The organism is Leucobacter fengyongliangi (assembly GCF_050971685.1).
GTDB lineage: Bacteria > Actinomycetota > Actinomycetes > Actinomycetales > Microbacteriaceae > Leucobacter.
The window spans coordinates 1-56,036 of sequence record NZ_JBPCEU010000006.1; the positions used below are offsets into that span (position 1 = coordinate 1).

54 protein-coding genes, 2 tRNA genes, 2 pseudogenes and 1 other annotated feature (1 of these 59 running past the window's edge) are annotated in these 56,036 nt (G+C 64.2%); of the genes and pseudogenes, 43 read left to right on the forward strand and 15 right to left on the reverse strand.

The window, feature by feature from the left end:
* Window positions 1–31 precede the first annotated feature (31 nt).
* Window positions 32–1,266, reverse strand: a protein-coding gene (locus ACR0R4_RS05660) for an IS3 family transposase (protein WP_433646411.1) whose coding sequence is annotated in 2 segments (ribosomal slippage) — window positions 32–984 and window positions 984–1,266 — 1,236 coding nt in all. Because the reading frame shifts where the segments join, the coding sequence is not laid out codon by codon here.
* Window positions 860–994: a sequence feature (AL1L pseudoknot), on the reverse strand. It overlaps the preceding gene by 135 nt.
* On the opposite strand from ACR0R4_RS05660, the gene ACR0R4_RS05665 reads away from it, so the two are divergent.
* Window positions 1,265–1,801 (forward strand): MFS transporter, encoded by a 537-nt coding sequence (locus ACR0R4_RS05665; protein WP_433646412.1) that lies wholly within the window; start codon window positions 1,265–1,267, stop codon window positions 1,799–1,801. The genes ACR0R4_RS05660 and ACR0R4_RS05665 overlap by 2 nt on opposite strands.
* A gap of 165 nt (window positions 1,802–1,966) precedes the next feature.
* On the forward strand, window positions 1,967–2,269 hold the full coding sequence (locus ACR0R4_RS05670) for a helix-turn-helix domain-containing protein (RefSeq protein ID WP_433646413.1): 303 nt from the start codon (window positions 1,967–1,969) through the stop codon (window positions 2,267–2,269).
* Between the two features lie 82 nt (window positions 2,270–2,351).
* Here ACR0R4_RS05670 and ACR0R4_RS05675 read toward each other — a convergent pair whose 3' ends face one another.
* Window positions 2,352–3,536, reverse strand: coding sequence for a hypothetical protein (locus tag ACR0R4_RS05675; RefSeq protein ID WP_430270195.1), 1,185 nt, complete (start codon window positions 3,534–3,536; stop codon window positions 2,352–2,354).
* 209 nt (window positions 3,537–3,745) lie between these two features.
* On the opposite strand from ACR0R4_RS05675, the gene ACR0R4_RS05680 reads away from it, so the two are divergent.
* Window positions 3,746–4,753 carry a DNA-processing protein DprA gene (locus ACR0R4_RS05680; RefSeq protein ID WP_430270194.1) on the forward strand — a complete coding sequence of 336 codons (1,008 nt, stop codon included), beginning with the start codon at window positions 3,746–3,748 and terminating at the stop codon, window positions 4,751–4,753.
* 27 nt (window positions 4,754–4,780) lie between these two features.
* Here ACR0R4_RS05680 and ACR0R4_RS05685 read toward each other — a convergent pair whose 3' ends face one another.
* Together ACR0R4_RS05685 and ACR0R4_RS05690 are read right to left on the reverse strand one after the other, a co-directional pair.
* Entirely contained in the window at window positions 4,781–5,182 is a 402-nt protein-coding gene (locus tag ACR0R4_RS05685) for a recombinase family protein (RefSeq protein WP_430270193.1), read from the reverse strand.
* Entirely contained in the window at window positions 5,182–5,565 is a 384-nt protein-coding gene (locus ACR0R4_RS05690) for a sulfate permease (RefSeq protein ID WP_430270192.1), read from the reverse strand. Before ACR0R4_RS05690 ends, ACR0R4_RS05685 begins: the two co-directional genes overlap by 1 nt.
* Window positions 5,566–5,786: 221 nt before the next feature.
* On the opposite strand from ACR0R4_RS05690, the gene ACR0R4_RS05695 reads away from it, so the two are divergent.
* The 4 genes from ACR0R4_RS05695 to ACR0R4_RS05710 all read left to right on the forward strand — a co-directional run bounded on the left by ACR0R4_RS05695 (window position 5,787) and on the right by ACR0R4_RS05710 (window position 10,852).
* On the forward strand, window positions 5,787–7,238 hold the full coding sequence (locus ACR0R4_RS05695; protein ID WP_430270191.1) for an SIR2 family protein: 1,452 nt from the start codon (window positions 5,787–5,789) through the stop codon (window positions 7,236–7,238).
* Complete coding sequence (locus ACR0R4_RS05700; protein ID WP_430270190.1) at window positions 7,235–7,876, forward strand: hypothetical protein; 642 nt, start codon at window positions 7,235–7,237, stop codon at window positions 7,874–7,876. Before ACR0R4_RS05695 ends, ACR0R4_RS05700 begins: the two co-directional genes overlap by 4 nt.
* The gene (locus tag ACR0R4_RS05705) at window positions 7,873–10,059 is read left to right on the forward strand and encodes an ATP-binding protein (protein WP_430270189.1); all 2,187 of its coding nucleotides are present in this window, start codon (window positions 7,873–7,875) and stop codon (window positions 10,057–10,059) included. Before ACR0R4_RS05700 ends, ACR0R4_RS05705 begins: the two co-directional genes overlap by 4 nt.
* Window positions 10,060–10,168: 109 nt before the next feature.
* The gene (locus ACR0R4_RS05710) at window positions 10,169–10,852 is read left to right on the forward strand and encodes a hypothetical protein (RefSeq protein ID WP_433646418.1); all 684 of its coding nucleotides are present in this window, start codon (window positions 10,169–10,171) and stop codon (window positions 10,850–10,852) included.
* 113 nt (window positions 10,853–10,965) lie between these two features.
* Here the strand turns inward: ACR0R4_RS05710 and mobF are convergent, their stop codons facing one another.
* Complete coding sequence (mobF, locus tag ACR0R4_RS05715) at window positions 10,966–14,514, reverse strand: MobF family relaxase (RefSeq protein ID WP_430270215.1); 3,549 nt, start codon at window positions 14,512–14,514, stop codon at window positions 10,966–10,968.
* A gap of 270 nt (window positions 14,515–14,784) precedes the next feature.
* Here mobF and ACR0R4_RS05720 point away from each other — a divergent pair, with 270 nt between their 5' ends.
* Together ACR0R4_RS05720 and ACR0R4_RS05725 are read left to right on the forward strand one after the other, a co-directional pair.
* Window positions 14,785–15,132: a DNA cytosine methyltransferase gene (locus tag ACR0R4_RS05720; RefSeq protein ID WP_430270187.1), complete on the forward strand. Its 348-nt coding sequence runs from the start codon at window positions 14,785–14,787 to the stop codon at window positions 15,130–15,132.
* Between the two features lie 10 nt (window positions 15,133–15,142).
* Window positions 15,143–15,862 (forward strand): hypothetical protein, encoded by a 720-nt coding sequence (locus ACR0R4_RS05725; protein ID WP_430270186.1) that lies wholly within the window; start codon window positions 15,143–15,145, stop codon window positions 15,860–15,862.
* 203 nt (window positions 15,863–16,065) lie between these two features.
* Here ACR0R4_RS05725 and ACR0R4_RS05730 read toward each other — a convergent pair whose 3' ends face one another.
* Window positions 16,066–16,905, reverse strand: coding sequence for a helix-turn-helix transcriptional regulator (locus tag ACR0R4_RS05730; RefSeq protein WP_433646420.1), 840 nt, complete (start codon window positions 16,903–16,905; stop codon window positions 16,066–16,068).
* Between the two features lie 148 nt (window positions 16,906–17,053).
* On the opposite strand from ACR0R4_RS05730, the gene ACR0R4_RS05735 reads away from it, so the two are divergent.
* Window positions 17,054–17,794, forward strand: coding sequence for an SDR family oxidoreductase (locus ACR0R4_RS05735; protein ID WP_430270184.1), 741 nt, complete (start codon window positions 17,054–17,056; stop codon window positions 17,792–17,794).
* 22 nt (window positions 17,795–17,816) lie between these two features.
* On the opposite strand, the gene ACR0R4_RS05740 is transcribed toward ACR0R4_RS05735, so the two are convergent.
* Window positions 17,817–18,737, reverse strand: a complete 921-nt coding sequence (locus ACR0R4_RS05740; RefSeq protein ID WP_430270183.1) for an oxidoreductase — start codon at window positions 18,735–18,737, stop codon at window positions 17,817–17,819.
* A gap of 23 nt (window positions 18,738–18,760) precedes the next feature.
* Between ACR0R4_RS05740 and ACR0R4_RS05745 the strand changes: the two genes are divergently transcribed.
* On the forward strand, window positions 18,761–19,645 hold the full coding sequence (locus ACR0R4_RS05745) for a MurR/RpiR family transcriptional regulator (protein ID WP_430270182.1): 885 nt from the start codon (window positions 18,761–18,763) through the stop codon (window positions 19,643–19,645).
* Window positions 19,645–20,505 carry an EamA family transporter gene (locus ACR0R4_RS05750; protein WP_430270181.1) on the forward strand — a complete coding sequence of 287 codons (861 nt, stop codon included), beginning with the start codon at window positions 19,645–19,647 and terminating at the stop codon, window positions 20,503–20,505. Before ACR0R4_RS05745 ends, ACR0R4_RS05750 begins: the two co-directional genes overlap by 1 nt.
* A 25-nt stretch (window positions 20,506–20,530) precedes the next feature.
* On the opposite strand, the gene ACR0R4_RS05755 is transcribed toward ACR0R4_RS05750, so the two are convergent.
* Both ACR0R4_RS05755 and ACR0R4_RS05760 read right to left on the reverse strand, forming a co-directional pair.
* Window positions 20,531–21,070: a MaoC/PaaZ C-terminal domain-containing protein gene (locus ACR0R4_RS05755; RefSeq protein WP_430270180.1), complete on the reverse strand. Its 540-nt coding sequence runs from the start codon at window positions 21,068–21,070 to the stop codon at window positions 20,531–20,533.
* Window positions 21,067–21,726, reverse strand: a complete 660-nt coding sequence (locus ACR0R4_RS05760; protein ID WP_427817018.1) for a CGNR zinc finger domain-containing protein — start codon at window positions 21,724–21,726, stop codon at window positions 21,067–21,069. The genes ACR0R4_RS05755 and ACR0R4_RS05760 overlap by 4 nt, the downstream gene beginning before the upstream one ends.
* Window positions 21,727–21,767: 41 nt before the next feature.
* Between ACR0R4_RS05760 and ACR0R4_RS05765 the strand changes: the two genes are divergently transcribed.
* The 11 genes and pseudogenes from ACR0R4_RS05765 (at window position 21,768) to ACR0R4_RS05815 (ending at window position 31,604) form a co-directional block, all read left to right on the forward strand.
* A complete protein-coding gene (locus tag ACR0R4_RS05765) occupies window positions 21,768–22,973 on the forward strand; it encodes an MFS transporter (RefSeq protein ID WP_430270179.1) in 1,206 nt (401 codons plus the stop codon).
* 814 nt (window positions 22,974–23,787) lie between these two features.
* The gene (locus ACR0R4_RS05770; protein WP_433646422.1) at window positions 23,788–24,129 is read left to right on the forward strand and encodes a helix-turn-helix transcriptional regulator; all 342 of its coding nucleotides are present in this window, start codon (window positions 23,788–23,790) and stop codon (window positions 24,127–24,129) included.
* A gap of 272 nt (window positions 24,130–24,401) precedes the next feature.
* Window positions 24,402–25,484, forward strand: coding sequence for an ArdC-like ssDNA-binding domain-containing protein (locus ACR0R4_RS05775; RefSeq protein ID WP_430270178.1), 1,083 nt, complete (start codon window positions 24,402–24,404; stop codon window positions 25,482–25,484).
* Between the two features lies 1 nt (window position 25,485).
* Window positions 25,486–26,385, forward strand: a complete 900-nt coding sequence (locus tag ACR0R4_RS05780) for a bifunctional DNA primase/polymerase (RefSeq protein WP_430270177.1) — start codon at window positions 25,486–25,488, stop codon at window positions 26,383–26,385.
* A complete protein-coding gene (locus ACR0R4_RS05785; protein ID WP_430270176.1) occupies window positions 26,385–27,080 on the forward strand; it encodes a DUF2637 domain-containing protein in 696 nt (231 codons plus the stop codon). The genes ACR0R4_RS05780 and ACR0R4_RS05785 overlap by 1 nt, the downstream gene beginning before the upstream one ends.
* Complete coding sequence (locus ACR0R4_RS05790; RefSeq protein WP_430270175.1) at window positions 27,077–27,424, forward strand: hypothetical protein; 348 nt, start codon at window positions 27,077–27,079, stop codon at window positions 27,422–27,424. The genes ACR0R4_RS05785 and ACR0R4_RS05790 overlap by 4 nt, the downstream gene beginning before the upstream one ends.
* Before the next feature lie 91 nt (window positions 27,425–27,515).
* Window positions 27,516–28,373: a hypothetical protein gene (locus ACR0R4_RS05795; protein ID WP_430270174.1), complete on the forward strand. Its 858-nt coding sequence runs from the start codon at window positions 27,516–27,518 to the stop codon at window positions 28,371–28,373.
* Window positions 28,370–29,389: a ParB N-terminal domain-containing protein gene (locus ACR0R4_RS05800; RefSeq protein WP_430270173.1), complete on the forward strand. Its 1,020-nt coding sequence runs from the start codon at window positions 28,370–28,372 to the stop codon at window positions 29,387–29,389. Before ACR0R4_RS05795 ends, ACR0R4_RS05800 begins: the two co-directional genes overlap by 4 nt.
* Before the next feature lie 42 nt (window positions 29,390–29,431).
* Complete coding sequence (locus ACR0R4_RS05805; protein ID WP_430270172.1) at window positions 29,432–30,118, forward strand: hypothetical protein; 687 nt, start codon at window positions 29,432–29,434, stop codon at window positions 30,116–30,118.
* A gap of 14 nt (window positions 30,119–30,132) precedes the next feature.
* Window positions 30,133–31,326 (forward strand): annotated as a pseudogene (locus ACR0R4_RS05810) (M23 family metallopeptidase); the annotation flags it as partial.
* A gap of 11 nt (window positions 31,327–31,337) precedes the next feature.
* Window positions 31,338–31,604: a DUF6112 family protein gene (locus ACR0R4_RS05815; protein ID WP_430270171.1), complete on the forward strand. Its 267-nt coding sequence runs from the start codon at window positions 31,338–31,340 to the stop codon at window positions 31,602–31,604.
* A gap of 6 nt (window positions 31,605–31,610) precedes the next feature.
* On the opposite strand, the gene ACR0R4_RS05820 is transcribed toward ACR0R4_RS05815, so the two are convergent.
* Window positions 31,611–31,889 carry a hypothetical protein gene (locus tag ACR0R4_RS05820; protein ID WP_430270170.1) on the reverse strand — a complete coding sequence of 93 codons (279 nt, stop codon included), beginning with the start codon at window positions 31,887–31,889 and terminating at the stop codon, window positions 31,611–31,613.
* A gap of 161 nt (window positions 31,890–32,050) precedes the next feature.
* On the opposite strand from ACR0R4_RS05820, the gene ACR0R4_RS05825 reads away from it, so the two are divergent.
* The 11 genes and pseudogenes from ACR0R4_RS05825 to ACR0R4_RS05875 all read left to right on the forward strand — a co-directional run.
* Window positions 32,051–32,323 (forward strand): DUF6112 family protein, encoded by a 273-nt coding sequence (locus ACR0R4_RS05825; protein ID WP_430270213.1) that lies wholly within the window; start codon window positions 32,051–32,053, stop codon window positions 32,321–32,323.
* 35 nt (window positions 32,324–32,358) lie between these two features.
* Entirely contained in the window at window positions 32,359–33,744 is a 1,386-nt protein-coding gene (locus ACR0R4_RS05830; protein ID WP_430270169.1) for a conjugal transfer protein TrbL, read from the forward strand.
* 6 nt (window positions 33,745–33,750) lie between these two features.
* Complete coding sequence (locus ACR0R4_RS05835; RefSeq protein ID WP_430270168.1) at window positions 33,751–35,208, forward strand: SCO6880 family protein; 1,458 nt, start codon at window positions 33,751–33,753, stop codon at window positions 35,206–35,208.
* A 91-nt stretch (window positions 35,209–35,299) separates the two neighbouring features.
* Window positions 35,300–36,133 carry a hypothetical protein gene (locus ACR0R4_RS05840; RefSeq protein ID WP_430270167.1) on the forward strand — a complete coding sequence of 278 codons (834 nt, stop codon included), beginning with the start codon at window positions 35,300–35,302 and terminating at the stop codon, window positions 36,131–36,133.
* The gene (locus ACR0R4_RS05845) at window positions 36,130–37,614 is read left to right on the forward strand and encodes a putative type IV secretion/conjugal transfer ATPase (RefSeq protein WP_430270166.1); all 1,485 of its coding nucleotides are present in this window, start codon (window positions 36,130–36,132) and stop codon (window positions 37,612–37,614) included. The genes ACR0R4_RS05840 and ACR0R4_RS05845 overlap by 4 nt, the downstream gene beginning before the upstream one ends.
* Window positions 37,615–38,163, forward strand: coding sequence for a hypothetical protein (locus ACR0R4_RS05850; protein WP_430270165.1), 549 nt, complete (start codon window positions 37,615–37,617; stop codon window positions 38,161–38,163). It abuts the gene before it with no gap.
* Window positions 38,160–39,938, forward strand: a complete 1,779-nt coding sequence (locus tag ACR0R4_RS05855) for a type IV secretory system conjugative DNA transfer family protein (RefSeq protein ID WP_430270164.1) — start codon at window positions 38,160–38,162, stop codon at window positions 39,936–39,938. The genes ACR0R4_RS05850 and ACR0R4_RS05855 overlap by 4 nt, the downstream gene beginning before the upstream one ends.
* Window positions 39,939–40,019: 81 nt before the next feature.
* Window positions 40,020–40,481, forward strand: a complete 462-nt coding sequence (locus ACR0R4_RS05860; protein ID WP_430270163.1) for a single-stranded DNA-binding protein — start codon at window positions 40,020–40,022, stop codon at window positions 40,479–40,481.
* Window positions 40,481–41,068: a hypothetical protein gene (locus ACR0R4_RS05865; RefSeq protein ID WP_430270162.1), complete on the forward strand. Its 588-nt coding sequence runs from the start codon at window positions 40,481–40,483 to the stop codon at window positions 41,066–41,068. Before ACR0R4_RS05860 ends, ACR0R4_RS05865 begins: the two co-directional genes overlap by 1 nt.
* Window positions 41,065–41,280: a hypothetical protein gene (locus ACR0R4_RS05870; protein WP_430270161.1), complete on the forward strand. Its 216-nt coding sequence runs from the start codon at window positions 41,065–41,067 to the stop codon at window positions 41,278–41,280. Before ACR0R4_RS05865 ends, ACR0R4_RS05870 begins: the two co-directional genes overlap by 4 nt.
* Before the next feature lie 158 nt (window positions 41,281–41,438).
* Window positions 41,439–42,542: pseudogene (locus tag ACR0R4_RS05875) on the forward strand (recombinase family protein); the annotation flags it as partial.
* Window positions 42,543–42,629: 87 nt separating this feature from the next.
* On the opposite strand, the gene ACR0R4_RS05880 reads toward ACR0R4_RS05875, so the two are convergent.
* From ACR0R4_RS05880 to ACR0R4_RS05890, 3 genes are all read right to left on the reverse strand, one after another.
* Window positions 42,630–42,752, reverse strand: a complete 123-nt coding sequence (locus ACR0R4_RS05880; protein WP_433646424.1) for a hypothetical protein — start codon at window positions 42,750–42,752, stop codon at window positions 42,630–42,632.
* 343 nt (window positions 42,753–43,095) lie between these two features.
* Window positions 43,096–43,171: transfer RNA gene (locus tag ACR0R4_RS05885), tRNA-Val, on the reverse strand.
* Window positions 43,172–43,236: 65 nt separating this feature from the next.
* Window positions 43,237–43,695: a peroxiredoxin gene (locus ACR0R4_RS05890; protein ID WP_433646425.1), complete on the reverse strand. Its 459-nt coding sequence runs from the start codon at window positions 43,693–43,695 to the stop codon at window positions 43,237–43,239.
* 268 nt (window positions 43,696–43,963) lie between these two features.
* Here ACR0R4_RS05890 and aceE point away from each other — a divergent pair, with 268 nt between their 5' ends.
* From aceE to ACR0R4_RS05920, 6 genes are all read left to right on the forward strand, one after another.
* Window positions 43,964–46,690, forward strand: a complete 2,727-nt coding sequence (gene aceE / locus ACR0R4_RS05895) for a pyruvate dehydrogenase (acetyl-transferring), homodimeric type (protein ID WP_433646426.1) — start codon at window positions 43,964–43,966, stop codon at window positions 46,688–46,690.
* Between the two features lie 68 nt (window positions 46,691–46,758).
* Window positions 46,759–47,958: a PucR family transcriptional regulator gene (locus tag ACR0R4_RS05900; RefSeq protein WP_433646427.1), complete on the forward strand. Its 1,200-nt coding sequence runs from the start codon at window positions 46,759–46,761 to the stop codon at window positions 47,956–47,958.
* A 121-nt stretch (window positions 47,959–48,079) separates the two neighbouring features.
* Window positions 48,080–49,006 (forward strand): ACP S-malonyltransferase, encoded by a 927-nt coding sequence (locus tag ACR0R4_RS05905; RefSeq protein WP_433646428.1) that lies wholly within the window; start codon window positions 48,080–48,082, stop codon window positions 49,004–49,006.
* A 22-nt stretch (window positions 49,007–49,028) separates the two neighbouring features.
* Complete coding sequence (locus tag ACR0R4_RS05910; RefSeq protein ID WP_433646429.1) at window positions 49,029–50,033, forward strand: beta-ketoacyl-ACP synthase III; 1,005 nt, start codon at window positions 49,029–49,031, stop codon at window positions 50,031–50,033.
* A 65-nt stretch (window positions 50,034–50,098) separates the two neighbouring features.
* The gene (locus tag ACR0R4_RS05915; RefSeq protein WP_433646430.1) at window positions 50,099–50,347 is read left to right on the forward strand and encodes an acyl carrier protein; all 249 of its coding nucleotides are present in this window, start codon (window positions 50,099–50,101) and stop codon (window positions 50,345–50,347) included.
* 120 nt (window positions 50,348–50,467) lie between these two features.
* Window positions 50,468–51,703, forward strand: coding sequence for a beta-ketoacyl-[acyl-carrier-protein] synthase family protein (locus ACR0R4_RS05920; protein WP_433646431.1), 1,236 nt, complete (start codon window positions 50,468–50,470; stop codon window positions 51,701–51,703).
* 94 nt (window positions 51,704–51,797) lie between these two features.
* On the opposite strand, the gene ACR0R4_RS05925 is transcribed toward ACR0R4_RS05920, so the two are convergent.
* Window positions 51,798–52,316, reverse strand: a complete 519-nt coding sequence (locus ACR0R4_RS05925; protein WP_433646432.1) for a DUF3145 family protein — start codon at window positions 52,314–52,316, stop codon at window positions 51,798–51,800.
* A gap of 201 nt (window positions 52,317–52,517) precedes the next feature.
* Between ACR0R4_RS05925 and ACR0R4_RS05930 the strand changes: the two genes are divergently transcribed.
* From ACR0R4_RS05930 to ACR0R4_RS05940, 3 genes are all read left to right on the forward strand, one after another.
* Window positions 52,518–54,230: a lipocalin-like domain-containing protein gene (locus tag ACR0R4_RS05930; RefSeq protein WP_433646433.1), complete on the forward strand. Its 1,713-nt coding sequence runs from the start codon at window positions 52,518–52,520 to the stop codon at window positions 54,228–54,230.
* A gap of 132 nt (window positions 54,231–54,362) precedes the next feature.
* Window positions 54,363–55,139 carry a glutamine amidotransferase gene (locus ACR0R4_RS05935; protein ID WP_433646435.1) on the forward strand — a complete coding sequence of 259 codons (777 nt, stop codon included), beginning with the start codon at window positions 54,363–54,365 and terminating at the stop codon, window positions 55,137–55,139.
* A gap of 12 nt (window positions 55,140–55,151) precedes the next feature.
* Window positions 55,152–55,225 (forward strand) — tRNA-Ile (locus ACR0R4_RS05940).
* Here ACR0R4_RS05940 and ACR0R4_RS05945 read toward each other — a convergent pair.
* On the reverse strand, window positions 55,223–56,036 hold the 3' portion of the coding sequence (locus ACR0R4_RS05945; protein ID WP_433646436.1) for a TerC family protein. The gene runs 131 nt beyond the window's last position; only the last 814 of its 945 coding nucleotides appear in the window; the start codon falls outside the window, past its right edge — the gene reads right to left on this strand; the stop codon is at window positions 55,223–55,225. The two genes, ACR0R4_RS05940 and ACR0R4_RS05945, sit on opposite strands and share 3 nt — an antisense overlap.

Genomic DNA, 56,036 nt, shown 5'->3' on the forward strand with positions numbered 1-56,036 from the left:
TGTCAAGTGTCGGGTTTGGTAGAGGGTTCTTTTATCGGGTTTCGAGTAGAACGGGTTGGGGATTCGCCGCCCAGTAAGCGGCTTCGTGCTCTGCCGGTGGGACGTGGCCGAGTTCGCCGTGGAGGCGGCGTTCGTTGTACCAGTCCACCCATTCGGCGGTCGCGATCTCGACGTCGTTGATTGATGTCCAGGGGCCGCGGTTGCGAATCAGTTCGGCTTTGTAGAGTGAGTTCAGCGCCTCGGCCATGGCATTGTCATACGAGTCGCCCTTGGAACCCACCGAGGCGACCGCGTCGCACTCGTCAAGGCGTTCAGCGTAGCGAATCGCACGATATTGCACGCCTCTGTCACTGTGATGGGTAAGACCAGTGAGGTCCTGGCCGGAGTGCTCGCGCCGCCAGATCCCCCTACTCAGCGCATCGAGTGCGAGATCAGTGTAGAGCCTGGTCGAGACCTGCCAACCGACGATCATGCGCGAGTACACATCGAGCACGAACGCGACGTACACCCACCCGGAGAACGTGCGCACATAGGTCAAATCCGCGACCCATAGCTCGTTCGGGTGTGATGCCACGAACTGCCGCTGCACCAAGTCCGTGGGTCGGTCGGTCTCGGGTGCAGGCTTCGTTGTCTTCGGGCCCTTCGCCCGCGCGATGCCCCGCAAACCGAGTTGCCGCATGAGCCGGCGCACGGTCGACTCTGCAACGCGCCGTCCCTCACGTCGGAGCTCCGCATGAATTTTCCGCACCCCGTATACGCCGTAGTTTGCCTCGTGGATCCGGACGATCGCGGCGCACAATTCCTCATCACGAACCGCTCGTGCGCAGAGCGGACGTGACTTCGCAGCGTAGTAGCTGGACGGGGCAATCTGCGCGGGAGTGTCTTCCAGTGCGCGGCAGATTGGCTCGACCCCGAACTCGGCGTGATGCGCGTCGATGTAGGCCACTTTCTCGGTCATCGTGACGGGCGGCCTGGCTCCGCCGCAAAGAAAGCCGAGGCGCTCTTGAGGATCTGGTTCGCGCGCTTCAACTCACGAACCTCACGTTCGAGCTCCGCGATCCGAGCAGCCTCGCTCGTGGTGATGGCAGGGCGTGTGCCGCCGTCGACCTCGGCCTGGCTCAGCCAGCCGCGCAGAGTGTCTGGGTTGATCCCGAGTTGCTTGGCGGTCCTCGTGGGCACCCCATAAGGGGAGTCAGAGTTCTGTTGCGCTTCGCGAACGAGGCGTACTGCGCGCTCGCGGAGCTCGGCGGGGTATTGCTTGGGCATGAGGGGTAGGTTTCCTTCCGGGAATCTCTACCCTCCATCAAACACGACACGATTCACAACCGCCGATCTTACGGGGCACGAGATCGGCCTCCTTTTCGCCCTGTATCCCGCGGTATGGGGCGTGGGTCAACTGCTGACCGGGGCGCTCTCCGATCGCATCGGCAGAAAATGGTTGATCGCCTCTGGGATGGCCCTGCAGTCGGGCGCACTGGTCGTCATCGCGCTCGGCGATAGTTTTTCCGGCTGGGCCACAGGGGCAGCTTTGCTCGGAGCCGGCACGGCGATGGTCTACCCGACGCTGCTCGCCGCGGTCGGAGATGTGGCACACCCGTCGTGGCGGGGGCGCGCGGTTGGCGTGTATCGGGTGTGGCGAGACCTCGGCTATGCGGCAGGAGCGATACTCGGCGGGCTCGTCGCCGATTCTCTGGGGCTGCACGCTGCCGTGTGGTTCGCTGTGGCGATCAGTGCGATCGCGGCGCTTCTCGTCTCGTTCAGAATGTACGAGACCCATCCGGCATCAGCCAGACAAGCATGAACGGTGGACCTCAGGACGTGCTTCTCAAACCCCCGGCGACCTCTCAAATCGCTGATTTGCCGTGTTCTCAAGGGAAATCGCCGCCCTTCGGGTCGCCCCACCTCCTCCACCAGGCCGGATGAGCGTGGCCCGGTGCGGAAAAAATCTGTTCAGTCTCAAACCCGTTTGAACGCCTCCAATCGAGCGGAACTGCTCGCTGGATACGCCGCTGGGGTGCCCGTTCGGGAGCTTGCGGGCAGGTTCGGAGTCCATCGCGCCACCATCTGGGAAGCTGCCACAGCCGCCGGTATCGAGAGGGGCAAGGCGGAGCTCTCCGACGAGGTACGCGAGCACGCGAGCCGTCTCTACGCGGAAGGAGTGTCGCTGGCCCACGTCGCCAAGCACCTGGGGATCAGTAACGAAGTTGTGCGGTCAGCCGTCATCGCCTCCGGTGGAACGATCCGCTCTGCGGGCAGGCAGCGTCGTTAGGAGTAGTCGGGTCTCTTCATCGTCGCTAGCTGCGCCGTTCGACTGTGACGGCAGCTTTACGCGACCAGAACCAGAACTCTCGTCAGGCCTTGTCCGCTTGCCCGGCTTTGCCGAGTGCCTTCGTCGCATCGTCTACGAGCTTGGGAAGATCTGCGGTATTGATTTCACCAGCGTGCTTGGCCGCGTCACGGTGCGCGAAGCGAGACAGAACATTCTTCACGAGTACCGCATCGCCCACTTGCACTCGTGCGGCCAGACGCACGTCGTCTCCTGAACTCGCGTAGAAGGGTGCCAGCGCTTTCAGCGAGAGCGCAACGTCCTCGGCTGTGTCGGCCTCCCTGAAATGACGGCCTGACTCGCGTAGCAAGAGTCCACCGAAGGCACCAATCACCGCTGCGACACTGGCGCGCAAGATACCGTCACCGACGGTGAGGTCGAAGTTGTTGTTGATGGCTTCGCTGACGATGAACCAGCCGACAGCACCAGCGAAGACGAAAGCGGCGGCCGCGCCGAACCGCATCCATTGGGCAGCTCGGCGCTCACGTTTGGATCGTCCGTTCCAGTCTGTTGCACTCAAGCTGCCTGCGGCGTGCTCTGCGAGTGCCTCGCCTGCGCGCGCGGTGGCTGCCAAAGAAGCAGCGTGCGAGAGAATGTTCGCGTTCTGCTCCTCGTCGAATCGGGTGCGCTCTTCCCACCAGTCGTGGAGCTTTTCACCCCAATCACGGTCGATCTCGGCTCTCGCGGTTGCGCTCACTTCTTTGATCGCTGTCCGTTCAGCCTCGACTGCGGCGGCAACGCTTTCGGCCTTCTTCTCCAACCCGTCAAGAGTTGTTTGACGAGCTGCTAATGACTTCTCTGTCTCGGCAACACGGCCCTCTAGCTCATTCAGACGTTCGGTGCGGGCCGCGATCTCCTTGTCCAGGAGCACGACATACGCCTCTTTGAGATCCTTTGGTGGCGGGAGCGGCAGAGCGCGAAGCGCAGACTGAAGCGCCTGCTGCTGGCCAGAAGATACATATCTAGCGAACTCAGCCTCTGTAGTTGGGAGGCCGTTGAGAGGGTTACTAAGTTCATCCAGGACGCCAATGTATAGCGAGGGTTGGCGCGTGGCCTTGGTCTTCTCAGCCTCAGACAGCCACTCGGCCACGTCGAGACGAAGCTGCTCGATTCGCTTGTCGCCAAACCGTGCCGCAGCAAGCGCTTCACGTTTGAGCGTCAACGTCTCCCAAACTGCGTGCTTACGATAACGCTCACTCGCTGTGGCCATATCTAGCTCCTTCTAAATGCTCGCCTCCGAGACGACCTATCTGCGGAATCCTTGGTCAGTCCCATCATCTCGTCTTCGTCCGACATCGACGGCTCGCACCGCCGGGCCGGGTGCCCACACTTGTGCTCAAAGCGCTGGACCGCGTGCTGGCTGGGCGCTCGTTGCTGGGTGCCAAGCACACCTTGTTCCCAACGAAGGGAGCAGAGCACGTGGACACGATCACAGGCTTAGCAACAGACGAACGCTCGGCGCGCATCCTCCTCACGACGATCTCTGAGCCAGGCGATGCGAGAACAGGCACATTGCTGCGTCGCCTCGGCGGAGTCGAAACTCTCCGGCTCCTCGACACGGAGACCATTGCGCCCGGCCTGGATGAAGCGACCACCGAAGTGTGGCGCTCTCAACTCAACGCCCGTGCCGACCTGCCTGCGGCGCGGAACTCGTTGGATAGCTTGGATGCCGGTCGTATCACTGTGCTCGTTCCCGGTGATGATGATTGGCCGGCGGGGTTTGCTGAGTTGGCGGATCAGGCACCGTATGCGCTGTGGGTCGATGGCGAATCGAGCATCATGTCTCGTCCGACGGATGATTTCGTCACGATCAGCGGTGCTCGCGCCGCGACCAGCTACGGAGAGCATGTCGCCTCGATGCTGGCTTCTGACCTTGCCGCGCACAGCCGCGTGGTCGTTGCCGGTGCCGCGTACGGGATCGATGGTGCCGTACACCGGGCAGCACTCGCCAGCGACGGCGCGACTGTGGCGGTGCTTGCCAGCGGCGTGGATCGCCCGTACCCGTCTGGGCATCGCGACCTCATCGAACGGATCGCTCAGCGCGGTGCCGTGGTCAGCGAGATACCGCCGGGCGGCTCGCCAACAAGGTGGCGGTTCGTCCAACGATCCCGGTTGCTGGCGGCGATGTCGTCCGCGACGGTCATTGTGGAGGCTGGGGTGCGTTCGGGGTCGCTGGGCGTCGCCGAGCAGGCCAGGAATCTTCAGCGTCCCGTGGGTGCGGTTCCCGGACCGATCACCAGCGTCACCAGCGCGGGACCGTTGCGCCTGATCCGAGACCACGGTGCCACGGTCATCACCGGCGGCGAAGACGTACTCGCGCTCACCAACCGTTCTCACTCTGTTGGCGGTCAGGGTCTCGATGCTCAACATCCTGGGGTTCAACGTGGGCAGTCCGCACTGCCGCCCGCGCGCGGATTGGGCCTGTAGCTCGCCTTGAGCGTCCTGCGGTGACGCTTATCGTTCCGTGAGGTCGTCGCCGTAGAGCGTGTTGAGGTCTGTCTCGGCAAAGAGGAGCATCTTGTCGCGGATGTCGTCGTCGGTGACGGGGCCGCTGACGATACCGGCGGCGACGTGGATGGTGAGTCCGGCTTCTTCGAGGAGGTTGGAGTTCTTCAAGTTCGCCAGTGGCGTGCGGCCCAGGCGGGAGAGGTCGCATACGACGACCTCGGTGGCACCGTTGCTGGCTGCCGTGCTGAGCACGTCCGACAGGCCTGGACCGGGGTGTCCGTACTCGGAGACGAAGCCGACCTCGGTGAGGCCGACTTCGCGCAGGTAGGAACGGCAGAGCTTGCGTTGCTGTTGTACCTGCTGCGCCGAGCTGCCTGCGGAGCGCGCGTAAATGATCGCGTTGCTCATCAACGCCCTCCCGCCAAAATAAGGTCGGTCTCCTGTGCGTCTTGCTCCGTCTTCTCCGCTTTGCGGATGGCGCGATGTTGGGCGTATTCGTGGGCGCGGGCTCGTGCGAGCAGGACGAGGCTGATGGGGCCGATCCAGAGCATCTTCAACGCTGACCAGATCGCGACGAACACGAAGAGGTTGAGCCAACCGGGACCGTCGTTCTGGGCGGCGGTGCTCAGCAGGTAGGCGACACCGAGGTACGGGATCGCGAGCAGCATCGCTGGCATGCCCCACTTCAACCCCCGCCGGGTGCGGATCGCGTCGAGAAGGATGTTGGACGGCATGTAGCGTCGCAGGAAGTAGCGGACTTGGACGCTGGCGGCCCAGAGTAGGCGGATCATCGTGGTGTTCCTCTCCATCGCACGGTCTGATAGACGAGGCGTGCGTTGAAGAGTGACCCGAGGGCCTGCCGCGTGCGGCGCGTTAGCGAGGGAATCTGCCTCGTGTTCGAGTCTACGCCGGAGCCCGGACGTTGCGGAAGAGCCCGACTTCCTCAGCTTGGGGAAGCGAGGTTAGTAGAGTGGGTGTCATGTGATCACCACGGCTGACCTCATCGGTAGACGTGAAAGCTCTCATCGATGAGGAGGACGTGTTGCCAGAAGCCGACCAGAGCGAGGCGGCGGACTCGACCGCCTTTCCGCCGGAGATCCTTCAACGCATCTCAGACGCAGCAGGCAGCCGTGTGGTACTCGTTGTCGGTGCTGGTGTCTCGATGGAGAAGCCGACCGGTTTAGCGAGCGGTGCATACTACTCCCGCGAAGCCCATCGACGACTTGTTAACGATGGAGTTCTGAACGAGGGAGAGTGCACAGATCCCGACGATCTCTCGGTTCTTGCCGACCTTCTCTACGACAAGTTCGGATCACAGACTGCACTCACGAGTCGTTTGCCGAAAGAGGCCTGGCGGACGGCAGCCCCTAACTCTGGGCATCTCATCGCGGCCGCCTTGCTCATCGAAGGTGCGCTTCGGCATGTGATCACCCTGAACTACGACCTGGCTTTCCAACACGCCGTGACCGAGCTGGGTAACAGCACGAACATTACGTTCGTAGAAGGTCCCGACGAGCATGCAAGCCTTGCCTCGCACTCCGTGGTGCATCTTCACCGAAGCGTCAATCAACCCGAAGAAACTTGGGTACTCAGAAAGAGAGCGCTCGATACAGACTGGGCTGCAGAGTGGGAGAGCGTAATCGCCGCAGCAAATCTCTCCGCCCCAGTCGTCATATTCGTCGGCTTGGGCAGCCCCGCCAATGTTCTCACCGAGAGCGTCAGCAACCTAGCCGCCAAAGCACAATCTTCCTACTACCTGGTCGATCGCAATCAAGACTCGAAGTTCCACGAGGCTTTGAGCGCGAACCTCACAGGTATGGTCAACCTCTACTGGGGTGACTTCATGTCGAGACTCGCTCAGAGAGTAGCGCTCGAACAACTGCAACGGATCCGTGACACGCATAATCAGATGGTTGGCGATGACCCCGACATGGCATTGCGCCAGTCGGAAGACATCGTAACCCCTATCGAAAAGATCGAGCTTCTGGACCTCGGTCGCGCGAGAGCTACCTGGCTCCTTGGCCCGTACCCCTACGCCGGGGAGGGAGATACCGCGAACCAACGGCAGATCGCACACCTCCTGGTGGCAACAGATCACATGACGGCAGCGCTCGCAGCAAGTCCTCCTGAGCTGGACGATCACGGCAGGCTCACAATCAGGACCGATGCGGGCTCAACGCTCGTCTTTGGGCTTGCGCATGGTGGAGGCACCATCGCTTGGAGCGCTATCAGCGCCAAGATCCGTGAGCGTAACAACAGTCTGGCCCCTCAGCTACGAACGAATCTGGTCGTGGTCGCTGGTGCGAGAACCACGCACACGCCAACTGTTGATGACCTGGTTCGAGAGAACACGACAGGTGATCTCATCAGAGGTGCCGACAGCATCTACCCGATCTTCGCAGACGATTACCTAGGACGGCCCGCGGCACATCTGCGGTCAGCGGTTGAGGAGCTACGACGATGACCAAGGCGGTTGTAACGAACGAACTTCTTCTCACCGAGATCACACGCCTACTCGCAGAGTCTGAGATCATCCGCGTGGACAACGAACGCCACCCATCCTGGCCCGTCGGATCGATGGCTTTTGAAGACGAGTACTCGGTGATTGCCATATGGACATTTGAGTCGGTTGAAGAGCTCGTCGCCGGATGGGGTGCGGCACAAGATCACGTAGTCGATTTCCTGGGCGCGAACGTCATTGCGACCGACCCGAAGTCATGGGACGGATATCTCATCCTCGTTGCCATGGATGGTGTCCCGGAGGAACTTGCTGCCGAGTTGAGCTCCATACGATCCGACACGCGACGCGTACGCAAGTTGGTGCTTACAGCAGACGATCTGCCAACTCGCGTCACAGATCCGCTTGAATTGACACCTCAAGTTCGGAGAACACTGGCACCGATTCTCGACCTTGATCTCGACACCACGCCGGGGAGAGCTGACCCCTTGGCCACGCTACCTTCGCGCATCGCGGGGTCCCTCAGCGGTAGTAACGCTCATCTCGATGTGGTCATTGCCGCATACGAGGCAGGCGACTCTCCCCTTGAAGCGCTCCATGAACGATTGATCGCAACCCAGCGGACAGGGACAGATGCACCATGAGAGTCACCGGAATAACCATCGCAGGGTTCGGCGGAGTCTCCGGCGAAGTTGACATCGACCTCGACGCAGACGTTGTCATCGTCGTCGGCGCGAATGGGTATGGCAAGACGACTATCTGCAACGCGATCTCATGGGCGATCTCGGGCAAGACCTCCAGCACGCAGGGCCCCCGAAACCTCTACAGCAAGTCGGGGACCACGGCGGTTGAGCTGCGAACCGACTTCGACGGTGACGGCGTTGTCATCACAAGGTCGCTGGAAAACCCGGACGAGACGGACGCCAAGAAACTGCGCGCTCCACTTCGAGTCCGCGTCAACGACCAGTCACTTCGTGGCACGGACGCTGAGTCATGGCTCCGCCAGAATCTAGCGGGCACCGATACGAACGAGGACTTCGCCACACTTGCGCAGTCGTTCGTGGACTCGATCTACCTGAAGCAAGAGTCGCTGCGCGAGTTTCTGACCGGGCGCCAAGACACGGAACGGTTCGATGCGGTGGCAAGCATGGTGGGTGCCGGGCGTCTACGCGAGTTCGCAGATGAACTTCAATCGCACAAGCGAGCATGGGTTCGCGCGGTCAACCAGGCCGATGCGGCACTCGAGGGCGATCGCGCAAAGCTCGACGACCTCGCAACCTCGTTGTCCGTGCTTGAAGCCGAGATCACCAGAGCGAATGCGGCCGAGGTGACCGCTCGATGGCAGACGTGGCGTAACGACGTTGTGGCGCTTGGGCTTGTCGCGACCCAGGACATTGAGGACCTGGAGCCGAGTGAGAGCGCGCTGACAAAGCTGCGCGCTGCCCTGAACCAGGAGCGCAGCACAATCGAGCAAGATGAGGCCGCCTTGCTTGCGACTCAGGCAGAACTGAGCGTGCCGCTCCCTGAAGGTCCGGCAGACGCCGAGGTCGTCGAAGTTGAGCGTCAAGTTGCTGATCTGACGGCTGAAAAGGATGAGGCTGAGCGCGACGTCCAGCAACTTCGCGTCGCAGTTGGAGAAGCAGACGCGGCACTTAGACAGGCAAGCTCTGTCCGCGAAGAGCTGGCAAGCATGGCGTCTATTTTGCTCCGTCACGTGGCTGACAACTGCGCAGCCTGTGGCCAAGAAGTTGACCAAGAGGCGTATCGTCGGCGCCTCGAAGGCATCGCAAACGAGACAGAAAATGCGGCCCTCAGAGAAGGGGCGGATCTACAACGGACAAACCTTCAAACCGCAGAAGAGCGCCTGGGGGAACTGTCACTCCACCTCAAAACCGCTTCTGATCAGCACCGCACCATGCTCGAACGCCGCGCGTCAGCGCTCGCCGCGAAAGAGCATCGAGAGAGCCGAGTGAAGGAGGTGCTGACCAGCTTCCTCGAAGATCAGCTCGCCTCGTCACCAGAGCCAGGCAACGAATTCTCACGACTGACCGCGGAACTGGAGCGTGTAGCGAGACGGAAGTCTCAGATCGCGCGAGCATTGGAGGCGGGACGCGAGTTCGATGCGGCAGCCTCACTGGACTCGTCAAAGATGCGACGCAATCGAATCGAGATCGAGTCCGAAGCACTCCGAAACTCATTGGTGTCTAAGGAGCAAGACATCGTCGATCGGCGCCACACGAATGACGTCGCCACCGCGCTTCTAGATGCAGTCAAGGCGGACGCGGAGACGTTTGTTGCCGACCGTTTGAAGCAACTAAAACCTCTCCTGCGTCAGTTCTACGCAGCGATCGATCCGCACCCAACATTTCGATCTGTTGAGATCACCACACGCCAGTTTGGTGGGAAGCACCGACTCACGCCGATGTTGCGCGACGATGAGGTTCAAGTCGATGTCACGGAGCCCGGAGAGACGCTATCCACATCGCAAGCGAACGCACTTGCTGTCTCCTTGTTCCTCTCTTTCAACCTCGGCTTCGCTCCTACTCACGTGAAGTCATTGATTCTCGACGATCCGCTCCAGAACCTGGACGACGTTCATCTTCTCGGCCTGGTTGACCTACTTCGCAAGATTCTTCCTCATCGCCAACTGATCGTCACAACCCACGATCATGCCTTCGCCTCGTTATTAGCGAGGAAGCTTCGTCCGGTAAGCGAAGACTTCCGAACCACCTACGTCCGCTTTACGAAGTGGGATCGCAACGGGCCCGGTGTCGAGCAATGGGATGTTCCTGCTGAGACCAGCCCGATGAAGCTAGTCGCGCCGTAGCGAACAACAGCCGATTGCGCCCCGACCGTCTCGGTGCACATCGTGCGGCACAACAGCAGGAGGATCTATGCGTGCAGCGTTAATTGAACTTCGCAACTCTAGCGCTGCCATGAAGCGGCTACTGCCGACATATATAGAGTCTGCACGCGAAGGTGTGATGCTTGATTCTGCGATCGGCGAGGTTAGCACTGTGGTTCGAGCTCTGCGAAGCTCTCTTGATAAAACTGCAAATCGTATCTACCTCGATACGCATGGAAGACCTGGTCGCCGAACATATTTTCCTCTCACCGATGACCCGTCTAAATTCGACAGCCTGCTAGAAAGCAATATTCCTGGGCTACCGCTTAGAGCGCCTATGGTTGCAGACGCAATTCGAACCTGTCAGCCATTCGTTCCCGAGTTCTCATGCCTAGCCCTTCTCCCCGGTTTGTATCGCGTGAATACTCACCACGGATTCGAACTGCAGGATAGGAGACCTTTCGTAGAAATTCGTGATTCTCCCGAGGGTTCCGAAAAGGATGAAAGAAGATGGGCTCACGATGAGCACACTTGGCCGGGTGTGATCATCGAAAGGAAGACTTGGACAATCCTCGGGAGAGGGGATTTTTCGGACGCTGACGTGGACTATCGCCAGGATTGGTACTTCGAACAAACGGGCAATTCTGTATTCGGCACACTCCTGGGCCTTCACAATGCGACGGTCAAAGCAATCGGAGCCATCTCCACTGCTAGGAACAAACCCCTTGAAGCCTTCGACTTCGCTTCGGTTTCTGTTCGAGTGGGGTTTGCTTAGATCCGTGACATGCGGGCACCGGAGAGGCAGCGTTACCTCCGCTAGGCACCTCAGAAGAATTCCGACTCGCCCGTATAGAACAACGTGCCGAAAGCACTCGGACAAGCTACCGATCACAAACCCCTAGCCGGCCCCTCCCGTCGAACCGTCCGCGACGGATCTTCACGCCCGTCTGCGTCATTGAGATCTCGGAGTCGTGCGAGGGAGGCTTTCGCGCGGGCAACGTCGATCTTCTGGGCTTGGGACTGAGGCTCGGCTCCGAGCGGTGACGATCCTGTGATCTGGTAGCGGTCGCGGTACGCGGCCACGGTGCGGGCGTGATGTCGCCAGGCTTGCCGCTTGCGCGGATCATCCGGCGTCGGCCCGAGCGTGGCAATCCAAGGCTCGGCCTCACTGAGAGCGGAGTCGAGCACGGCGTCGGCACGGGTCTCGATGAGTTCCCGCCGCTCATCAAGGGCTTGCCGCAGGTCTTCGCCCATCGTTCCGTGGGCGGAGGGAATCAGGCCGACGATCAGGCGGGGCGGTTTCTGCGTGCGGCCGGAGCCTGCGGGGCGTTCGGTGGCACGGGCGACGCGGTAGTGGAGGACGGAGGCTATGTCGTCGGCGTCCTCGAACCCTCGTGCCCGCACAAGCCTCGGCAACAGGGCCGCCATGTCGTGATGGTTCGCTTCTGCCCGTCGCAGCTCCGCGATGAGCGCGCCGAAGGACTCCGAGCTGAGCGCGGATTCCGTCTGCTCCGGCGAGAGGCCCGAAGCCTGGATGAGGTTTGCCCATCGGTCGTGTTGGGCGGCTTGGGCGATGGTTTCGTACTCGGCCGCGAGCTGCGCGATCGACCCCCACCGTTCGTGTTCGGCGGTGATCGTCTCGTGCGCGGAGAGTTCAGCGCCGACGTGCTGCAGGACCCCGTAGAGCACAGACCTGGCGGTGGCGTCGGGGTTCTCGCTCGGGTGCGCTTGCTCGTGGGCCTCGTCGGGTTGGTCGATGGCGACGTAAGCATGGTTCGCGTGGCGGCCGCGGGTCATGGAGACGTAGAAGTTCTCCCGTGTCGACCGGGCAGTTGCCACCGTGTGCGCTGTGTCGGTGGTGATTCCTTGCGCCCTATGCGCGGTCACTGCATATCCCAGATCCACAAATTCAGAAACGTAAGCAGTCGGGAGCACGATCGCACCGCCGAACCTCCGGTTGGTGGGGCGGATGGTGATGGAGCCATCGTCACGAACGCGGGTGATCTTCCATCGGTCACCGTTGCGCACCCAGGCCGCGCCGCTGCGGAGTCGTCGGTCGTTGTGGCGCGTGATGATCGTGTCACCGACACCGGCCAGGGTACCGTCGTTGAGTTCCACTTCCTTCGAGGGGCGGAGGGCGCCGTCGAGGATCAGATCAGCACGGGCACGATTGTTCAGCGTGGTGACGGTCTGGCCGCTCTCAGCGATCAGCACCGATACCTGCCCGTGCTGGGTGTCGGTGCGCCAGGCGTTGTAGGCGGCATCGATCATCGCCTCTTCCTCACCACCGTGGATGCGGCCCTGTTCGAGGTAGATGTCGATGACCTCGGTGCGTCCGTGCCGCAAGCTCAGAGAGGCGATCTTCTCCCACTCGTTGGTGAACCGGTGAATATCGACCAGCTCGGGAGCATCATCACGGTCGGAGACGAGGAGGTTGAACGCGCCGCCGGCGTCGACGGATTGGAGTTGGGCGTAGTCACCGACGAGCAGCACCTTCGCCCCGGACTGCTCGGCCAGTGCGGTGATGCGGTCGAGTGAGTGGGTGCCGGCGAGGGATGCTTCATCGATGATGACGAGCTGACCAGCGGTGAAGGTCGTGCCGTGGATGAGGTGGTTCTGCCACCACTTCGCTGTGTTCTCGGTCGCGATTCCCAGATCCTCACCCAGCACTCCCGCCGCGACCGACGACGGCGCAAGCCCGACCACGGAGCCCTTGCCGTGTCTGGTCTCCCATGCCCGGCGCAACGCGGACATAGCCGTTGTCTTTCCTGCCCCGGCAGCGCCGACGAGGACATCGACCACACGACCAGAGACGGCGATCGCCGACAGTGCTGCGGCTTGTTCGTCGCTGAGCATCCGCCCCTGAGCACCAGGCTGCCTGGTGACCTTCTCCACCGTCTCCAACGGCACTGTCGGTGCGGTCAAGGATCGGGAGCGTTCCAGGAGGCGGTCTTCGGCGGCGAGGAGATCTTCGGAGGAGAACACGGTGGAGTTTGCAGGCCGAAACCTGCTCGTGCCGCCATCACGCTGGAACAGCACAGGGCTCGAAGCCAACTCCGGCGGAGTCAACCGCAACGACCCTTGCTCGGCGGCGTCCGCGATCATCCCGGTGATCGCTTCCCGGTCCCGTGTGGAGGCGAACCGCCACCCCATGAGTTGCCGGGAGGCTTCGGTGTGCAGGTTCCAGCGCCGCCAGGTGGAGCGCTTCTCGCCGACCTCCCACACCACGACCTGAGCGACCTCGGCAATCAGATCGAGGGGAACATCGTCGGCGCGCAGCATCGGCGGGGTTGCGTCGGGGGTTGCGGTGACCGTGCGTGCCCATCCGGTCGCATCCGTGCCGAGAATCGTTCCAGCGCGGGCACACCAGTTCTCGGTGAGCTCGGCCAGTGAGTGGACGTGTTTTTCGGGGCGGGTGGCGAGGGTTGCTTGCGCCCGCAACTTCAGGACCGTCGCCGCACTCGGCTGCTTCCTGTGCTGCTGGACGTAGGCGTCGATGAGGCGGTTCTTCTCCTCATCGATCTGCCGCGCCCGCGTCGAAAACTCCACCACCAACGACTCCGGCACCGACGCGATCGCCCACGCAGGGTTACGATCCCTGCCCATATCGCGCGGCTCCCACGAGACACCGAACGTCCGGGTCATGTGGTCAGCGAAGACGGCCTCGTGCAACTCGGAGAGCGCGACGACCGCGGCGTGGAGGGGGCGGCCGTCGAGGGATCTCCACTTGCCGTCTTGCGCCGTCTGAACCTTGTTGCTGATGACAACGTGCGTGTGCAGGTGAGGATCGCCGGCGCGGGAATCGTAGTGGTCGAACGCGGTAGCGATCACCCCAGTCACATCGACCTGGGCTGCGGCACCGTCGGGACCGGTTGCACCGACACGGGTAGTTGCAACCTCCCGTTCGATGAACGCAACCACCTCCGCAACCGCCGCATAATGCGCATCCGCGATCAACGCCTGCGTGCCAGCATCCGCAACCGCCCACAACACCGACGCCGACTTCGGAACGCTGAACGTGTAATCGAACCCCGCCACCGCACGACGAGTTGTGCGGGCGTTCTCCTCCGCTTCAATCAGCGCGACCTGCTCCCGCCGCTCAGTCGGAGCCAACCCAGAATCAAGAGCATCAGTTCGGGCCTCGATGCGCTCCGAGACGGTGGCGTAGGCGGGATAGGCACGACCCAACGGATCGCCGGTGATCGGGTCACGACCCATGCCCACCAGGAGCTGAAGCTGTGCCTCCGAAACCTCCTCACCACTGACGATCCGGCCGCCACCGAGCGTGGGAAGGCCTGAGCCCATCCACCGGCCCGGCGGTGAACCCTTCTCCGCGTAATAGCGCGTCAACGGAGTCGAGAGGGAACGGTCGCCATCGGCGGCAGCGACGGTACGCAGCAGGTACTTGTAGCCGTCACCAGCACTCATCACCCGCATCGAAACCGTCACCGGAGTTCTCCTCTCGGAGCACAGGTGAGCTCGGTCCCGCAGGGTCAAATCAGAGTGGATTCGCGGGTCTAAAAACCTCATCTGCAAGACGCGTGGCATCTCAAAACGCGGGCCGGAAGCGGGAGCCGGAATCGCGGCTCCCGTGAGGCGATCAGTAGCAGTGGAGATGGCGGACTGAGCGCACCTGGCAGGTGACCTGAACGGTGACAGAACTCCAACGTGGAGCCCGGCCAAGGTTACGGACCAGGCGGAGCCACGATGCACGATCAACAGGCCACAAACCCCGATCAGCCGCTGCGCGTCGGGTCGCTGTTCGCCGGATACGGCGGCCTCGGTCTCGCCGTCGAACAGGTCTTTGGTGCTGAGACCGTCTGGTTCTCCGACGTCAACGATCCGGTCGCCCGCGTCTTCGCCCATCACTGGCCCGACGCCCCCAACCTCGGCGACATCACCACCATCAACTGGCGTGATGTGCCCCCCGGTGGACATCCTCTGCGGCGGATTCCCCTGCCTCAATGTCAAGTTCGAGCGCCACGTTGTCGGCCGAGGGTAGCTTCCGACATCAAGGGTGCTCGGCACGTTCGTGTCTCGAAGACACTTCGTTAGCCTGGTGGCTATGGATGTGCGTGCGTCGGCGATCGGTAGCCTGCAATCCGCAGGCTGGCTGTTCGCCCCGGCACCTGTGGGAGCATGGCTCGCCCCTGCCGCACTCGGGCGAGCACACAGCTCCGTCGCTTCATGGGTCTCGTCCTTCTCTCGGCTGTCGAGCGCTGACGAAGCAACGTGGTTTCTCTCCACAGACGATTACGCCGGCACGACGATAGACGGATTCGCGTGGAATGAGTTCGAGACGATCAGCCTGCATGCAGCGTCGACCGATGAAGAGCGTGCCGCGGTCACCGACTTCTGGACCGAGCATTTCCCGATCCTGCTGTCGGTCCGAGGGCACTACGGCTATCTTGCCGTCCGACGAGATGGCGCAATCGTGCACGGCGAAGAGCCCGAGTTCGAGCAGACCAGAGTTGTCGCTTCGGACCTCGACAAGCTACTCGAGGTGATCAGTCTCCGCCCGACGCCCGACGCCCGGCGACGGACGGATCGAGTCGCTGCTGTTCGACGTCGTCTAGAGACGCTGCCGTCCGCCGGGCTGCAGCCAAGCCCGCGTCGGGACGACGTCCAGATGATTCAGGCAGCAAGGCCAGCGACTGGCCTGATCGCTTTGGTGGCTGCGTCACGATTCCGAAGCAGGGCGAACACCCGCCTGGCAAGGTGGCGCTTGAGCGCGCGGATCGCCTCGGTGTTCGAGTTACCGAGCGTTCGACGGGCGGCGAGGTAGTCCTGCGCGGTTGGGTGCATGCGCTTCTGAGTGATCACGATCCGGTGGATCGCGGCGTTCATTCGCCGAGGACGTCGGCGAAATGAGCGACTCGACGGCGCGATCCGGGCGGGACCCGACCGCGTGCGACCGGCGAGATACCAGCCATTACTGGAGAGAGATCTGCCTGAACTGAGCGCTGTCGGTTCCCAAGGGCCGCGCTCCTATTCGGCGGTTAGGGATGCGAGCAGGTCAAGTTTCTCGGCGTCTGCGCTGTGCTCAGCCGGGTAGTAGACGACAAGGACAAGGTCGTCGATCGGCATCTTCTCGCGGTGGAGGCGCAGCGCGCCGAGACTCGGATGATTGACAACTGCGGTGCCACCCGTGAGCTGCCGGATATCATGCCGAGCCCACAGTGTGCGGAAGCGTGCGCTGGCGAGCGAGAGCTCGCCGACGAGTTCGATGGCGCGCGGGTCATCGGTCTCGTCGCCGAGGGAACGACGGAAAGCAGCGATGAACTCGTCGACGGCTGTCTCCCAGTCCTCGTGGAAGTCGCGTTCGGCGGGGTCCAGCATTAACGAGCGCAGTCGGTTGTTCCCTGGCTCCAGGCGGGGGTTGAAGGCGATCGCGAACGGATTGGCAGCGAGGACGTCGAAGTAGCGGTTCTCGATGAACGCGGGCATGTTCAGCGCTGCGAGCAGGTCGCGCTGCCGGGCAGGTACCCGCTCAGCGCGCCCGGAGGCTTTCGCACGGCGGACACGAGGGCGGGGGCCGCCGAGGCTCATCAGGTGGTCGGCTTCGACCTCGTCGAGGCGCAACACCCTGGCGAGGGATTCCAGGACTTGCGGTGAGGGGTTCTTGTCGCGGCCACGTTCGAGCCGGAAGTAGTAGTCAGCGCTGATGCCGGCGAGCAGCGCAACCTCCTCCCGCCGAAGACCGGGGACTCGCCGCCCTGATCCGGCGGGGATGCCCGCCTGCTCGGGAGTGACCAGCGCACGGCGCGCGCTCAGGTACTCCCCGAGCCGGTTGTCGTTGTTGCCGTCCATGCGATCAACGGTAGCCATTCCCGACCGATCGAAAGGTGCCCTGTCAGGACGCGGATCAGCGGGGTCCTTCCTCGGCCCCGAGCATCGGCCGAGCATGGATGCATGCCGGCGATCGAGCCGGGACACCATCCGGCCCATAGTCGGAGACGGACACGTGAGGAAGCACATGGATATCAACGGACGTACCGTCCTGATCGTCGGAGGCACCACGGGAATCGGACGTGCCCTCGCCCAGCGATTCGTTGACGCGGGCAGCACGGTCGTTGTCGGCGGGCGCAACATCGAGCAGGTCGATGGCGTCGAGACGGTGCGCATCGACGTCACCGATGCGGCGTCGGTCGCTCAGGCGCGCGATGAGGTGCTGGCGAAGCACCCCGACCTTGACGTCGTCGTGACGATGTCGGGGGTCATGCTCACTGAGGATCTGCGCGACCCGGACCACATCGCCCAGGCCGAGACCACGATCTCGGTGAACCTGCTCGGCACGATCCGCGTGATCGATGCGTTCACCCTCCACCTGCTCGGCCGTGGCGCCGGTGACATCATGACCGTTTCCTCGGGCATCGGCTTCCTGCCGTTCCCGCTCATGGCGACGTACGGCGCGTCGAAGGCGGCCGTGCACTCGTACACCGAATCGCTGCGCGCGCACCTCACCGGCACTGGCATCGGCGTGACCGAGCTGATCCCACCGGCCGTCGCCAACGCCGGCCAGGAGAAGCTCAACCCGAATGCCCTGCCCATGGGCGACTTCCTCGACGAGGTCATCGGGCTGCTCACCCAGAACCCGACTCCGAAGGAGATCGTTGTCGAGCGTGCCAAGCCCCTTCGCTGGGCTGAGCACGACGATACCTACCAGGAACTCCTCGCCGCTCGATCCCAGGCGCTCAGTAACCTCCCCGGACGCTGAGCTGGAGCAGCAGCGTCCCGGATCATCCGGGGCCGTCGCTTGTGGCGGCAAGGAGCGCAGTGATGGCGTCGCTGATCGGTGTGGGGATGTCGTGTCTGCGCGCGAGACGCGAGATGACGCCGTTGCGGATATCCCATTCAAGTGGTCTGCCCGCTTCCCGGTCGGTGAGGATCGAGGTGCTCATATCGGCGGGGAATGCTTGGAAGCGGGCCAGGATCGCGGCGGGCGTATCCTCACCGAGGACTGCTCCTTCGGCACGCGAGACGGCCAGGCACTCTGCCAGGTAGGCAAGCGTCAAGTACGCGAAGTCAGGGCGGTTGAACACGCCGGCGCGCCGGCCGGTGAGTGCCATGAGCCCGGCGGCGGCGTTCTGGAGGAGTTTGCGCCAGGCGAGGGTGGTGAAGTCGCCCGCGAGTTCGACCTGGCAGCGCGTGTCGCGCAGGACGTCCGCGATGCGCTCCGCTTCCGGTGATGCGGGAAGCGTCAGCCGGGGCTCGCCCCGCAGGAGGATGGTGCCGTCTTCCTGCGACTGCGCCGGGAACCAGACGACCGCGGGGACGACCTCTACTCCCTCAGGAACGTGGGGTCGAACGGCAGCGATTTGCTCGACGCCGTTCTGCAACACGCAAACCACAGTCCCGGGGCCGCACAGGGCACGCAGCCAGGGGGCTGCCGCAGCGGTCTGGGTTGCCTTGACCGCCAGGAAGAGCACATCCGCCTTCTCGGGCTGCGCAGCGGGATCGGTGCGCACGGGGCCGGGGACGACGATCCGGCGGTCGCCGTCGATCAGGGTGAGTTCCGTTCGCGGCGTACGACCATAGAGCGCCGGCGTGCTGCCCGCCTCATGCAGAAGCGCTGACACCGTCGTACCGATAGCCCCCGGACCCACCACACCAACCCGTATGCGCTCTCCGGAGGAGCCGCGCCGTTGCTCTGTCACCATGCTGCAATGTTACGTTATTACCCGTGACAAGATCCTCAAGTAATGCAGTTTCGGCAGCAGAGGACCCACTGCGCCGCTGGCTCGGAACGGTTCAGGCGCGGAGCGCGGGCCTGGTGGCAAGCGAGGCGAAAGTTGTCGGCCTCGTACTGAAGGACCCGTTGTTCGTGGGGAGGAGCACGACGGCGCAAGTCGCCGAGCGAGCAGGAGTCTCGGCACCAAGCGTGATCCGTGCCGCCCGCGCAATCGGATTCTCGGGCTTCGCCGAACTGAAGCTGGAAATCGCCCGCGCTCGCGGAACAGCGGAGTTCTTCGCCCCGCCACACACGCTCACGAGCACCGATTCGACGCGCACGATCATCGACACGACAGCGCGCACAGGGATCGACGCGCTCACCGCCCTGGGCGGCGCGATCGACCCGGACGCTCTCGACCAAGCGGTCTCCGCGATCCGTGGCGCTGGGCAGCTCCTCGCCTATGGCGCGGGCCCTTCGGCGACGGTCGCGGCTGATGTCGTGTTCCGGCTGCGTTCGCTGGGCGTGCGGACATCGGGGGTCGCCGATCACGAGTCCGCGATGATCGCGGCACGCCTGCTCGACCCCGGCGACGTCGTCGTCGCCGTCAGCTCCACCGGCCGCACCGACATGACGGTCGCGATTGCGGACGCCGCCGCGTCCGCCGACGCGACGGTCATCGCCATCACCAACCAGTACGGCACGCCACTCACCGATGTGTCCACCGTCGCACTCGTCGTGGGCGGCGCGCCGCTCACGACGCAGATGGCCGCTGCCGGGAGCCGCCTGGCGCAGCTCGTCGTCGTCGACGCTCTCGCAGCCGCACTGGCACTGCGCGATCCCGACCGCGTCTCGCGCGCGGAACGGGCCGGGATCGACCTGCCCGACATCACCTGATGCCGCCAGCCACCGTCGCGATCGTCCTCGTCGCCGCAGTCGCCCACGCCGGCTGGAACCTCGTATCGAAGTACAAGAAGGGCGACACGCTGCTGTTCGTGGGCGCCTACACGACCGCTTCCGCACTCCTGTGCCTTCCCCTCGCGATCGGTGCCGCCATCACCGGTTCGCAGCCGATCACCTGGACCCTGGCCGCCGCCGCGGCCGTGTCCGCCGCCCTGCACCTGACGTACTCGCTCACCCTGCAGGCAGGCTACGACCGAGCCGACCTCGGAGTCGTCTACCCGATCGCCCGCGGCGTGGGGCCGCTGCTCACCATCGTGATCGCTATCCTCCTGCTCGGAGAACGCCCCACGGCACTGGCGATCATCGGAGCGCTCGCCATCCTCGCAGGCATCGTCGTCGTCACCGGCAACCCCTTTCAGAGAACGGGCACCCGCCCCCTCCGCGGCATCGCATGGGGCACTGCCACCGGGGCAACGATCGCCGCCTACACGCTGTGGGACTCGTTCGCGATCGGCTCCATCGGACTCGCCCCAGTCAGCTACTACACCGGCACGCTCGTCGTCCAGGTCGTGTTCATGGCTCCGGCCATCATCAGACGCCGCACAGCGTTCGCGAACACCCTCCGCGTCAATCGCGCGTCTATCGCCGCGGTCGCAGTGCTGTCCCCGCTCGCGTACATCCTGGTGCTGACAGCAATGCAAACCTCGCCCGTGGCGCTCGTCGCGCCACTGCGGGAGGCATCCATCATGATCGGCGCACTTCTGGCCTGGCGTCTCTTCGGCGAAGGGCACCTTGTCCGCCGGCTGATCGGCGCCGTGATCGTACTTGCCGGCATTGCCGCTATCAGCCTGTAGTACGCACTGCCAGGCTAGGTACGACTCAGCGACTTTCTCCGCGTTTGATCGCCTTTTCGCCGCTCTCAGCGCCCGGCGCTGTGGCCTGAGTTCCAACGTGGCGCTTCCAGCCTATGAGCGTGATGCGCGCGCGCTGCCGGATATCGCCGCTCTGGTTCAGAGTTTGGTAGCCCACGGTGATCGATCCACGATCGGGGCGGCTCTTCGACGGCGTGATCGTGTCGATTTGGGCAACGACCCTGAGTTCGTCATTCGGTCGTGTCGGGCTCGGCCATTCGATCTCCACGCCTTTGCCGATGATTCCTGTAGCCAAGGGCAAAGCCTGCGCGAGCAGCTTCATCGACAACGCAGCAGTATGCCATCCGCTCGCAGCGAGTCCTTCGAAGAAGCTGTCTCGGGCCGCCGTGGCAGAGAGATGGAATGCCTGCGGGTCAAACTGTTCGGCGAAGGCAATGATGTCCTCCTCGCGCAGGAGTACAACGGGCGAATGGAACTGCATTCCGACGGCGAGGTCGTCAAGCCAGAGGCCGTCTGGATTCGCAACATGCGAGCCGGGTGACGTCATCTTCCCGGTTCCTTGATCGAGCGATCTTCCGTCACGTCAACGTTGGTGGTGCGCTCTCGCGGTTGGCGTGAACGTGCGCGGTGCGCGGCGGCTTTCGCGCGGTTACCGCACTGACTCATCGAGCACCAGCGACGCTCTCGCGAACCAGACGGGAGCAGGTAGATCATGCGGCACTCCTCGCTCGCGCACTCCCGGAGTCGATGACGCACGTCAGGGCTTGCGAGGATCTCCAGCAGATCCCGAGCCGCGCGGGCGCACACCGCGCTGTGGCTGAGTGCCACCATCTGAGCTTGCGGTCCATGCGAAGTGTTCGCCAAGCGGGGCGGGGGAACATCGGCGCTGGCCCACCGCTCTATCCGCTGCACGGTGAACGATGACACGGGTCGCTCGTGTACGACCCCAGACAGCACTTCCCAGGCATGCTCGCGAAGCTCACGCAACTCCGTCAGCAGCGCTCCCCGATCCACGCTCGCGTCGACCTCGATACCTACGCCGACGAGCCACTGTTCCAGGGCCTCCTCGCCGTCGAGGCGCTCGACGCGATGCTCTTCGCCAGCGCCCCGCCGCCCGACGGTTGCGGTGAGGTTGAGAACGAGGGAGCCACCGTCGAAACGAAGCTTCCGCAGTGCCGTGCTGGTTCGAAGGTCGGTAGCCATGCAACTATAGTAACCGATAGAACGGTTACTTAGGAGAGTGCATGGGAACTCGATTGCCTGGTTGGGCACGCGTCGCGACCGCTATCACCGTCGTGGGGTGGGGAGCGAACCAGTTCGCTGCTCTGCTACCGGTGTATCGGGAGACCGCCGGCCTGCCGGACTCGTTCATCGCCCTCGCGTTCGCTACCTACATCGTGGGTCTCATCCCGGTGCTCTTTGTCGCCGCCGAGGTCGCAGACCGAGTTGACCGACGTTGGCCGGTCCGAGTTGCGGTCATCCTTTCCGCTGTCGCCTCTGTCGTGCTGTGCCTCGGCTCGCAGGAGGCCTGGCTTCTCCTTCTGGGCAGGTTCTTCTCCGGTGCAGCGGCTGGTGCAGTTCTCGGTCCAGGCACGGCATGGGTGACGGACTTGTCTGCGGATGACCGCTCCGCTGCTCCGAAGCGAGTGGCGGTCGCGCTCTCCGTCGGGTTTGGTGGCGGCCCGCTCGCAGCAGGGCTCGTCGCGCAATGGGCACCACTGCCGGAAGTCCTGCCCTACGCCCTCCACCTGCTCATCTCGGCCATCGCGGCTGCGCTGCTATGGCGGGCCCCAGATACCTCCCTCGACCACGAAGAGCTCGTCGAGCAGGCTGAAGTCTCCGCCACAGAACCCGTATCGAGCCGCCGAGCGAGTTTCTGGAGCGCGATCATGACACGGCCATTCCTCTGGGCCATTCCGCTCACGGCTCCGTGGGTCTTTGGCGCTGCGACGATGAGCTTCGCCGTGATCCCTTCGGTCATCCAGGTCCGAGGATTCGAGGCCGCCACGGCGGGGATCATCACGGGACTCACCATGGGCACCGGGGCACTCATCCAGCCTTTGGCGCAACGCATCGAGCGCGGCAGGGCCGGACGAGCCTTCCCTCTAGGAATGGGAATCGCCGCGCTAGGGATGCTCCTGGCCGCGGGAACCTTCGCGGCGCGGCTCACCATCCTGATGCTCCCCAGCGCTATCGCCCTCGGCGCCGCGTACGGCTTGGTGCTCGTCGCAGGTCTTCGTCGCATGGAGGAGATTGGTCATCCGAAAGATCGCGCACGGCTCAACGCCGCGTTCTACTCGCTCTCCTATATCGGCTTCGCCCAGCCACTCGTCTTTGCACTCGTCGCAGTGACGCCGAACGCCCAAACTCTCTATGCGGTACTCGCCGCCATCGTGGCCACTGTGACCATGGTCGGCATCGCGATCAGATCCAGAGAGTCCCATGCATAGTGGCGACAACACCATATCTGTTCGACGTCGAGTAGGCCGGTATCACCTTTGCTCGCGCATCGACCTGCTCTTTGAACCGGCAGCCTCTCGGTCGTCGAATCATGGACATACGCGCAGTCTCCTTCTTGCTGTTACAACGAGTCCGGCCAGCCCACGCCACCAATTGGGCTGAGGAAGCGGATGGGACGTGTCCGCCGAACCGGCCGGCGAGAGCAGACTTCGTGAGGCGGGCGACCGTGCGATAGACGCGTCGCCCGGAGAACAGTTCGGGCTCATGTCAGCGATCGAGATACTGCGCTGCGTCCCGACGCAGGAGTTGACGTTTCCGGTCGTCACGCTCATCCACGTACTGTCCGGAAACATCGATCTTTGTACGGATATGGCGATACAGCGCTTGGCACCCGGGTCAGCGGTAGCGCTCGGCTCACACAGGCGGCACCAACTGTTGCCGCTATCGCCATCACGGCTGTGGGTGATCTATGCGGACGAACCCTTCATTAGGGCGCAGATGCGCTGGCTCTTGCGGCCGCGGCAGCACGTTCGTCGAGGCGTGCATCCTGATGACTGGGACGGTAACTCCCTGGTGCTTACCCCAGGAATCGAGTCCTTTCGGCGGCTGGAACCGATCTGGCGACAGCTAAGTGTGCTTCCAGATACGTGTTCATCGCCCGAAGAGATATCGATTCGCACAGTCGAGCTTCTCGCGAGGTGGGTTGGCACAGTCGCACCGGTCTTCCTTACTGAAGACAGTCGCTCTCTCCACGTGCCCACCCGGAATCAAGTGCCGTCTTCGGGGCGGCAGACAGATCCGGCAATGATTGGGCACGTCGGGCGGGCTGCGCGGCTGCTGCGGGAGCGCATGGGCGAGCCGTGGACTGTTGCTTCGCTGGCCCAAGAACTCGCGCTGTCTCGCACGCACTTAACACGGCTGTTCTCGACGCACATGGGGGCCAGCCCAATGCGATTTCTTACCGAAGTTCGCTTGACCGAGTTCAGCCGCCTAATTGATGAGACTGATCTATCAGTCCATCAAGCGGCACAAGCGGTCGGCTGGGCCGATCCGCGCGTCGCCTCAGCATGGTTCTCACGACGATTCGGCGTAACGCCGACCCGCTACCGGCATTGCCTACCCACGACCGGCAGCGAAACTGCGTAGCGACGAGTTCCCGCGCGCTCGTCGGCGGGTGGCGCCCTCTCGAACTCGTCGTATGAATCGCGTTACTCGTCAAGCGACCCGGACAGCCCTCAAAGGCTCGACATCGCTGCGAGCCAGGAGATAGACCGGATCGGACTCGTCGGGTCTGGGCAGATCCCTGGCGGTCTCGTACTCACTCGTTCCTCTCGGGCCTCCTGAACACCCCGGCGCGTACCTCATGGTCGCAAGGGCTCGCGGCTGTCATGTCGTGGGCCTCGCCGGGAGGAGGTCCGATGATGGCGACGAAAGAGGAAGCCCGAGCCGCGCGGGATGCGAAGCTCGACGAACTTCACGAGCGCTTGACCGGCGCGGTCGAGACGCTGGTTTCTGGTGACGACTGGGCGCGGGCGTTGTCGTTCGCGGCGCGGTTCCGGTCGCGTTCGTTCAACAACACGTTGCTGATCTGGGTACAGCACGAGGCCAACTACTCGGCGGGCCGAGTGTCTGAGCCGTTCCCATCGTTCGTGGCGGGGTATCGGGAGTGGCAGCAACTCGGCCGACAGGTCCAGAAGGGTCAGCCGGGGCTGCAGATCTTCGCCCCCGTCACCGGACGCTTCGCCTCCTCGAACCCGACCGATAGCGATTCGTGGCGGCGGCTGGAACGCGGCGAAAAGCCAAGGCCCGGTGAGGTGCTGCGGTCGCGGATGATCGCCGCCCGCCCCGCCTATGTGTGGGATGCCTCGCAGACCGACGGTGACCCGATCCCCGAACCACCCTCCCCGAAGCTCCTCGAAGGCGAAGCCCCCGCCGGGCTGTGGGACGGACTCACCGCACAGGTCGGGGCTGCGGGATTCACGGTTCTCCGTGTGCCGCATGAGGGCATGATCCACGGCGCCAATGGGATGACGGATTGGTCGGCGCGGACGGTGGCGGTGCGGGAGAACATGGACCACGCAGCCCAGGTCAAGACCCTCGCGCACGAGCTCGGTCATGTGCTGCTGCATGACCCGGACAACGAGGATGCGCAGCATCATCGCGGGATCGGCGAGGTCGAGGCCGAATCCGTCGCTCTCATGGTCGGTGCCGCCCATGGGATGGACACCTCCGATTACACGATCCCGTACGTCTCAACGTGGGCTGCGCGCGTGGATGGGAAGGAGCCGGTCGAGGCCGTCAAGGCGACCGGTGAGCGAGTGCGGAAAGCGGCGCTGGGGATTCTCGAACAGCTCGACACCGTAATGGTCGCCGACGGCACCCCACCGGGTCTGGAGCGTGAGGCCCCGAAGCAAGAGCAACCGCAGCGCACGGTCGCATCGTCGCCGGTTCCTACGACGGCATCGGCGTCTCGGCCTTCTGGGGTCGTGAGGGGGCTGTGAGATGCCGTCGATCAGCGATCTCCTCGCCCACACCAGCCGCCTCACCCTGCCGGATGCCGCCGTCGCATTCGTCACGGCTGGGGTGCCGATCTTCCCGTGCGTGCCGGGTGAGAAACGGCCACTGACCGCGCATGGCTTCCGCGATGCTTCGACCGACCCCGATCAGATCAGCGCCTGGTGGGGGCGGTGGCCTGCAGCGAACATTGGCATCCCGACAGGTCCGGCCTCGGGGGTTGATGTCGTTGATGTGGATATCCACGGCGAGGAGTCGGGGTTCCCGGCATTGCAGCGTGCTCGTCGTGCGGGGCTTATTGCCCCTGCCTGGGCGGGGCTCGTGCGGTCCCCGTCGGGTGGCTTGCACATCTACTTCCCGGCCGCCCCGGAGGATGGGCAGTCGTCGTGGCAGGTTCCGCGTGCTCATATCGACTTCCGGGGTGCTGGTGGCTACATCATCGCTTCACCCTCGCGCATCACACGGCCGGATGGCAGTACCGGGGTCTACGAACTGCGCGCTACTGGTGTTGTCGATGCGCGGCCGGTGGATGCTGCTCGGTTGCGGGAGTTCCTGGACCCGCGCCCGCCGATACCGTCTCGGCCGGTGCCGGTGCGGGGTTTGGATGCGGATCGGCTCGGCCGTTGGGTCGCAGGTCTGGGTGAGGGTGAGCGGAACCGGGGCCTGTTCTGGGCCGCCTGCCGGTTGGCGGAAGCAGGCACCGGACCCGCTGAAACCTTCGCCGCGCTCGGGCCGGCGGCCGAGCACATCGGCCTCAGTACACGGGAGGTGTCAGCAACGATCCGCTCCGCCTACCGCACCACCAACCCGGCACCTGCGAGTAGTGCACGCCCTTTCACTGACTCCCCAAGAACACGCGCCCCAGCCGCCACGGGACGGGGGCTGTGATGAACGGGCAGACGCGGAGTGTGCGGCTCGCTGTCGTCACGGCGATTGCCGGAACGGTGCTGATCGCGTTGGGTGCGTTCTGGCTCTCCTTCACGGCGCTGGCTGATCTGGCTCGGCGGTCTGGGATCAGCGCGAGGCAGGCGTGGGCGTGGCCATTGATCGTGGACGGCATCATCGTCGTCGCCACCGTCGCGGTCGTTGCTCTGGCTGGGCAGCGTGCCGCGTGGTATCCGTGGGTGCTGCTCATGAGTGGGGCTGCGGTCTCGGTGACCGCGAACGCGATCCACGCCGTCCTCACCGCCGACACCGACGTACCCGCGGTGTTGGCGGCAGCGGTTGCTGCGGTGCCGCCCGTGGTGTTGCTGGCGATTACGCATCTCACAGTGATCCTCACCCGCAGCACCACCAACACGGAGCCGCCAGTCCCGGAGAGCCCTGTGCCACTCGATCTCGTCGCACCCGTCGCCTCCACGCCCATCAAAAAGTTGCCCACTGTCGAGTCCGCTGCGCCCGATGACGGCGGCGACCGGCGGGAGCAGGCGGCTGAGCTACGCGCTGAGGGCTGGTCGAACAAGAAGATCGCCCGCGAACTCGGCGTGCATCCCTCAACGGTGGGCCGATGGCTCCCTACCCCAGAACCAAAACAAGAAACCGATGATCCGCCCGCTGAGGTGGAGGAAGAGAGAACCCCATGAACAAGCAGAACGAACTCGACAAGAAGCCTGTCGAGGACATGACGCCGGATGCGATCGAGGCCGAGAAGACCCGACAGCAGACCGCCGAACTCGCCACCGACAAGACAAGGGCGCGCGGCGTGGATTGGGTGCGCCCCACCGATCTCATGGCCCGGCACTCCGCTGTGGTGGCGGGGCGCGGGATCGACTTCCAAGCCGAACTGTCCCGCCGCACCCGCACCGGCATCGCAACGGGTGCGAAGGCGCTGGCGGACCGGGCGAAGCAGTTGCCGCCCCTGTCGGCGTTCGGTCGCCGCACTGGTTCGCGTGAGCCGGTGACTCGTGGTGCGGTCGGGAAAAGCTAGGCCGGTGAGATGTCATGAACACGCAACTCACGACGGCAGCCCTGCCGTGGGCGGGTAGTGCACCTGGTTTTGGTCGAGGAGGTGTCCGACCATGACGAACAGGACGATGACCGCAACCCCGGACGGCCCGGAGGACTACCAAAGCAGCGAAGGCCTACGCGCTCTGCTGCACCGCCTCCACGACGGCGGCCCCGGCGCCTGGAAACATGATCCGGTCGCCGCGGACCTCATGGCGTATGCCTGCGAGAAATACGCGCCCCTCGCCGTCAAGCATGGCCTCGATCCGTGGGAGGCAGCATCTGCCGCGTTCGATGTCATGCGCACCAAGTCAGCACGGTCGGCGGTTGATCCGTGGGCGGTGGTGACGCATGCGGTGCGGATTACCTGCATCTTCGAGGAACGCGCCCAAGGCCTCCTCTGCTCCGTCCACCAAGCCCGCCGCCCCCACATCTCCGCCTTCCACGACCCCGAACGCTTCAGCGACAGGGAGAACCCGCTGGCCGACTACCACCCGGCGTTCCGCATCACCGACAACCCCAACACGGAGCAGGGCGTTGCTGAGCAGGATGGTGGGCTCGGGTCTGCGCATTCGACGGTGGAGGATGCGATTGGGGTGCTCGTGTTCGCGAAGTGGCCGGCCGACGTCGCCCGCGCCGGTGTCGAACACGTCTGCGGCGCAGTCATGCGCGCAGGCACCCGCCAGTCGGCCTATGAGGGGCTGCGACGCGATAAGGTCGCCCGCTCCCTCCTCGACATCCCCGCACCCTGCTGGCACACCCTCATTCGCGCGTTGCTCGGTCACCCTGACCCGGCGCTTGCGACGACGAGTGCGGGGCGCGGGATTCTGTTGCGGTTGGCGATGGAGGAGCCCATGCGGCTCCTGCTGCGGGATGACGACCTCATGCTCGCCCTCTCCCTGGCTGCCGCCAGGATCGAGGAGGACCGATGAGCGGCGACATCGAAACCGGGGTGCAGGTCGAGTGGTCTGTGCCCGCCATCACCGTCGGCGCCCGGCACCGCAAAGAACTCGGCGACATCGACACCCTCGCCGCCTCCATCAAGAGGGTCGGTCTACTTCAGCCGATCACGATTGCCCCCGACGGCTCCCTGGTCTGCGGGGCGCGGCGGCTCGCGGCGGTGAAGTTGTTGGGAAAGAAGACGATCAACGTGTGGGTGCGGTCGGGGATCTCCGACCGACTCGGAAAGCTCCTCGCGGAGCAGGACGACAACGTGCTCCACAAGCCCCTGAACTCTGTCGAGGCCGCTGCGTTGTATCGGGAGTTGAAGGTCTTGATGGCGGAGGATGCGGCGCGTCGTGAGGCGGCGAACCAGTTCACGGCCGAGCATCAGCCCCGGTGGAACGGCTCCGCCGATTCGGCGGAGCCGTTGACCACCCCGACCGGAGATGCCCGCCGACAGGCCGCACAGATGGTCACCGGCACTGCTTCCTACTCCAAGCTCGAACAGGTCAGCTACCTCGAAAAGATCGCCGCCGATCCTGCCCGGCCCGATGATCTCCGTGCCCAGGCGCAGCAGGAACTGGATGCGGTGAAGGCTGGAGCCCCGGTCAACCCCGCCTACGCCCGCATCCGCGACCTGGCCGAAGGGCAGCCGGTGGAGGATCTGCATCAGATCGCGGCCGAGACCTTGGCGCGTGTCCACGCCGAGAACAAGGCCGCCAAGAAGAAGAACAAGCCGCGCAAGCCGTCGCCCGCGCCTGTCGGGGAGATCGTGCGGTTCCCGGTGCGGGCGTTCGTGTTGACCTGGGGCGAGTTGATCGACTGGTGGGAACGCTACGACCTCCACCAGATCGCCATCGAACTCACCGCCGAGCAGGCAGACTCTTTCTACGCGACTGTCGAGGGCACCGTCGCCTTCGCTGCCAGGCTCCGCACCGCCCGCGCCCAGAGCGACGCGAGCGCTGATGCCGATGACGTGGAAGCCCCGCTGCTTCGCGCTCTCTGACCGCTCAGCTCGTGGCTGCGGTGCCGGGCGCACCTGTGGGGCATGACTTTCTTCGATAGCAGCCGTCCAGGATTCAAGCGCCGCCTCGTCGCCACCATCGCCGCCGGAGTAGTGTTCCTGATCCTCGCCGGAGTCGGGATCTACGGCCTCATCACCGGCCCCCGCGACACCACGACCAGCGAACCATCTGCGTCGGAACCGGCAACGACATCACCGTCTACGCCGAAGCCGACAGCAATGCCACGACTCCCGGCCGTGCCTCGGTCGGCGGACCCGGAGACCTTCGCCCGCAACGTCGCCGAAGCACTGTTCACTTGGGATACCGGCAGCGGATTCATGCCGCTGGACTACACGAGCGTGATCCTCGATGTTGGCGATCCGTCTGGTGAGGAGCAGGCGGGTCTTGCGTCGGATGTGGCGGCGTATCTGCCGACGCGGGATTCGTGGATCGAGCTGCGCAAGTACGTCACCGCCCAGACCCTCACCATCGACAGCATCTACGTCCCGGAGTCGTGGGAGACGGCGGTGGCGCAGGCGCAGCCGGGGCAGCTCGCAGACGGCACCATCGCCTACACGATCGAGGGCACCCGTCACCGGTCGGGTGAATGGAACGGAGCACCGGCCACGTCGGAGCATGCGGTGGCGTTCACGGTGTTCATCGTCTGCGCACCCACCTACGACACCTGCCACCTGTTGCGGCTCTCGCAGCTCGACAACCCCCTCAAGTAAGCAGCGGGTGCGTCGTGTTCAAGAAGCTCGCTCTCGCAGGGATCGCTCTGATCTTCCTCGCCCCGGCCGTCCTGCTCGTGTCCATCGGGGCGCTCATCAACCCCGCACAGACCGCGAACGCCACCTGCCTCACCACCGGGCTGACCGTTGGTGAGATCCCGGATTCCCTGGCGGTGACGACGGCGGATGGGTACTCGTTCACGCTGAATAAGCAGCAGCTCACCCATGCCGCCACGATCATCACCACCGGCTCGAGTATCGAGGGTGTGGATCGGGATGCGGTGCAGATCGCGATCATGGCCGCCCTCACCGAATCCACCCTCCGCATGCTCTCCAACACCAGCACCTACCTCGAATCCGCTGACTACCCGAACGACGGTGATGGCGGAGACCACGACTCCCTGGGGTTGTTCCAGATGCGTCCGCAGTCCGGGTGGGGCACGGTCGCTGACCTCATGGACCCGACCTACCAGGCGCGGGCGTTCTTCGGCGGACCCACCGGACCCAACTATCCGAGCCCCAGGGGCCTGCTGGATATCCCGGGGTGGGAGTCGATGGATAAGGGCGAAGTCGCCCAAGCCGTCGAAGTGTCGGCGTACCCGGACAGGTATCAGAACTACGAACCCGTCGCCGAGGCCATCCTGCAAGCCCTCACCGTGAACAGTGGCAGTAGCGCGCAACCAGCCGACTCGGGCTCGGGTGGTGCGGTTGGTGGCCCGGTGGCTGAGTCGTCGCGGATCGTGTTCCCGCTGCCGGAGGGCACCTGGGTGATGACCAGCCCGTTCGGGATGCGCGAGCACCCGATCACGGGCGAATACAAGCTCCACACCGGCACCGACTTCGCAGGCCCCGACGGGACCCCGATCCTTGCTGCCGCCGACGGCATCGTCACCGTCGCCGAATACACCGGCGGCTACGGGGGTCTCGTCGTGATCGAGCACACCGTCGACGGGCAGACGGTGGCGACGGCGTATGCGCACTCGTGGGAGAACGGCATCCACGTCTCCGTTGGTGATCGGGTGACGGCGGGGCAGCACATCGCCGATGTCGGTTCGTCGGGGTATTCGACGGGGCCGCACCTGCATTTCGAGGTCCGTATCGGCGGCACCAACGGCGACTACATCGACCCCGCGGCCTGGCTCACCGAACACGGGGCAGCGAACCTCCCCGCCGGAGACATCACCCCAACAGGATCATGCACGAGTGGAGGGAGCGGATCGTGAACGTGTTTCCCGACTTCGAGGGCATCAGCGGCATCGGAGACCTCAAAGAAGTCATCGGAGCGCTGCTGACGTTCGTGCTCATCATCGCCGTACTCATGCTCATCGTCTGCGCCATCACCTGGGCAGTAGCCTCCGCCCACGGCAACCACGCCACCGCATCGAAAGCCCGCACGGGCCTCCTCGTCGCTGTCGGCGCGGCGGCTCTCGCCGGTGGTGGGGTGGCGTGGATGAACTGGCTCATCGCCGTCGGCGACCAGCTCTAAACCTGGTCAGGATTCGAGAAGTTCGCAGGCGCGTTCCAGCTCAACATCGAGCAGGTCATCAGCGCCCTTGATCTGCGCTGCCACTGTCACCGCCTCGGTCAGCACCTCGTGTGCTGCCGGGGCATCTTGACTGCTGAGCAGATCGCCCAGCACCACCAGCGCTCGGACCCGCAACACGCCAACCGGCTCCGTGTCAAGGAGCCCGCGGAGCGTTGCGTCGGCTGCCGCGAGATCGCCGCGATCCGCCTGCATCAGCGCTTTCCGTAACGCCAGCTCCCCGTCCATAGCTCCCAGCGTAAAGAACACGCCTGGGAAATGAGGTCGGCGCCGTGCACCTGACACGCGAACCCTTCCGCCGCCCACACCGTGTGGGCCTTGTTCGTGTCAGGAGCCTTCTCGTGTTCGATCTCATCTCTTCCGTCCTCACCACCCCGGTTCTCATTCCGATGGAGGTAAACATCGACCCCAACGACTCGGGCCTGCCGGGTATCGCGCAGCTCCGCACCATCGTCGGCGCGGTCATGACCGTCGGCCTCATCCTCAGCGTGCTCGCCCTGATTATCAGCGCGATCGTGTGGGGTTTCGGTGCGAACTCCTCGAACCCGCATCTGGCGGGGCGGGGGAAGATCGGCGTCCTCGTCTCCTGCGGTGCCGCGGTCATCTGCGGGGCCTCGGTGACGCTCATCAACTTCTTCTGGAACGTCGGCCAGCAAGTCTGACCAGCCCGATCACCGCTACCTGAAGGAGGTCTGTGATGGGGGTTTGCGATGTTCCTCTCATCTCCAACGTCTGCGATATCGCAGGCGAAGCCGCCGGCGCCCTGATCTCGGCACCGTTCGATTGGCTCGCCCAGGCAATGGGCAACGCCGCCGGATGGTTGTTCGAGGCCGTCTGGAACGTCTTCGACACCACCACCCTCGTCGACGTCACCTCGGATGGCTACATCAGTGTCTACAACCTGGTGTTCGGGATCGCAGTGTTCATCATGCTGCTGTTCTTCTGCCTCCAACTCATCACCGGCCTCATCAAACGCGACCCCACCGCCCTCAGCCGCGCCGCGTTGGGATTGGCGAAATCGGTGCTCGGCAGCTTCGTGGTCATCACGCTGACGGGGTTGGCGTTGGAGATCGTGGATCAGCTCTGCACCGGCATCATCCAAGCCGCAGGCGAAACAACCACCACGATGGGCGACAAGATCACCCTCCTCGTCGCGGGCCTCGCGGGCATCAATATCGCCGCCCCAGGGGTCGGTGCGATCATCACCATCTTCCTCGCAGGCCTCGCCATCAGTGCCGCCGCCATCGTGTGGCTCTCCCTGCTGATCCGTAAAGCCTTGCTCCTGGTAGCGATCGTGTTTGCACCGTTGGCGTTCTCCGGCTCCTCCTGGGACGCCAGCCGGGGGTGGATCAGCAAGTGGGCAATGTTCGTGATCGCCCTCATCGCCTCCAAACTGGTGCTGGTCGTCATGTTCCTCGTCGCCATCACCCAGGTGTCGGCACCGATTGACATGGATCTCGCGTCGATCAGCGACCCCATCGCGGGCGTCGTGTTGATGGCGATGGCGGCGTTCGCGCCGTATCTGACGTATAAGTTCATCGCGTTCGTGGGCTTCGATATGTACCACGCCATCGGCTCCGAACAAGACGCGAAGCAGGCACTCAACCGGCCGATGCCGGTGCCGTCCAAGCCTCAGGGCGGGGACCCGCAGAAGGTTCTCGATGGAGCAGACGGTGGCGGAGCTGGCAAGCCCGGTAGCGGTGGTGGTGGTGGTGCGAAGCCAGCACCGACGCCGAAGCCCGCTCCGGCACCTGCTGCGTCTTCGTCAGCCACTGGGGCCTCTGCCACTGGAAGCAGCGCGGGAGCTGGGGCCGGTACGGCAGGTGCAGGTGCTGCGGTCGCGGCCCCGGTAGCCGCAGCGGTGATCGCGGCGAAGGTTGCCAAGGATTCCTTCGACGCGGGCGGTAAGGCAGGCAATGCCCTCGGCGGGCAGGGCGAAGCCGCAGCGGACGGCGCGAACCAGAACGCGACTCCACCGCAGGGAGGCACACCTGCTCCTCCTTCGACGCCGGTGCCGAAGTCAGCAACTCCGCCGTCCACGCCTCCGCCGTCGAGCCCGACCCCGCCACCGAGCAAGGAGTAACCCGCCATGAGCAGCAGTAAGAGTGCCAGTGAGTTGGTGCCGGTGAAGTTCTCCCGCCTCACCCGCCGCGGCGTCCTCCTCGGACTGTCGCTTCCGCAACTGGTGACGCTCGCGGTCGGCATCCTCTCCTTCGTCGGGGCCCTCTACGCAGGCGGTGGCATCCTCCTGGCTTACACCGCACCTATCTGGGCACTGTCGGTCGCCCTCACCTGGATCCCCATCGCAGGACGGCCGCTGGTGGAATGGCTGCCGGTCGGGTGCTGGTGGATCTGGCGCACGACGATCGGGCAACTCATATACCGCCGCAAAGTTGTCGCACCCCGCCCCGTCGGGACCCTCGCACTGCCTGGGGATATGGCGAGGTTGCGGGAGTTCACCGACCCGGAGACCGAGGCGGGGATGATCCACGACCCCCACGCGGGCACCCTCACTGTGGTCTGCGAAGTGACGCATCCCGCGTTCGTGCTGCTTGATCCGGGTGAGCAGGAACGCCGCGTCACCTCCTGGGGCCGCGTCCTCGCCACCGTCTGCCGATCCGGACGGATCGCGACCTTGCAGATCCTCGAACGCACCCTGCCAGACTCCGGCACCGGGCTCGCGGAGTGGTGGGCCGCGCACGGCACCCACGACGACTCCTGGGCTTCGACCACCTATGGCGAACTCATCGACCGAGCCGGGCCTGCCGGGGAACGCCACGCCACCACCCTGTCGCTCTCACTGGACATGCGCGCGGCCGGGAGGCAGATCCGTACCGCCGGTGGTGGCATGCGGGGTGCAGCCGCGGTGCTGAGGCAGGAGATGGCGACCCTGACCGCAGCGCTCCGGTCGGCGGACCTGAACCCCTCTGGGTGGCTCACGCCAGGGCAGATCGCTGTCATTCTCCGCTCCGCGTACGACCCCGCAATCGCGGCGACATTGGAACGGCACGGGGAGGTCGGCCAGTCGCTTGCCACCGCAGGCCCCGTCGCGGTCAATGAATCGTGGGGTCGTATCCGCACCGACTCCGCCCACCACGCCACGCTGTGGATCAGTGAATGGCCCCGCTCGCTTGTGTATCCGGGGTTCCTGTCGCCGGTGCTGCTCTCGACCGGGATTCAACGCTCGTTCTCGTTGATCTGCACCCCCATGCGTTCCGACCAAGCCGCACGAGACATCAGGAAGAAGAAGGTCGAGCACATCAGCGATCAGGCGCAGCGGCAACGGATCGGGCAGATCGAAGACGCCTCCCAAACCGCCGAGTATCAAGACGTGTTGCAGCAGGAAGCCGACCTCACCGCAGGACACGGCATCCTCCGCTACACCGGCCTGGTCACCATCACAGCACCCACCGTGAACGAGCTCGACGCTGCGGTTGCTGCGATTGAGCAGGCAGCGATCCAAGCCTCGTGTGAGACCCGGCTGTTGGTTGGTCAGCAGGCGGCAGCGTTTACGGCAGCGGCGCTACCGCTGTGCCGGAAGGTCTAAGCCCGAGCGAGAGGGGGTGGTGAGTGCACCTGAGGGACAGCCCGCGCACCTGCGTGGGGCTGTCCCTCAACTGCGTTATGGAGGCCCCGTCATGCCCGCTTTCTCCGATCCCACGAAAGACGCCGCGGAAGCGTCCGAAGCGCTCCGGGGTCTTGCCCACGCGACCATCCGTGTCGAGCAGCCGCGCGAGATGTATGGGGTGCTGGGTGATCTCCTCGCGGGGGCGCGGTCGTTGCGGCAGGTTTTCGACCAGCTCGCCTCCGCCCACATCACCGGCCAACCTCGCGCGTTCAACGACGACGGCGACCCCGCAGCCGGAGCGAAAGATGCGCTGGCGGTGGCAGATGAGCTGCACCAGGCCGCCACGCTGATCGACGCCGCCCACGACCGACTCGATGCGGCGATGAGCGCGGCCGGGCGGATCGCCTGGCACGAGGAACCCGCCACCAGCCGCCGGTGGGTCAGCGTCGTGTTCCTCCAAGGCGAAGAAGCCGACCAGGTACTCGACCTCATCCACCGCGACGGCACCACCGCCGGGATCGAACACCTCAAGCAGTGGGACTACGGCGACGAAACCACCGACGCGGCCCTCTCGAACGGGTACGTCTACGACACCCCACCGGTGGGCACGTTCGACCGGACCGTCACCGAGGGCGAGTACACGCTGAGCTACGAACCGGCGCTGGGCCACGTCAGCCTCTACCGCACCTACGACGTCCTGCCCGACCCCGGCCTCACAGACCCGGCACCGGCACCCGCGCGGCCGGTAGCTGCAGGCGGTCTCGGCGGTGGCCCAGGTCGAGCCGCGCCCGCAGCGGCGACCACCATAGCGACCGCGCGGGGCGTCGAGGCTGCTCCGAAGAAGGACTGGTTCGCCAGCTCAGGCCGCCCCTCCCAGGTCACCGGGCGGGGGCTCGGCCGATGAGCGCCGAACCCGAACGTCTCCACACCTCTGTCCTTGTCGCCCCGACGGCGGAGAAGCGCCGCCTGCGCAAGCAACGCCGTCAGGCTGCGGCACGAATCACCGCCGAACAGCGGAAGGCGGAGAAGGCTGCGGCTGTCGCGAAGGCCGAGGCCGAGCGCGCCGAACGGCGAGCCACCACCTATCTACCCGCCTCCGGTGAACCGGGTGCTGCGGCGTTGCGGTCGCCGGGCCGGTTCCGGGTGCCGCGTCATCAGGACACGTCGGCGACGTTGGCTGGGGCGTATCCGTTTGTCGCAGAAGGTGGCCTCGGCTCCGATGGCGTGTTCGTGGGGCAGGACCTCTACTCTGGCGGGAGCTTCGTTTATGACCCGTGGGTGCTCTACGCGCGCGGCATCATCACCGCACCCAACGTAGTCCTCGCCGGGATCGTCGGCTCGGGGAAGTCCTCGCTGGCGAAGTCCCTCTATACACGCAGCCTGCCGTTCGGCCGCAGGGTCTATGTCCCCGGTGATCCGAAAGGCGAACACACCGCAGTCGCACAGGCCGTCGGCGGGAGGGCGATCGTCCTCGGCCACGGCCTGAACACGAGGCTGAATCCGCTCGATGAAGGCATGCGAACCTCGGGCCTCTCGGATGAGCAATGGGCCGCCACCGTCGCCTCCCGCCGCCGCGACCTCATCGGAGCCCTCGCTGAAACCGTCCTCGCGCGGGGCTTGACACCACTGGAGCACACCGCGATCGACCTCGCGCTGACGCAGACGGTGCGGGAGAACACGGTGCCGATCCTGCCGATGGTCGTCGACCGCATACTCAACCCCTCCGACGACACCGACGGCCGGCTCGCGGAAGACGGGCGGCTCGTCGGGCACGCCCTCCGCCGCCTCGTAGCGGGCGATCTTGCCGGTTTGTTCGATGGGCCGTCAACGGTGCGGTTTGATCCGTCATTGCCGATGATCTCCCTCGACCTCTCACGAGTCACCGAAAACAGCACCCTCATCAGCGTTCTCATGACGTGCTCCAGCGCGTGGATGGAATCCGCACTGCTGGACCCGAATGGTGGTCAGCGGTGGGTGATCTACGACGAAGCCTGGCGACTCATGTCCCACCCAGCGCTACTGCGGCGGATGGATGCGCACTGGCGGCTCGCGCGACACTACGGGATCGCAAACATGCTGATCTTCCACAAGCTCACCGACCTCGACAACGTCGGCGACCAAGGCTCAGCCATGCGCTCCCTCGCCAACTCCTTGCTCGCAAACGCGGAGACACGGATCGTGTACCGGCAGGAATCCGACCAGCTCGGAGCCACCGCCAGCGCCCTCGGACTCACCGGCACCGAACAGAAGCTCCTCCCCGGGTTGGGCATCGGGCAAGGACTGTGGCGGATCAAGGACAGATCCTTCGTTTGCCAGCACCAGCTCCATCCCGCTGAGTTGGAGATGTTCGACACGAGCTCCCGTCTCATCTCAGGGGTGAAGTAGATGAACTTGCACCCTCACAAAAAGCACGCAGCCAACGGGGATGAGGCCTCGGTGCAGGCGGTGCTCCCGAACGTCCGCGTGATCGTCACCAACACCGGAGCGCTCGATGTCACCGTGGACGGGGCGGTGTTCCCGCCACCTCCTCGCGGGGAATGGACGCGCGGCGGCTTCGCTGACTTGCTCGATGCCGTCACGAAGGACCGCACTGTGGCGGTGCGCATCGAGGTCCGTGAGGTAGACGGCAGTGTTTTCACCGACCTCATCCATCCCCGAAAGCGCACCCGCGCACCAGAGCCCGAACCGCCCACTATCGCTGAGCAGCCGCTGCGGAGGCGGAAGACCCCGGCACTGGTGGAGGTCACCGCCGATGGATACTTGCCTGGCGAGGATGTCGCGGTCGCCGTCATCGTCGCTCACACCGACGCCACCGGCGGTACGGCGCGAGCGCTTCTCGATCTGAGCCAGCTCCCGTCCTCTCAGGGCGGGGCGCGGGATGTGCTGTTGTTCGGCCGGATCTCCGGCACCATCCACGTCAGGCCGCTGCCATGAACGAACGACAGACCGGGAGCATGGGTGACGAACTCACCAACGCCGCCCTTATCGGACTGATCGGGGTCTTCGCCCTCGGCCTCGTCCTGCGCGGAGCCGGGTCGGTAGCCGCGTTCATCACCGGCACCGCGCAGCCCACCAGCGGACCCGCAGGCGGCATGGCCGTGCTGTTCAACCCAGGCGACCCCAGCGCCGCACTCGGAGCTGATGGGCTGAACCCGGCCGTCTACTGGATCGTCACTGCCGTGCTGCTTACTGGGGTGACGGTCGGGCTCGGCTGGTGCTGGACGAAATGGCGCAGACACTCCCGCAAGGTCGAAACAGATCCACGCCGACTCGCAGGCACCGCCACCAGCCACGAAGTCACACAGACAACCTCCGCAAAAGCGCTCCTGGGCAGGGCATCAGCATTGCGGCCGTCACTCGAAAACCCGGAGCCGCAGGATGTGGGCTACTTGCTCGGCAGTTCACGCGGCAAGCAGGTGTGGGCGTCGGTCGAGGACTCGATTCTGCTGATCGGGCCGCCCCGCTCCGGCAAGGGCCTACACGTCGTCATCAACGCGATCCTCGACGCGCCCGGCGCTGTGGTGACGACCTCCACGAGACCGGACAATCTCACCGTCACACTCCGTGCTCGTCGTCGTAATGCGGGTCCGGTCGCGGTGTTCGATCCGCAGCACCTCGCCGAAGGCGTCCCCGCAGGCCTGCGCTGGTCCCCGGTCCGGGGGTGTGAGGACCCGCTGACAGCGATGATTCGCGCCACCGGGCTCGCCTCCGCCACCGGACTCTCTGCTGGTGGTGTCGAGTCCGGTGGGTTCTGGGAAGGAAAGACCCGCACCGCACTCCAAGGCCTCCTCCACGCCGCCGCATTGGATCATCGTTCACCGGCTGAACTGTTCCGGTGGACGCTTGATCCGTCGGCTGCTGCTGAGGCAGTCGCGATTCTCACCGCGAACCCGAACGCGGCGGCGGGGTGGGCTGACTCGTTGGAGGCGATGATCGACTCCGACCCCCGCACCCGCGACTCCATCTGGCAAGGCGTCTCCCTCGCACTCGGTGCCCTCGCCGACCCGCGCGTCCTCGACGCCGTGAGTCCGAGTGAGGGTGAGAACTTCGACCCCGAAGCCTTCATCAAGAACCGCGGCACGCTGTATCTCCTCGCCACTGGTGCCGGAGCGGGCGCCTCGGCGGCGTTGGTGACGGCGTTCGTGGAAGACCTCATCGAAACCGCCCGCCGCATCGCCGCACGCTCACCCGGCGCCCGCCTCGACCCACCACTCCTGCTCGCACTCGACGAAATTGGAAACCTCGCACCACTCCCGTCACTGCCGACGCTCATGGCAGAAGGCGGCGGCACCGGAATCACCACGCTTCCCGTATTGCAGTCACTCGCCCAGGCCCGCGACAAATGGAGCGAGAACCAGGCCGGAGCGATCTGGGACGCCTCCATCGTCAAGGTGATTCTCGGCGGGGCATCGAACTCCAAAGACCTCCAAGACCTCTCCACCCTCATCGGCGAACGCGACGAGTTCACCGACTCCGTGACCCTCGGGGATCACGGAACGCGGTCGAATCAGCGTTCGGTGAGGCGGGTGCCGATCCTGCCGCCAGACCGCATCCGCACCCTGCCCTTCGGCACCGGCGTCACCCTCCTACGCGCCGCACCACCGATCGTGACCGACCTGCGCGCATGGCCCGGTCGTCCAGACACGGAGCAGTTGAAGCGTGACCGAGCCGAGATCGAAGGCCTCCTGCAGCGTCCCTCTGACACCTGACGTCGCGTGGTCGGTGTAGTGCACCTGACCTTCACGGTGGCCCCGTCCGATGGGGCCACGTAAGTGTCAGGAGACAGGCAGATGGCTATTCAGACGCAGGATTCGTTTTCGGGGTTCGTGGCTTCGGAGCCGCAGTTGACCCGCACCGAGCAGGGCGATGCGCGGCTGTTCATGAAGGTCGGCAAGGAGCACTACCGGGCCGAGGAGGACGGGTCGTTCACCCAGTTGGAGACCACGTTCCACAACCTGGTCGCGTTCAAGGCCGCTGCCGAGCAGGGCGCGGAACGCCTCGCGAAGGGCGACAAGATCGTGGCCGAAGGCTACGTCCGTGAGTACGCCTACGAGCGCGAGGGGCAGAAGGTCGAGGGCGAAGAGTTCGTCGCCCGTCGTCTCGGCCACGACATGGCCCGCACCCGCTACGACGTGGACCGCACACCCCGCAACACCGGCATCGAGCAGGACGCGCCCGCGCGAGCCGCCACGGCGTTCGATGCTCCGCAGCGCACCCAGAGCGGGCCGACCTCAGGCGGGATCGGCCTGTAATGGACATCCCAAACGTCACGCCGCCGGATGATGAGCCGGACTTCGACGAACCCGACTTCGATGAGGGTTCCACCAGGCCGGGCGGCCAGGAGATGTCGGGGCCGCCGCATCCGGTGAACTGGAACCTGCTGCTCTCGCACGATCTGGAAGTCGAGTGGCTGGAACTGAACAGGTGGGTGAACTGGCTCCGCCACACCTACGGACTCCCGGCGTCGGTGATCCCACCGTTCTGGCACCACCACCCGGAGCTGTTGTGGGAGCTGTCCGCGCTGCACCTGCACTGGCTGTGCGCCTACGACCCCGCACAAGACGGCTCCGCCCCGCTGGGCTGGCACCGCGACTTCGCCGACGCCCGCCAGCGCCTCCGCGACTGGGTAGCCGCCTCGGGCACCAGGTTGGATCGTGACCGCCCGACCCGGCAGACGATCTGGCCCGGCCAGAAGCCTGGCCCGCCTGTTGAGGATTTCGTGATCGCGCATCGGGAGAAGGAGTTCATAAAGTTCGTCCTCGCCGAGGTCGCCGCACGTCGGGCATCGGAGGATGCGTTCTTCGCGCGCATCGACGAAGAAACCGGAGAAGTTCGATGAGCACCCACACCCCCGATAGCCGGTTACCTGCGCGGATGCGTGACCACGAGCTGGAAGCAGAACTACGGGAGTCACCGGACCTGCACAAGCTCGCCCAGGTGTTCATCGGCATGGCCCTGGACCGCGCCAAGAGCGACAAGACCACCGCCACCTCCACTGCTGCTTGTCGGGGTGGCGAGGTAGAATCAGATACGCAACACGCCAACGGCTGAGCCCGCGGGTTCGGTCGGGGTGCGCAGTCATGTTTGGCCTTCGTGGCTTACCCGGTATCTGTTGCCGGGTCGTGTTTCCCCTTTACGAGTCGCACCGCACCAGCGGATACCTGTCTGCTCGTGCTGGCCCCGAACATCCGGGGAAGGAAACACGACCCATGAGCACCACCCTGACCGACCAATCACCGACCGATACCGATTGGGAGCGCATCGGCGAGACCACGACCCTCGCCGTGTCCTACCTGCGCGTCTCCACCAAGGAACAAGCCGAACGCGGCGGCCGCGACGAGGGCTTCTCGATCCCCGCACAGCGCGAAGCGAACCTCCGCAAAGCCCGCGACCTGCGGGCCGTGGTCGTGGAAGAGTTCGTCGACGCCGGAGCCTCTGCGAAGTCCGCTGACCGGCCCGAACTGATGCGGATGATCGAGTACGTCAAGACCAACCACGTCGCCTACTGCATCGTCCACAAAGTCGACCGCCTCGCCCGTAACCGTGCCGACGATGTCGCCATCCATCTCGCATTGAAGGACGCCGGCGTCATCCTCGTCTCCGCAACGGAGAACATCGATGAGACCCCGTCGGGGATGCTGCTGCACGGCATCATGTCCACGATTGCCGAGTTCTATAGTCGCAACCTTGCCAACGAGGTCACCAAGGGCATGACGGAGAAGGCGATCACGGGCGGCACCAACGGGAAAGCCCCCATCGGCTACCTCAACATCACCAAGAGGGATGAACTCGGTCGTGAGATCCGCACCGTCGAGATCGACCCGGCCCGTGCACCGTTGGTGCGGTGGGCGTTCGAGGCGTACGCCACCGGGAATTACTCGACCATCACCCTGCACGAAGCGCTCATCGACCGGGGGTTGATGAGCGTTCCGACACCGAAGCGGCCATCGAAGCCGCCCGTGTTGTCGTCGATTCAGAAGATGCTCTCCAACCCCTACTACAAGGGCACCGTCTCGTTTCGGGGTGCGAGCTACGACGGCATGCACGAACCCCTCGTACCCACCGAAGTCTGGTACCGCGTGCAGGCAGTGTTGAACGCGAAGCAGAACTCCGGGGAGAAGACCCAAGCCCACGACCACTACCTCAAAGGCACCCTCTACTGCGGCGTCTGCGACTCACGCCTCATCCTCACTCACGCGAAGAGCCGCCGCGGGATCATCTACCCATACTTCATCTGTGCAGGAAGGCACTCCAAGCGCACCGGCTGTGAGCGGAAGTCGATGTTCGTGCCCGACATCGAGGCTGCAGTCGAGGACTACTACCGGCGCATCCAGATCCCCGAACACATCGTCAACGCGCTGCGGACTCTCATCACCGACGAGTTCGACAGGCTCTACGCCTCAGCGGCCCAGGAACGCCACGCCCACACCATCGAACGCGACGCGCTGCGCAACGAACGCGGGAAACTCCTGCAAGCCCACTACGCCGGAGCCGTCCCCGTCGATCTTCTCAAAACCGAACAAGACCGGATCGGCCGCCGCCTGGCCTGGCTCGACGTGCAGATCGAAGCCTCATCCACCGAGTACGAGCAAGCCAAAGCCCACCTCGAAGACTGCCTCGCCCTGGCCGGTGACTGCCACAAGCTCTACATGAGCATCGACGACTCACTCCGACGCATCTGCAACCAAGCGTTCTTCGAGAAGATCTGGGTCAAGAAGGACTCCGACACCGTCGAGGGCGAGCCAGGAACACCCTTCAACGTGCTGTTCAACCCCGAGATCCACACGCTCGCCCTGGACCACGAGGCCCAAGGGAGCGATAGGAGGATTCAAACCGAAAACGTCGGCGGTTTGAACAACGAAATTTTGGTGGGCCCGGCCGGGATCGAACCGACGACATCCACGGTGTAAACGTGGCGCTCTACCAGCTGAGCTACAGGCCCCCGCCCGCGATGCGGACCTCACCATCCTAGAGGAATCCGCACCGCGGTGCTAAATCGCGCGTCGCCTAGAGCGTGGCGATCACTTCACGGTACGCGGAGAAATCGCGCGCTTCGCCCGGACTCGTTTCGAACGACGCCACTACCTTGAGACCCTCGCCCACAATCACCGTCGCGCGAGTCGCAATGCCGCGCTCCTCCACGAATGCATCGAAGCTTCGAGAAACCTTTCCGTGGGGCCAGAAATCGGAGAGGATCGAGAACTCGTAGTCCTCCTGAGTTGCCCAGGCCCGCAGCGCGTGCACGGAATCTACCGAAATACCCACGAGACGCACCTTCGAATCCGCGAACAGGGCAATGTTGTCGCGCAGTTCGCACAACTCCCCCGTGCAAATTCCTGAAAACGCGAGCGGGAAGAAGACGATCGCTACTGGTCCGCTCTCGACGAGCTCAGAGAGCGTCAATTCCTCTCCGTGTTGATCTGACAGCGTGAAATCCGGGGCGATCGCGCCTACGTGCAGCACCATGTACAGTCTCCTTTTCGACGCGGGGCGTCTGTATTTAAGCGTCTATCCAGTCTATGGGGCGCGTGCCTGATGCCGCTTCCGACGATTCTTTCCGTGCGATCGCGCGTGATCCGCACCCGAAATTGTGGAATCCGTCACGCGGGCCCGACCCAAGACGGCAATTCTCGTGTGACTTCGATAGTGTGGTTTCGGTCCGCCTACCGGCGGCGACTAGTTCGCACCGTGCCAAACCCGGCACTCCTGCGACACCTGGTGAAGGAGCAACAACGTGGCTGTGAACACTGAGGATCCGTACGCGTCTGATCGCGAGGACATCGATCCTGAAGAGACAACTGAATGGGTCGAGTCACTCGACGCAGTCGTCGACGAACGAGGCGCCGCTCGGGGCCGCGAGATCATGACGAGCCTGCTCGCTCGCTCTCGCCAACTGCACCTGAGCGTGCCGCAGGTCCCCACGACGGACTACGTCAACACCATCGCATCTGACGACGAGCCAGAGTTCCCGGGCAACGAAGAACTCGAGCGCAGCTACCGTCGGTGGATCCGCTGGAATGCGGCCGTGACCGTGCACCGCGCGCAGCGACCCGGCATTGGTGTCGGCGGGCACATCTCCAGCTACGCATCGGCTGCATCGCTGTACGAAGTTGGATTCAATCACTTTTTCCGCGGCCAGGATCACCCCGGCGGCGGGGATCAGGTGTTTATTCAGGGCCACGCCTCTCCCGGCGTGTACGCTCGCGCCTTCCTCGAAGGCCGGCTCAGCGAAGATCAGCTTGACGGGTTCCGCCAGGAGAAGTCACACGAGGGGGGCGGTCTCCCCAGCTACCCACACCCTCGACTCTTGCCAGATTTCTGGCAGTTCCCGACCGTCTCGATGGGTCTTGGCCCGATCAATGCGATCTATCAAGCACAGCTCAACAAGTACCTCACCAATCGAGGCATCAAAGATGCCAGTGACCAGCATGTGTGGGCATTTCTCGGCGACGGCGAAATGGACGAGGTGGAGAGCCGCGGCCAGTTGCAGGTCGCCGCGAACGAGGGGCTCGACAACCTCACCTTCGTCGTCAACTGCAACCTGCAGCGTCTTGACGGCCCCGTGCGCGGCAACGGCAAGATCATTCAGGAACTGGAAAGTTACTTCCGGGGCGCAGGTTGGAACGTCATCAAGGTGGTGTGGGGTCGTGAATGGGACGACCTCCTCAGCCGCGACTCCGACGGTGCACTGCTGAACCTCATGAACGTGACGCCTGACGGCGACTTCCAGACGTACAAGGCCGAGAGCGGTTCCTTTGTGCGTGAGCATTTCTTTGGTCGCGACGAGCGCGCGCTGCGCTTAGTCGAGGGCTACACCGATGAGCAAGTATGGGGGCTGCGCCGCGGCGGCCACGACTACCGCAAGGTCTATGCCGCTTACAAGGCCGCGACCGAACACAAGGGTCGCCCCACGGTGATTCTCGCGAAAACCATTAAGGGCTACGGGCTCGGATCGCACTTCGAGGGCCGTAACGCGACCCACCAGATGAAGAAGATGACGCTTGAGGATCTCAAGCGCTTCCGCGATGCGATGCGGATTCCGATCAGCGATGCGCAGCTCGAAGCGGATCCGTACCGCCCCCCGTACTACCACCCGGGCACAGACGATGCGGCGATCCAGTATTTGCAGTCACGTCGTGGCGAACTGGGAGGCTACCTTCCCGAGCGACGCTCCTCCCACGTGCCAATTTCGCTTCCTGAGAAGCAGACCTACGCCATTGCGGCTAAGGGATCCGGAACGCAGGAAGCCGCGACCACCATGGTGTTCGTGCGGCTGCTGAAAGACCTGATGCGCGAGAAGGGTTTTGGCCATCGCTTTGTGCCAATTATTCCCGACGAGGCGCGCACCTTTGGAATGGACAGCTACTTCCCCACGTCAAAGATTTACAATCCGAACGGCCAGAACTACGTCTCCGTGGATCGCGAGTTGTTGCTCGCATACAAGGAGAGCCCGCAGGGGGTCCTGCTGCACGTGGGCATTAACGAGGCCGGAGCAGCTGCGGCGTTTACCGCGGTTGGCACCTCGTACGCCACGCAGAGCGAGCCTCTGGTACCGATCTACATTTTCTATTCGATGTTCGGATTCCAGCGCACGGGCGACGCCATCTGGGCAGCCGGCGATCAAATGGCTCGTGGGTTCATGATTGGTGCGACAGCCGGTCGTACCACGCTCACGGGCGAGGGCCTGCAGCACGCCGACGGGCACTCTCTGGTGCTGTCAAACACCAACCCCGCGGTGGTCTCCTACGATCCGGCCTACGGGTACGAGATCGGTCACATCGTGCGCGACGGCCTGGAACGCATGTATGGCGGATCCCATCCGGATCCCAACGTCATCTACTACCTCACCGTGTACAACGAGCCGATCATCCATCCGGCTGAGCCAGAAGGTGTCGACGTTGACGGGATCCTGCGTGGAATTTATCGCGTCAGCCCTTCGACGGGTGAGGGAATCCCCGCGCACATCTTCGCCTCGGGTGTAGCGGTGCCGTGGGCGCGTGAAGCCCAGGATCTCCTGGAAAAGGATTGGGGCGTCTCCGCCGACGTGTGGAGCGTTACCTCGTGGAGCGAGTTGCGCCGCGACGGGATCGCGGCAGAGCGTCACAACTTCCTTTTCCCCGAGGAGGACGTGCGGGTGCCGTACCTCACGCAGAAGCTGCAGGGCGCCGAGGGTCCGGTAGTGGCCGTCAGCGACTGGGCGACCGATGTTCCGGATCAGATTCGTCAGTTCGTTCCGGGCGATTACTCGGTGCTGGGCGCCGATGGGTTCGGCTTCTCAGATACCCGCGCCGCAGCCAGGCGTCACTTTGCGATTGACCGCGAGTCGGTCGTGGTGAAGGTGCTACAGCGTCTCGCAGCTCAGGGCAAAATCGATGCCTCTGTGCCCAGACTGGCGGCCGAACGCTACCGTCTCCGCGATGTCAACGCGGGCACGACGGGCGGTGCGGGCGGAGAAGCCTAGCTTCTCCGCGCCACCGAGATCGTCGCACGCACCCCACCACCACCTACCGGACAGCAATCGGAGCACGCATGGAACGATCGAAGGAACGCGAGCTCAGCTGGCTGCGCACGATCGCTGGCGAACTGGCGACGCAGACGATGGCTCGGTTGGAGGAGACGCTGCCGTGGTACGGCGAAATGCCACCGAGTCGGCGCAGTGCGGTCGGCCTGGTGGCGCAGACCGGAATCAGCTCGTTCATCCAGTGGTACGAGGATCCGAGCGCGACCCCATGGATCGCAAGCGACGTGTTCAGCGTTGCGCCACGCGAACTCCTGCGGAGCATCAGCCTGCAAGAGACCCTGCAGCTGATCCGCGTTGTCGTCTCCGTAGTGGAAGAACGTGTTGCGAGCCGAAGCGAGGAGTTGCGTGAGGCGATCCTGCACTATTCGCGCGACGTGGCCTTCGCCGCGGCTGATGTCTACGCGCGTGCGGCCGAAGCTCGCGGCCTGTGGGATGCCCGACTCGAGGCGCTCGTCGTCGACTCGATCCTGACCGGTGAAAGCGACGACGAGCTTCCGAGCCGCATTGCAGCCTTGGGTTGGCATGGAGCCGGCGAGGCCGCAGTGCTCGTCGGCACCTCCGACCGATCGGTAGATGTTGATCAGATTCGGAGAACCGCCCGCCACTCTGGCGCCGACGTGTTGGTCGGTCTGCAAGGAACGCGACTCGTGCTCGTGCTCGGACGCATGGCGCAGGAGAGCAAGGATCCTCGCGCGATGCCGCCGGCTCAGGTTCCATTTCTCGAGATAGCCGAGCGCCTCGTTGATTTCTTCGCCGACGGCCCACTCGTGCTCGGTCCCACGGTCGAAAACCTGGTTTCGGCGTCTCGGAGCGCACGCGCCGCACTCGCCGGTATTGCCGTCGCGAGATCCTGGAGAGGCGCCACGCGTCCGGTAGGTGCGGACGATCTCCTTCCCGAACGGGCACTCGCCGGCGATGGGCTCGCGAGGAGGACGCTCATCGAACAGATCTACGAGCCCCTCACTGCCCATTCCGGCGAACTCCTCGAAACCCTGTGGTGCTATCTCGACAATGGTCGGTCCCTCGAAGCCACCGCGCGCGAGCTCTTCGTGCACCCCAACACCGTGCGATACCGCCTGAAGAAGGTCAGCGAGGTGATCGGGTGGAACGCGACCGGGGCCCGCGAGGCATTAATCTTGCAGGCCGCGCTCATCGTCGGTTCGATCGCCCAACACGGGGCAAAACGGCCCGTTCGTGCCAAGCGATAGCCCGCGGGCACCTCGCAACACACCCCTCCTCACCGAGCCTGTTTGATTCTGACAACGATTCACAAGATTTCTGGTTGGTTATATACCGGAATCCGAGCGAACTTCTGAGAAACTAAAAGACGTGATTGTCATCGCTTGCCCAGGACAGGGCTCACAGACCCCCGGCTTCCTCGCCGACTGGCTTGAAGAACCCGACGCCCGTGCGTTCCTGAACCGCGCCTCGGAACACGCAGGCGTCGATCTCGTGGAACACGGCACCACGAGCGATGCCGACACGATTCGTGACACGCGAGTGGCCCAGCCCCTGATTGTCGCGGCGAGCTTGCTCGCCTGGCACGCCCTCTCCCGGCGGGTGTCTCTTGACGAGGTCGGAATCGCCGGCCACTCGGTGGGCGAATTCGCCGCGGCCGCGGCCGCTGGGGTGTTCAGCGACACCGATGCCCTCGCCTTGGTCGGGGTGCGAGGGCGCGCAATGGCGGAAGCCGCCACTCGAGTACCGACCGGCATGAGCGCCGTGGTTGGCGGGAACGAGGACGATGTTCTCGCGAAGATCGCGGAGCACAGGCTGACCCCAGCAAACCGAAACGGCGGGGGCCAGATCGTTGCGGCGGGAGAGCTCGAGGCGCTCGGAGCGCTCGCCGCTGACGCACCCCGCGGCGCTCGGGTCATCGCCCTGCAGGTCGCCGGCGCATTCCACACCGAGTTTATGCAAGAGGCCGTGCCCGCACTTGCGGCAGCTGCCGCCCAGGTCACGGTGAGCGATCCCACGCATTCGTTGTGGACAAACGCAGACGGTTCGCTGGTGGCGCGTGGCCAGCGCTACCTGGAGTTACTCGTCTCGCAGGTGGCTCATCCGGTGCGCTGGGACGCGTGCATGACGAGTTTCCAGGAGCACGGAATCACTGGACTCATTGAGCTCACCCCAGCCGGCGCTCTGACAGGAATTGCCAAGCGCGCACTCAAGGGCGTCCCCACGGTCGCAGTAAAGACTCCTGCTGACCTCGAGGGCGCTGTCGAGCTGATCACGAGTGCCCAGGCAACCGCCTAGTCACCCATCGGAAGGATTGAACATGGCAATGCTCACTCAGGTCACCGGCCCGGCGCACACCCGAATTCTTTCGGTCGGTGCGGCACGCGGTGACCTTGACGTGCCCAATGACGATCTCGTCGGCCCTATCGAATCCTCAGATGAGTGGATCCGCCAGCGTACCGGCATCGTGCAGCGCCGCCGCGCGAGTTCCGCAGTGGGGGCGGTTGACCTGGCCGTCGCCGCTGGCGAAGAGGCGATCGTGAGGAGCGGTCTCGATCGCAGTGAGATCGACGGAGTAATCATCTCCACGATCTCAAACGTGGCGGTCACCCCGTCAATGGCTTCCCTCGCTGCATACCGCCTTGGGCTCGCTCCTGCTGCGGCTTTCGACATCTCGGCAGCATGCGCGGGGTACACCTATGGTGTTGGCCAAGCGGATGCTCTCGTTCGCGCTGGCATCTGCAAGAACGTGCTGGTGATTGGTGCCGAGAAGCTCTCTGATGTCGTGGATCCCACCGATCGCAGCATCTCCTTCCTCCTCGGCGACGGCGCGGGTGCGGTCATCGTCGGCCCGTCAGACCACCCCGGCATCGGACCCACCCATTGGGGTTCCGACGGCGAGAAGTGGGACGCGATTCGCATGACTGCCACCTTCGAGGAGTACCGCAACAACCCCACCGAGGTCGCATGGCCGACGCTGCGGCAAGACGGTCAGACCGTGTTCCGCTGGGCGGTCTGGCAAATGGCGAAGGTCGCAAAAGAGACCCTCGCGGCATCCGGGGTTGAGGTCAGCGACCTGGCAGCATTCATTCCGCATCAGGCAAATATGCGCATCATCGACGAGTTTGCGAAGCAATTGAAGCTGCCCGACTCGGTCGTGATTGCTCGTGACATCGAGACGCAGGGCAACACCTCCGCAGCATCGATTCCGCTGGCCATGCACGCTCTTCTCGAAGAACACCCCGAGCTCTCGGGTGGCCTGGCCCTGCAGATCGGGTTCGGAGCGGGTCTCGTATACGGGGCCCAGATCGTCGAGCTTCCCTAGCGCTGCGCGATCCACGATCTTTTCAACTTTTCCTCTTTCACACACCCCAACCAAAGGAGAAATTAATGGCATACAGCAACGATGAGGTCCTCGCAGGCCTCGCAGAGCTCATCAACGACGAGACCGGCATCGCAGCAGACGTGGTTGCCCTCGACAAGTCGTTCACCGATGATCTCGACATCGACTCGATCTCGATGATGACCATCGTCGTGAACGCCGAAGAAAAGTTCGACGTCAAGATCCCCGACGAAGAGGTCAAGAACCTGAAGACCGTCGGCGATGCCGTCGACTTCATCGTCAAGGCTCAGGCCTAAGCATTCGGGCTAGGGGCGGGCTGAACGCTCGCCCCTCCCCGCCCACAGACTCCCTCCGGTGACGTGCGCGTTCTCGGGGAATTCTTACTCGACTTTTCAACATCCTCGCGAGGCACGAACATGAGCAAAAAGATCGTCGTCACCGGAATCGGTGCGTCCTCCCCTATCGGCGGCACTGCCCGCGAGACCTGGGACGCACTGCTGGCTGGAGTATCCGGGGCCAAGACCCTCGAATACGACTGGGTGGAGAAGTACGACCTGCCGGTGCAGTTCGCGGCCGAGGCCAAGGTACGCCCGTCGGAGGTGCTTGAGCGACAGGTTGCGAAGCGACTCGACCCGTCGAGCCAGTTCGCACTGATCGCGGCGATGGAGGCGTTTGCAGATGCCGGCTCCCCCGATGTTGAGTCCGAGCGGCTGGGCGTCGATTGGGCTACCGGGATCGGTGGCCTCTGGTCGCTGCTCGACGCGTGGGACACGCTGCGCGAGAAGGGCCCACGCCGGGTCATGCCGCTGACGGTTCCCATGCTCATGCCCAACGCGCCTGCGGCTGCAGTCTCGATGCACTTTGAGGCTCGCGCCTACGCACGCACGGTGGCCTCAGCCTGCGCTTCCAGCACCGAGGCGATCGTGAACGCCTACGAACACCTTCAAGCTGGGCTCGCCGATGTCGTGATTGCTGGTGGATCCGAATCCGCGATCCACCCCATCACCCTCGCCGCTTTCTCGTCGATGCAGGCGCTCTCGAAGCGCAACGATAGCCCAGAGACCGCGTCACGCCCCTACTCGGTGGATCGCGACGGGTTCGTGATGGGCGAGGGCGGCGCCGCGCTCGTGCTCGAGACTGAGGAGCACGCGCTCGCACGCGGTGCCCGGATCTACGCCGAGATCGCCGGCGGCGGGATCACTGCAGATTCATACCACATCACCGCTCCTGAGCCCGAGGGCAAAGGTGCGAGCCGAGCGGTTGAACTTGCCCTTGCCGCAGCAGGTGCGAGCGCAGACGACGTGACGCACATCAATGCACACGCCACCTCCACTCCGACCGGCGACGGTGCCGAGTACGCAGCCCTGCGTGTTGTGTTTGGCGATCGCGTCGACACGATTCCGGTGTCGGCTACAAAGGGTGCCACCGGTCACCTGCTTGGCGGTACGGGTGCGCTCGAGGCGGTTTTCGCCGTACTTGCCGTAGCAGAGCGACTCGCGCCGCCCACGATTAACACCACTGAACAGGATCCGGCGATCCCATTCACCATCTCGAGCACACCGACCCCTCTCGGAGAGGGTCCGCAGCTCGCGATCTCGAACTCGTTCGGATTCGGTGGACACAACGCTGTGGTAGCCGTTCGCTCGGTGTAACACCAACACAAAGGAAGCCCCGGGACGATCCCCGAGGCTTCGCTGTTGGCGTGCCGGTCGGCCGCGGTATTCCGTCGACCGACCGGTACATCTGTTAACTCACGCGATGGAGCGTGAGAATCGTGGCGTCGCCTTCCTCGGCTTGACGGAACGCTTCAAGTTCACTGTCCCACGCTTCTCCAAGCGCAAGGCGAAGTTCACGGGCAAGCAGTTGCGCGTCTCCCCCAGCACCTACGATGGCCGCGCGAACCGCATCCTCGCTCAAGACACCGTTGCCGACGCTGTCTGTCTGCATATGGAATATCCCGAGAGATGGACTGTGCATCCACCGTCCGCCATCGCTGCAGGCGGTCTGATCTTCGGTGATCTCGAACCGCACATGCTGCCACCCAAAAAGCGATGATGCGACGGCCGAGGCGGTGCCAATCGGGCCACGCCAGGTGGCCTCCGCACGCAACATTCCGGGCAGGAGTGGCTGAGGGCTCCAGTCGAGCTTCACCACCGACCCGATTTCGCGCGCGAGCGCCCACTCCACGTGCGGGGCGAGCGCCTTCGGGCAAGAATGCACGAAAAGTACCCCCGAGGTGTTCACCTGCGCGGTTCCTAACGTCATCACGATCTCCCTTGCGATTCGAAACGTCTTCCCCTACGTCGAATCGGGTCGTGAGTGTGATAGCGGCTCTATCCTCGCACGCTTCGCGGGTGGCGGCAACCACAGGTCTTCGCGAAGCCGAGCACGGAACGACAATTTGGATATAGTCTAGATTTTTGGGGGGACGGGCAACAAGCTGGTCCTGGTTTTCTGGGGGTCACCGTGGTCGTTGCTTTGTGGATTCTCGGCCTCATCACCGCGCTGCTGTTTGTGGCGGCAGGAGCTCTCAAGCTCCTCGCCCCGAACAAATGGCTGCGCGCAAAGGGGTTGGCCTGGGTTGATTCCATTCCCTCGTGGGGAGTGAAGCTCATCGGGCTCCTCGAATTGCTCGGCGCTGCCGGCATTGTGGTGGGCCTCGTGAACCAAGAACGGTACGCGCCACTCGCCTGGTGGCTGATTGCCGCAGCGGCTCTCGGGTTGCTCGTGATGATGATTGGCGCCATCTTCACACACGTGCGCCGACGAGAGTCCGCGCTCGCCCCAGTGATTCCCGGGCTCCTCACTGCCCTCGTACTGGTACTCGCAGCCCTGCTCGCGACGGATTGGCCCGGCGGGGTGCGGGCACCAAGCGGCGCGGTACCCGCGAATCCGCTGTGGAAGGGTGACACCAAGCCCGAGCCAGTACCCGAAGAAAACGTCGTTCTGAGCCTGCCCGCTGACATGTACCGGCACAAGGACGCTCCGACCGAGTGGTGGTGGCACATTGGCACCCTGCGCGCGGGCGACCGGGTGTTTGGGTTCGAGATCAACGCGGCCTCGTTCGTGGGACAGGGATTCGCGATGACCCAGGTTTCCCTCACAGATGCCGACAGCGGCGAGCACTACGAGCGAACGCAGGTCTATGTGCCCCAGCCAATCGGAAACTTCAACGTCGCGAACTGGGCCGAAGGCGACCCATCAAAGGATTGGTATGCTCTCCTCGGAGACCCCTCCTGGGAGGTCGGCGGGTTCACTCTGACCGACCCCGGCTCGGGATACACAACGGCACCGACGGTCACGATCGAAGGCAATGGCACCGGCGCCTCCGGGATTGCCGTGTTGGATGAAGACGGCACCGTCGGTCAGATTGTGCTGGTCGACCCGGGTACGGGGTACACAGAAACACCGACCGTCACCCTGAGCGGTGGGGACGGCAGCGGTGCCACCGCGGTGGCCGTGCGCAGCTTCGTGTCGATGACCGCACCGCAGGCCGACCCGAGTAAAAACATTCATGTGCAGTCGCTTCTCGTCGACGATCCGACCCTGACCGAGGTGGAGTTCGACCTCACCTTCTCGCAGCAGGGGCGGCCGTTCTTCGTCTTCGGCACCGGTATTGAGCCGAGCGCAAAGGTCCACAGCCTCACGGAGGACAACTACTACTTCTCATACACCCGACTGGCTGCCTCCGGAACGGTCACGATCGACGGCGAGGAGTTCGAGGTTTCGGGCACCACCTGGATGGATCACGAGTACGGTAATTTTGGCGGAGGGTCGTCTGACACCCGGGTGCGGTGGTTGCTGCAAGACATGCAACTCGACAACGGCTACACCCTCTCAAACGCTGGGATCATTGGCGAGGGGTACAAGCCCGAGATTGGGGTCACCGTCGATTCGTACGCCACGATTCAGGATCCCGACGGCAACCTCTACTACGTTGCGAGTACCGTCACGCCGGTCGGTGAGCTGTGGGTAAGCCCACGCACCAGCAAGGGTTACGCGCAACAGTTCCTGGTAGAGATTCCGTCGTTCGATGCGAAGATCACCGTCACAACGCGAGTGCAGGATCAGGAATTCGCCGTCTCGGGCGCGCCCATCTACGAGGGCATCGGCGGCATCGAAGGATCGCTCCTCAATGAGATCGTCACGGGAGATGCGTGGATCGAGCAGGCGTTTTAAGGCGACTTCAAGGCCCCGGTGGTCTCGATCGTCGGGCCCTGGTATCGCCTGGGCGGTGAATGTCGTGGCTCCATCTGGAGACACGTGCCGCGCGAGTTGGCATCTGGTGGCGCGTGGCCCTACCGTATGAGCATGCTGCCCTTCCTGCTGATCACGACCCGTGATGATCACGGCGTAGCCGAACACGAGTATGCGGGCTACTGCCGTCTCACCGGTCTACTCCCCGAAGAACTACACTGGCAGCGGGTGGATCAGCGACCTCTCGTGCCAGTGGATCTGCGCGACTACTCCGGCATCCTACTGGCGGGAAGTCCGTATACCGTCAGCGAACCTACCGAGCTGAAATCATCAACCGAACTGCGTGTTGAGCGGGAGCTTGCTGGACTGCTCGATCAGGTGATCACCGGCGATTTTCCCTTTCTGGGCATCTGTTACGGCGTCGGCACCATCGGCTCACACCAGGGCGCCCGGGTCGATCGCACCTTCGGGGAACCCGCTCAGGCGACCACGGTGAGCTTGACCGAGACTGGCGGACTCGATCCACTTTTCCGGGAGCTGCCCGCCAGCTTTGAGGCCTTTGTCGGCCACAAGGAGGCGATCAGCGAGGTTCCCCCGCACATCGCGGTGCTCGCATCGTCACCGGCCTGCCCGGTGCAGGCGTTCCGTGTCGGCGCGAACGTCTACGCCACCCAGTTTCACCCGGAACTCGACTCGGAGTCGTTTGCCAACCGTGTGCGCGTCTACTCGAGACACGGTTACTTTGATCCGAGCGAGACCGAGCAAATCGTCGCGAGGATATCTGCTGCTGACGTGCGTGCGTCGCACATGGTCCTCGCCCGCTTCATCGAGGAGTACGCCACCTCCTCGTCACACCACGTGCGCCTTTCGGCCTCGCCTCCACTAGGCTAGAAGGGTTGCCACGGGGCGTTAGCTCAGCCGGTTAGAGCAGCGGACTCATAATCCGTCGGTCGCGGGTTCAAGCCCCGCACGCCCTACTGAACCGTTGTCACATCAAGCGTTCGCCTGCCCTGTCCGCGAGTGGCCCGCAGGCTGAGCGCGATCGATACTCCGATGATCAACGCCACCACCGCGAGGCTCACGGTCGTCGGAATGTACAGCACGTCGATGAGCAGCAACTTGACACCCACCCACACCAGCACCGCGGCGATTCCCGTCTTCAGGTAGATGAATCGGTGGATCAGGTCTGCCAGCAAGAAGTACATCGCGCGCAATCCGAGAATCGCAAATGCGTTCGCAGTGAAGACGAGGAACGGTTCGCGGGTCACACCGAAGATCGCCGGAATTGAATCGACCGCGAAAATGATGTCGGTGACCTCCACCAGCACCAAGACGAGCAGCAAGGGCGTGGCCACGAGCGCCCCGGCCCGGCGCACCAGGAACCGCTGGCCTTGGAACTCGTTGGTCATCGGCACAAAGCGTTTGAACAGCCGCACGACGAACGACTTCTCGGGCTGCGGGTGGTCGTTGCGCGTGCGGTACATACGCCAGCCGGTGATGATCAGGAACGCCGCGAAGATGTAGAGCACCCACGAGAACGAATCGATGAGCGCGGCCCCAGCGGCAATAAAGATGCCCCGGAACACGAGAGCGCCGAGCACCCCCAGAAAGAGAACTCGGTGTTGGAACTGGGGCGGCACCGAAAACGCAGCAAAAATAATGGCCCAGACAAACACATTGTCGATCGCGAGTGACTTTTCAATGAGATATCCGGCGTAGTACTGCTGCCCAAATTCGGCACCCCAGACCGTCCAAACGACGACTCCAAACCCCACGCCAAGAGTCACC

Coding starts and splice junctions, on each gene's coding strand:
- ACR0R4_RS05665 (WP_433646412.1), top strand. CDS start 1,265: ATGAGGGGTAGGTTTCCTTCCGGGAATCTCTACCCTCCATCAAACACG.
- ACR0R4_RS05675 (WP_430270195.1), bottom strand. CDS start 3,536: ATGGCCACAGCGAGTGAGCGTTATCGTAAGCACGCAGTTTGGGAGACG.
- ACR0R4_RS05685 (WP_430270193.1), bottom strand. CDS start 5,182: ATGAGCAACGCGATCATTTACGCGCGCTCCGCAGGCAGCTCGGCGCAG.
- ACR0R4_RS05690 (WP_430270192.1), bottom strand. CDS start 5,565: ATGATCCGCCTACTCTGGGCCGCCAGCGTCCAAGTCCGCTACTTCCTG.
- ACR0R4_RS05700 (WP_430270190.1), top strand. CDS start 7,235: ATGACCAAGGCGGTTGTAACGAACGAACTTCTTCTCACCGAGATCACA.
- ACR0R4_RS05705 (WP_430270189.1), top strand. CDS start 7,873: ATGAGAGTCACCGGAATAACCATCGCAGGGTTCGGCGGAGTCTCCGGC.
- ACR0R4_RS05710 (WP_433646418.1), top strand. CDS start 10,169: ATGAAGCGGCTACTGCCGACATATATAGAGTCTGCACGCGAAGGTGTG.
- mobF (WP_430270215.1), bottom strand. CDS start 14,514: ATGCGGGTGATGAGTGCTGGTGACGGCTACAAGTACCTGCTGCGTACC.
- ACR0R4_RS05720 (WP_430270187.1), top strand. CDS start 14,785: ATGCACGATCAACAGGCCACAAACCCCGATCAGCCGCTGCGCGTCGGG.
- ACR0R4_RS05725 (WP_430270186.1), top strand. CDS start 15,143: ATGGATGTGCGTGCGTCGGCGATCGGTAGCCTGCAATCCGCAGGCTGG.
- ACR0R4_RS05730 (WP_433646420.1), bottom strand. CDS start 16,905: ATGGCTACCGTTGATCGCATGGACGGCAACAACGACAACCGGCTCGGG.
- ACR0R4_RS05735 (WP_430270184.1), top strand. CDS start 17,054: ATGGATATCAACGGACGTACCGTCCTGATCGTCGGAGGCACCACGGGA.
- ACR0R4_RS05740 (WP_430270183.1), bottom strand. CDS start 18,737: ATGGTGACAGAGCAACGGCGCGGCTCCTCCGGAGAGCGCATACGGGTT.
- ACR0R4_RS05750 (WP_430270181.1), top strand. CDS start 19,645: ATGCCGCCAGCCACCGTCGCGATCGTCCTCGTCGCCGCAGTCGCCCAC.
- ACR0R4_RS05755 (WP_430270180.1), bottom strand. CDS start 21,070: ATGACGTCACCCGGCTCGCATGTTGCGAATCCAGACGGCCTCTGGCTT.
- ACR0R4_RS05760 (WP_427817018.1), bottom strand. CDS start 21,726: ATGGCTACCGACCTTCGAACCAGCACGGCACTGCGGAAGCTTCGTTTC.
- ACR0R4_RS05765 (WP_430270179.1), top strand. CDS start 21,768: ATGGGAACTCGATTGCCTGGTTGGGCACGCGTCGCGACCGCTATCACC.
- ACR0R4_RS05770 (WP_433646422.1), top strand. CDS start 23,788: ATGATTGGGCACGTCGGGCGGGCTGCGCGGCTGCTGCGGGAGCGCATG.
- ACR0R4_RS05775 (WP_430270178.1), top strand. CDS start 24,402: ATGATGGCGACGAAAGAGGAAGCCCGAGCCGCGCGGGATGCGAAGCTC.
- ACR0R4_RS05780 (WP_430270177.1), top strand. CDS start 25,486: ATGCCGTCGATCAGCGATCTCCTCGCCCACACCAGCCGCCTCACCCTG.
- ACR0R4_RS05785 (WP_430270176.1), top strand. CDS start 26,385: ATGAACGGGCAGACGCGGAGTGTGCGGCTCGCTGTCGTCACGGCGATT.
- ACR0R4_RS05790 (WP_430270175.1), top strand. CDS start 27,077: ATGAACAAGCAGAACGAACTCGACAAGAAGCCTGTCGAGGACATGACG.
- ACR0R4_RS05795 (WP_430270174.1), top strand. CDS start 27,516: ATGACGAACAGGACGATGACCGCAACCCCGGACGGCCCGGAGGACTAC.
- ACR0R4_RS05800 (WP_430270173.1), top strand. CDS start 28,370: ATGAGCGGCGACATCGAAACCGGGGTGCAGGTCGAGTGGTCTGTGCCC.
- ACR0R4_RS05805 (WP_430270172.1), top strand. CDS start 29,432: ATGACTTTCTTCGATAGCAGCCGTCCAGGATTCAAGCGCCGCCTCGTC.
- ACR0R4_RS05820 (WP_430270170.1), bottom strand. CDS start 31,889: ATGGACGGGGAGCTGGCGTTACGGAAAGCGCTGATGCAGGCGGATCGC.
- ACR0R4_RS05825 (WP_430270213.1), top strand. CDS start 32,051: ATGGAGGTAAACATCGACCCCAACGACTCGGGCCTGCCGGGTATCGCG.
- ACR0R4_RS05830 (WP_430270169.1), top strand. CDS start 32,359: ATGGGGGTTTGCGATGTTCCTCTCATCTCCAACGTCTGCGATATCGCA.
- ACR0R4_RS05835 (WP_430270168.1), top strand. CDS start 33,751: ATGAGCAGCAGTAAGAGTGCCAGTGAGTTGGTGCCGGTGAAGTTCTCC.
- ACR0R4_RS05840 (WP_430270167.1), top strand. CDS start 35,300: ATGCCCGCTTTCTCCGATCCCACGAAAGACGCCGCGGAAGCGTCCGAA.
- ACR0R4_RS05845 (WP_430270166.1), top strand. CDS start 36,130: ATGAGCGCCGAACCCGAACGTCTCCACACCTCTGTCCTTGTCGCCCCG.
- ACR0R4_RS05850 (WP_430270165.1), top strand. CDS start 37,615: ATGAACTTGCACCCTCACAAAAAGCACGCAGCCAACGGGGATGAGGCC.
- ACR0R4_RS05855 (WP_430270164.1), top strand. CDS start 38,160: ATGAACGAACGACAGACCGGGAGCATGGGTGACGAACTCACCAACGCC.
- ACR0R4_RS05860 (WP_430270163.1), top strand. CDS start 40,020: ATGGCTATTCAGACGCAGGATTCGTTTTCGGGGTTCGTGGCTTCGGAG.
- ACR0R4_RS05865 (WP_430270162.1), top strand. CDS start 40,481: ATGGACATCCCAAACGTCACGCCGCCGGATGATGAGCCGGACTTCGAC.
- ACR0R4_RS05870 (WP_430270161.1), top strand. CDS start 41,065: ATGAGCACCCACACCCCCGATAGCCGGTTACCTGCGCGGATGCGTGAC.
- ACR0R4_RS05890 (WP_433646425.1), bottom strand. CDS start 43,695: ATGGTGCTGCACGTAGGCGCGATCGCCCCGGATTTCACGCTGTCAGAT.
- ACR0R4_RS05900 (WP_433646427.1), top strand. CDS start 46,759: ATGGAACGATCGAAGGAACGCGAGCTCAGCTGGCTGCGCACGATCGCT.
- ACR0R4_RS05910 (WP_433646429.1), top strand. CDS start 49,029: ATGGCAATGCTCACTCAGGTCACCGGCCCGGCGCACACCCGAATTCTT.
- ACR0R4_RS05915 (WP_433646430.1), top strand. CDS start 50,099: ATGGCATACAGCAACGATGAGGTCCTCGCAGGCCTCGCAGAGCTCATC.
- ACR0R4_RS05920 (WP_433646431.1), top strand. CDS start 50,468: ATGAGCAAAAAGATCGTCGTCACCGGAATCGGTGCGTCCTCCCCTATC.
- ACR0R4_RS05925 (WP_433646432.1), bottom strand. CDS start 52,316: ATGACGTTAGGAACCGCGCAGGTGAACACCTCGGGGGTACTTTTCGTG.
- ACR0R4_RS05935 (WP_433646435.1), top strand. CDS start 54,363: ATGCTGCCCTTCCTGCTGATCACGACCCGTGATGATCACGGCGTAGCC.